Source organism: Rathayibacter sp. PhB179 (genome assembly GCF_004345345.1).
In the GTDB taxonomy this organism is placed as follows: domain Bacteria; phylum Actinomycetota; class Actinomycetes; order Actinomycetales; family Microbacteriaceae; genus Rathayibacter; species Rathayibacter festucae.
Genome location: NZ_SLVD01000015.1, coordinates 1 through 42,295, shown reverse-complemented (window position 1 = coordinate 42,295; position 42,295 = coordinate 1). Strand labels below are relative to the sequence as shown.

Below are 42,295 nucleotides of genomic sequence, written 5' to 3'. Positions count from 1 at the left end.
TGCCAGGCGTCAGATACGCAGACGAGTCAGAACCCCGCGACACACCAAGGCAATCACCGATACGCCCGCTGCGCGGGCTACTCGATCAGCATGGATGCGGCGGCTCCGCGCTCTGCTATCGGACTCGACCGGTGAGATCGAGGACTCGACGTGATGCAGCTGCTCTCCGTGCCGGTCCCCGCGCCCCCTGGTCAGAACCGCTCGGCGATGGTTACCATGTCGTGTCTCCTTCCGGATCTCGCGATCCGGTCGGATGACTTCACCGGGCCGGGTGGACACGACTGAACGGTCGTCGGACAGTGTCCTTCCAGGTCACTTCCCCCACCCGGTCCGGCCCTCCGATCCCTCTGGGCGCAGAGCGGATCAGCCGCAGGCGGCGGCGTATCGAGACCTGCGGGAGCGTGCCGTGCCGGAAGCGTGGCGTTGATGCTGCCGTTCGACACCGCACGACTCCGGTTCCGCGAAATGACCGCGGCGGACGTCGATCTCCTGGCCGGATTGCTCGGCGACGCGGAAGTGATGCGCTACTACCCGGCCTCGAAGACCCGCGCTGAGGCCGCCGACTGGATCGCCTGGAACCGGCGCAACTACGAGCGCGACGGCTTCGGGCTGTGGGTCATCGAGACCACGGACCGCGAGTTCGTGGGGGACTGCGGCCTGACCTGGCAGAGCGTCAACGGCGTCCCCGAGCTGGAGGTCGGCTACCACGTCCGCTCCTCCCTGCAGGGGCGGGGCTACGCCACGGAGGCCGCGACCGCGTGTCTCGAGCTGGCTCGACGGTGCGGCCTCGCGGAACGCCTCGTGGCGATCATCCATCCCGAGAACAGCGCCTCCCAGCGCGTCGCCGAGAAGATCGGGCTCCGCATCGCCGGTGAGGACCGCGACGGCGGCCCGCTGGTGCGGATCGTCCTCGCGACTCCGCTCGACGGGTCCCGGTCCCGTCCCGAGGAGGGTTGAGAGGCCGGAGAACGGTTCGGCCTCAACTGCGCGGCCGAGGTCGTCCGGTGGGTGGATCTCGATACGCGCCCTGCGGGCGCTACTCGATCAGCATGCTGTGGCGGCTGCCACGCCTCCGGCTGCTGCGAACGCGACGGCGACTTCGGCTGCCGCGGCTGCTGCGCTTCCTGCGCCTGCTGCTACGCCGGCTGCGGATGCTGCACCTGCTCGACGACCTGCTGAACGGTCGGCGGCCCTCTCATGCTGGTCGAGTAGCCGCGCAGCGGCGTATCGAGACCCGGGGAACCGGATCGCCCTGGCGTTTCGATTCCGCAGTGGCCGGGGCTAGAGGCGGTCGGCGAGGGCCGCGATGAGGGCCGCGCGGTCCTCGCGGAGGATCGAGGCGCCCGCGCCGGGGATCGTGCGGACCTCCGCGCCGTGGTCGGCGAGCACATCACCGAGCGAGGAGTGGCCCAGCGGGTCCTCCGGCAGCACGGCGAGCGTCGGGACGGGGAACGACTCGGGCGCGTCGGCCGCTCCGCGCGCCGTCAGTCCGGCCGCGGACTCCGGGTCCCAGAGCGCGTGCGCCGAGACGTCGAGCTCGATCTGCTCGTCGGTCCAGATCGGGTGGCGGTGGCGCAGGTCGTCGGCGTCGCCCTTCTCGACGTGCGCGATCGAGCCGCCGCGGCGCAAGGCGCTGCCGAGCCCCTTCGCGTCGGAGAAGGCGGGGTCGAGCAGGATCAGCCGCTCGGCGCAGTACTCCGGGGCGAGCCGCGCGGCGACGACGGCGCCGAGGCCGTGGCCGATCACCAGGTCGGGCGACTGCAGGACCGAGGCGCGCACGTCCTCCGCCCAGTGGCCGACGGAGTAGGCGGGCGACTTCGGCGAGCCGCCGTGCCCGGCGAAGTCGGGCGCGACGACGCGGTAGCCGTGCTCGTGCAGCGTCGGCACCAGGGCGTACCAGACGCGCGAGTCCGTGCCGAGGCCGTGCAGCAGCAGGGCGATCTTCTCGCCGGAGCCGCCGTAGTCGCGGACGTGCAGCTCGAGCGGCTCGGCACCGGCCGCGAGCGCCTTCCGCTCCGCCTTCGTCGGCGGGAGCACGAAGACGTTCCCGAACTCGCGCGGGGCCGGACCGAACGCGTCCCGCGCGCTCTGCACGACCTTGCGGCCGAGCATCGCGTTGCCGACGCCGCCCAGCGCGGCACCGATCCCGAACGGCATCGCCCGCCCGACCAGCCCGGCGCCCTGCTGCGCGAGGAAGTGCTTGGCGAACGACTTCTTCGCCCGGTCGGCCAGCTCGCCCACGAGGAACGACGGCAGCCCCTTGGTCACCACCGAGCCCCAGTACTGGTTCATCCCGGTGCTGGTGCCGGTCGCGTGCCCGGCGACCTGGCGCACCAGCTCGCTGCCGGAGGAGCCCATCATCAGCGTGAGCACGAGGGCGCGGGCGCGGTCCGGGTCCTCGAGGCGGATGCCGTGCACCTCGGTGACCGACTGCGCGAAGAGGGCGCTCGCCTCGAGGAAGCCGATCGCCCCGGCGCCGGAGAGCGCGACGGATGCGGCGGTGCCGATCCCGGGGACGACCGCGGTCGCTCCGATGGCCGCGCCGCCGGCAGCGACGCTGGAGAGGTACTGGCGCTCGAGCGAGGTGATCAGCTGCTCGGGAGTCGCGTTCGGCCGGCGGCGCCGCAGCGCCCGGATGTTCGCGAGGACCGCGGGCCGCTGGACGGCGAGGACGCGGTCCAGGATCCGGGCCAGCTGCGCGTTCTCGACGTCGGCGGTGCCGGCCTGCTCGAGCTCGTCGCGGTCCTTGCGGTCCTTCTTCGAGGACATGTCTGCACTCCTGCGTCGTGAGGTCCCGCGCGTCGCGCTGTCACGACGAGCACCGGGCCGTGCGGCTCGGACTGCCGGTCACTCCGCGGCGGGCTGCGCTTTCGGCGCGTAGTCCTCAGAATACCGGGCGAGAACCTGATCGATCGGTGCGTCGAGGACCAGCGCGCCCTTGTCCAGGTAGAGCCCGCGGGTGCAGAAGCGGCGGAGGTCGCGCTCGTTGTGCGAGACGAAGAAGAGCGTCCGGCCGGCCGCGAGCAGCTCCTCGATCCGGGCGTAGCACTTCTCGCGGAACGCCTTGTCGCCCACCGCGAGCACCTCGTCGACCAGGATGATCGGCTCCTCGAGCCGCGACACCACCGAGAACGCGATCCGCACCTTCATCCCGCTGGAGAGGTGCTTGTACGGGGTGTCCAGGAAGTCGCCGATCTCGGCGAACTCGATGATCGAGTCGAACCGGTCGTCGACCTCGCGCTTGGACATGCCGTGCAGCCCGGCGGTCAGGTAGACGTTCTCGCGGACGCTGAGGTCGGCGACGAAGCCGCCGGTGATCTCGATCAGCGGGGCGACGCCGCCGCGCACCTCGACCACGCCCTCGTCCGGCAGCACGACCCCGGCGACGAGCTTCAGCAGCGTCGACTTGCCCTGGCCGTTCCGGCCGACGACGCCGATCGCCTCGCCCGCGTGCACCCGGACGTCGAGGCCGCGCAGGGCCCAGAACTCGCCGGGTCGCGAGCGTCGCGTCCCGCGGGAGAAGAGGTCCTTGAAGGAGCGACGGCCGCGGCGGTTCCGCCGGAACCGGATCCCGAGTCCCCGGCACTCGATCACGACGGGGGCCTCGCCGCCGGGGCGCTCGTCAGCGGAGGACACGCTCACAGCTCCTTCAGCACCGCGCGCTCGGAGCGGCGGAAGACGATCAGGCCGAGACCGAGCACGAGGAACGAGATCAGCACGGAGGTGAGGATGAGCGGCAGGTCGAGCTCGCTCGCGAAGAAGGTGGAGCGGTAGAGCGCGAAGATCCCGCTGAGGGGGTTCAGCGCGGCCCACGGCCGGATCGCATCGGGCAGGTTCGCCGTCGAGTAGATGATCGGCGAGGCGTAGAAGAGGAAGCGCAGCACCAGCTTGATCGCGCGCTCGAGGTCGCGGAAGAACACCACGAGCGGAGCGACCAGCAGGCCGACGCCGAGCGTGAGCACGCCCTGCAGCAGGATCGCGAGCGGGAAGAGCAGGATCGCCGGCGTCACTCCCGCTCCCGCGACGACCGCGAAGAGCACGAGCACCGGCAGACTCGCCACGAACTCGATGCCCTTGGACAGCACGATCCGGCCGACCCAGATGGTGCGCGGGATCGACGTCGAGCGCACGAGCTTCGCCTCGCGGAGGAAAGCCCGCGTCGCGTCGGAGGTCGCCTGGTTGAACCACATCCACGGCAGCAGACCCGCGAGCAGGAAGACGATGTACGGGTCCTCGCCGACGGTGCGCTGGAAGACGACGGTGAAGACGAAGTAGTAGATGCCCGACATGACCAGCGGGTCGAGCACCGACCACACGTAGCCGAGCGCGCTGGTGGCGTACCGGACCGTGAGGTCGCGCTTGGTCAGCAGCCAGAGCGAGTGCCGGTAGCGCCAGGCCCGCGAGCGGTGCGGACGCAGGGCGGTCGCACCGGCGTCGACGCGTGCGGGGCTGCTCACGGCAGGCGACTCCTCTCGACCGGCTCGGATCGAGCCGGACGAGACGCGAGCCTCAGACGAAGAGGTTCGCCCGCTCGAGATCCTCGGCGAAGTCCACCTCGACGGCGTAGAGGTCGGAGATGTCCATCGGCTCGACGAGCAGTCTGTCCTGCTCGATCGCCAACTCTATTCCACGCTCGAAGTAGTCCTGGGCGTCGACCCGGGCCAGCTGGCGGATGAGCGCCGGCTTGTCCGCGGCCGAGACGTAGTTGATCCCGACGGCCTCGCCGAGACCGCGCTTGACGGTCTTGGACAGCTCGTCGATGTAGCCCTCGGCGCTGGTCGTGTACTTGACCTCCTCGTCGGACACCTTCGCGGTGTTGACGGTGACGAAGGAGACGTCCTTCGCGATGAGGTCCGCGGTGCGGTCGAGGATGCGCGGGTCGAAGACGACGTCGCCGTTCATCCAGAGCACGCCGCCCTGGCCGGAGGCCTGCAGCGCGCGGAGGAGGCTCTTCGAAGTGTTGGTCTGGTCGTACTGCTCGTTGTAGACGAACGTCGCCGAGGGGAACGCCTCGATGATGTGCTCGAGCTTGTAGCCGACGACGATGCTCACCGGCACCTTCGTGCCGAAGGCGTGGTGGATGTTGTCGAACTGCTGCTGCATGATCGTGCGGCCGTCGCTCAGCGGCGTCAGCGGCTTCGGCAGGGAGCGGCCGAGCCGGCTGCCCATGCCTGCGGCGAGGATGACGACGGAGGCGGGCGCACCGGTGGAGCCGCCGGCGGGGGCGGTCGGGAAGGGCTTGCTCGTCATGTGTTCTCCTCGCGTCGATCGCGGCGGAACGGTGTGTTCACCGCCGCGTAGCGATCCTTAACCGGCGTGCAGCGACCTGATCGCTTCCTGGGTCGCCACTTAGTGTACTGTGCACGCCTTCGAAGGCCAGGGGTTGCCAGGAGCCGTGTCGGCGAGACGGATCCCAGGCTCCTCTCCACAGGGCCCGGCGCGCCCCGTCCCCGTCCGGAGCGACTTGGTACCGTAGCCGGATGACGTCCGCGACGAACGCCGAGGAATCCGAGCGCGACGGCGCTCCGCCCGCCGAGTCGCCGACTCCCGCAGAATCGTTCGCGACCGAGACCGCGGATCCGGCCGCTCCCGCGCGGACGGCCGAACCCGCGCGGACGACCGACCCCTCGCCGCAGCCCGAGAACGCCCAGCCCGCCGACCCCGAGCACCCCGTCGTCTTCGAGCTGCACGCCCTCACCCGCACCTTCGGGCGCACGGTGGCGGTCGACCGCATCGACCTCGCCGTCCGCGCCGGCACCTTCTACGGGATCATCGGCCCGAACGGCGCGGGCAAGACCACGACCCTGTCGATGATGACCGGCCTCCTCCGCCCCGACACCGGCCGCGTGCTCGTGCACGGCGTCGACGTCTGGAAGGACCCGCGCGCCGCGAAGCCGCTGATCGGCGTCCTGCCCGACCGCCTGCGCCTGTTCGACCGCCTCACCGGCGCGCAGTTCCTCTACTACTCCGCCGCGCTGCGCGGGATCGACCGGAAGACCGCCAAGCAGCGCACGGTCGAGCTCGCGGAGGCGCTCGGCCTGACCGACGCGCTCGAGCGCCTGATCTCCGACTACTCGGCCGGCATGGCCAAGAAGGTCGCGCTGGCCGGCGCCATGATCCACGCGCCGCGCGTCCTGGTGCTCGACGAGCCGTTCGAGTCGGTCGACCCGGTCTCCTCCGCGGCCGTGATCACCGTCCTGCGCCGCTTCGTCGCGGGCGGCGGCACCGTCGTCCTCTCCAGCCACGGCCTCGACTTCATCGAGCGCGTCTGCGACGACGTCGCCGTGATCGTGGGCGGCAAGGTCCTCGCCGCCGGATCCGTCGAGGAGGTCGCCGGCACCGCGACGCTCGAGGAGCGCTTCCTCGAGCTCGCGGGCGGCAAGCAGATCGCCGAGGGGCTGCAGTGGCTGCACGACTTCTCCGGCTGAGGCTCGACGTCCTGCTCGGCGCCTTCCGCTCGGGCGCACGGCACACGGGCGGTGCCCTGCTCGGAGTGCTCGTCGTCGTCGTGGCGACCGCGGCGCTCCTGGCCGGTCTCGGCACGCTCGACCCCGGTTCCTGGCTCGCGGACGACGCCGTCGTCGCCGGGGGAGCGGTCCTGACGCTCGGCTTCCTGGTGCTCCCGTTCCTGCTCGGGCCGAAGGATCCGATGGACCCGCGGGCCTTCCGGCTCTTCGGCATCCCGAGCGGCCGGCTCGCGGCCGCTCTCGCGCTGGCCGGGCTCGTCTCCCTCCCCGTGCTCGCGCTCGTCGTGCTGGGTGCGGCGTCGATCCGGCTCTTCCCGGGCGCCGGACTCCTCGCTGTGCTCGGCCCGCTGCTCGGCGTGCTGACCGCGGCGCTGCTGGCCAGGATCGGCCTCGCCGCCTCGTCGGCGCTGGTGCCCTCCCGCACCGCGCGGGAGCTGCTCGCGGTGCTCGGCCTCGTCCTCCTGCTCACCGCGCCGGTCGCGCTCGTGCTCACCACCGGACTCGACTGGGGCGGCGAGGGCTCTGAGGCGCTGGAGCGGCTCGCCGCCGTCCTCGCGCCGACCCCCTTCGGCGCCGCCTGGGCGATCGCGCCGAGCGCGGCCTCCGGGGCGGTCGCCGGCCCGCTGCTGACCGCTCTGCTCACCCTCGTCGTCGCCGGGGCGCTCTGGTGGCTGGTCGTCCGCGCGCTGACCGTCCGCCCCGAGCGCACCTCCCGGCCGCCGCGCGGGCTCCGCCTGGGCTGGTTCGACGTCCTCGGCGGCAGCCGCACCGGTGCCATCGCCGCGCGCAGCACGACCTACTGGCTCCGGGACCCCCGCTACCAGGCGTCGCTCGTCGCGGTCCCGCTGCTCCCGGTGCTCGCCGTGGTGCTCCTGGCCCTGGTGGGCGTGCCGTTCCCGCTGCTCTCGCTGCTGCCCGTCCCGCTCGTCGCGCTCTTCCTCGGCTGGTTCCTGCACAACGACGTCGCCTACGACGGCTCGGCCTTCTGGCTGCACGCCGCCGCCGGGGTGCGCGGCTGGTCGGACCGCCTCGGCCGCGCCTTCCCGACGCTGCTGCTCGGCCTGCCGGTCGTCGTGCTCGGCTCGCTCGTCAGCAGCGCCACCTCCGGCCTCGACGGTGCGCTGCCGGTCCTGCTCGCGGTGAACGCCGCGCTGCTCCTGGTGCCCGCGGGGGTCGCGAGCGCTCTCTCCGCGCGGCTCGCCTACCCGGCGCCGCGTCCCGGCGACAGCGCCTTCGTCCAGCCGCAGGCGCCGGGAGCGAGCGGGGCCGGCTCGCAGGCGCTCGCGTTCGGCCTCGGGCTGCTGCTCTCGGCGCCGGCCGTCGTGCTGGCGGTGCAGACCCTGTTCTTCGAGGGCGACCGGGACCAGGCGATCCTCGCGGGCCTCGGCAGCGCGGTCGGCGTCTTCGCCCTGGGCGTGCTGCTCGGCGGCTTCCTGTTCGACCGCCGCGCGGCCGAGCTGGTCTCGTTCACCAGCCGCTACTGAGCCTCAGCGGGCCCCGCCCCCTCCCGCGCTCCGAGCGTAGGATCGGAGCCATGACGTCCCGTTTCGAGAACAGCAGCACCGACCCCCTCGAGGGAGGCGGAGGAACCGCCACCCTCGACCGCGAACTCGAGGAGCTCCTCAACCAGGAGACGATCGAGCCGGGCGACCACGAGCGCTTCTCCCACTACGTGCCGAAGGACAAGATCCTCGAGAGCGCGATGACCGGCAAGCCCGTCCGCGCCCTCTGCGGCAAGAAGTGGCTGCCGGGCCGCGACCCGGAGAAGTTCCCGGTCTGCCCCTCCTGCAAGGAGATCTACGCCCGGATGAAGTAGGGCGCGCGGCCCGGCCCCCTCGGGAGCCGGGCCCGCCCCACTCCGGGTCCGCCCCGCTCCGGGTCCGTTCCGCTCCGGGACCGTTCCGCTCAGGCGTAGCGGGTCGGGATCACCGGGTCGCCGCGGCCGAGGCGCAGCGCGTCCTGCGGCAGCTCGATCACGGCGTTCGCCCGGTGCTCGCGCGCGGCGACGACACCCGTCGCACCGAGGTGCTCCTCGCGGATCCGGCCGTCCTCGATCAGCGGCACCAGCAGTGCGCGCTCGTCCTCGCCGACCGCGCCCTCGGGCCCGGCACCGACGTGCACGACCTCCTCGACGGCGATGCCGTCCTCGGTCAGGCGCCGCCCCGCGGACTTGCGTCCGCCGATGGAGGCCTTCGCCGCCGACTTCTTGGCGACCGAGACCCACTCGCCCGCGTCGTCCTCGTGCGCGACCAGCTTGTAGACCATGCCCGCGGTGGGGTGGCCGGAGCCGGTCGCGACCGAGGTGCCCACGCCGTAGGAATCGACGGGGGAGGCGGCCAGCGCCGCGATGCCGTACTCGTCCAGGTCGTTCGTGACGGTGATCCTGGCGCCGGTGGCGCCGAGCCCGTCCAGCTGCGCGCGGACGGCGGCGACCTGCTGGGGGAGGTCGCCCGAGTCGATCCGCACGGCGCCGAGCGAGGTGCCCGCGACGCGGACCGCGAGGTCCACCGCGGCGGTGACGTCGTAGGTGTCGACGAGGAGGGTCGTGCCCGGCCCGAGCGCGGCGACCTGCGCGCGGAAGGCGTACTCCTCGGAGTCGTGCAGCAGCGTGAACGCGTGCGCGGAGGTGCCCATCGTCGGCACGCCCCAGCTGCGGCCCGCCTCGAGGTTCGAGGTGGCGCCGAAGCCGGCGATGTGCGCGGCGCGCGCGGCGGCGACCGCCGAGCGCTCGCCGGCCCGGCGGGAGCCCATCTCCGCCAGCGGGCGGCCGTCGGCGGCGGAGACCATCCGGGCCGCGGCGCTCGCCACGGCGCTGTCGTGGTTGAGCACGCTCAGCACCAGCGTCTCGAGCAGCACGCCCTCGGCGAAGGGCGCCTCGACGATCAGCACGGGGGAGCCGGGGAGGTAGACCTCGCCCTCGCGGTAGCCCCACATGTCGCCCTGGAAGCGGTAGTCGGCCAGCCAGTCCAGGGTGCGCGCGTCGACGACGCGGTTCTCCCGCAGCCAGTCGAGCTCGGCGTCGCCGAAGCGGAAGCGCGAGATCAGCTCGAGCAGGCGGCCGGTGCCGGCGAGGATCCCGTAGCGGCGCCCCGGCGGGAGGCTGCGGGCGAACACCTCGAACATGCAGCGCCGGTCGGCGGTGCCGCTGCCGAGAGCGCCCTCGACCATCGTCAGCTCGTAGCGGTCGGTGAGGAAGGACGTGGCATCCATCCGACCAGTGTTCCATGCACCGTTCCCTGCACGGGGCACCCTCCCCGGGCGCGGGTAGGCTCTTCCTCCGTGACGGACGCACCCCTCGGCATCTTCGACTCCGGCGTCGGCGGACTCACCGTCGCCCGCGCCGTGATCGACCAGCTGCAGAACGAGTCGATCGTCTACCTCGGCGACACCGCGCACTCGCCCTACGGGCCCAAGCCCCTCGCCGACGTCCGCGCCTACGCCCTCGACACCCTGGACACGCTGGTCGACCAGGGCGCGAAGCTGCTGGTGATCGCCTGCAACACCGCCTCGGCCGCGATGATGCGGGACGCGCGCGAGCGCTACACGATCGGCCGCGGCATCCCGGTGATCGAGGTCATCCAGCCCGCCGTCCGCAGCGCCGTCCGCGACACCCGCAACCGCCGCGTCGGCGTGATCGGCACCGTCGGCACGATCCGCTCGCGCGCCTACGACGACGCCTTCGTCGCCGCACCGGACCTCGAGCTGGTCACCGCCGCCTGCCCGCGCTTCGTCGAGTTCGTCGAGGCCGGCGTCACCTGGAGCGACGAGCTGCTGGCGCTCGCCGAGGAGTACCTCGCGCCGCTGAAGCAGGCGGGCGTCGACACCCTCGTGCTCGGCTGCACGCATTACCCGCTGCTGCGCGGCGCCATCGCCTACGTGATGGGGCCCGACGTCCGGCTGGTCTCGAGCGCCGAGGAGACCGCCCTCGACGTCTACCGCACGCTGGTGGCGCACGGCCTGCAGCGCACCGCCGCCGCCCCGCCGACCTACCGCTGGGAGGAGACCGGCTCGAGCGACTTCGTCCGCCTCGCCCGGCGCTTCCTCGGCCCCGAGGTCTCGAGCGTCGACCTCGTCGAGACCGGCACGATCAACCTGCGCGAGCTCGACCGGGCCGCGCGCCGCACGACTCCAGGGAGACCCGAGTGACCGACAGCACCGCCGCCCAGCCGACCGTCAAGCGCAAGGACGGCCGCGCGCCCGACGAGCTGCGCGCGATCACCATCGAGCGCGGCTGGAGCACCCAGGCCGAGGGCTCGGCGCTGATCTCCTACGGGAACACCAGGGTGCTCTGCACTGCGTCCTTCACCAACGGCGTCCCGCGCTGGCTGCAGGGCAAGGGCAAGGGCTGGGTCACCGCGGAGTACGCGATGCTGCCCCGCGCCACCAACTCCCGGATGGACCGCGAGGCCGTCAAGGGCAAGGTCGGCGGGCGCACCCACGAGATCTCCCGGCTGATCGGCCGGAGCCTCCGCGCGGTCGTCGACACGAAGGCGCTCGGCGAGAACACGATCGTGATCGACTGCGACGTCCTCCAGGCGGACGGCGGCACCCGCACCGCGGCGATCACCGGCGCGTACGTGGCGATGGTCGACGCGATCGAATGGGCCCGCGGCAAGAAGTACGTCGGCCAGAAGGCGCAGCCGCTGATCGACAGCCTGTCGGCGGTCTCCGTCGGCATCATCGACGGCGTCCCGATGCTCGACCTCGCGTACGTCGAGGACGTGCGCGCGGAGACCGACATGAACGTCGTCGTCACCGGCCGCGGCCTCTTCGTCGAGGTGCAGGGCACCGCCGAGGGCGCCCCCTTCGACCGCCGCGAGCTCGACGCGCTGCTCGATCTCGCGGTCGGCGGCGCGGCCGACCTGGCCCGCTTCCAGACCGAGGCGCTCGCCGCGGGGCGGGACGCGTGAGCCTCGACCTCGTCCTCGCCACCCACAACGCGGGCAAGGTCGAGGAGTTCCGGGCGATGCTGGCCGGCGCGCTGCCGGGCGTCGGCGTCCGCGCCTACGACGGGCCGGAGCCGGTCGAGGACGGCGTCACCTTCACCGAGAACGCGCTGATCAAGGCGCGGGCCGCGGCGGCGCACACCGGCCTCGTCGCGCTCGCCGACGACTCCGGCCTCTGCGTCGACGTGCTCGGCGGCTCGCCGGGCATCTTCTCGGCCCGCTGGTCGGGCCGCCCGCACGACGCGGTCGCGAACCACGAGCTGCTGCTCGCGCAGCTGGCCGATGTGAAGCCGGAGCACCGCGGCGCGCACTTCGTCTGCACGATCGCGCTGGTCGTCCCCGAGTCGGTCCTGCCCGGCGGCCGGGAGATCGTGGTCGAGGGCCGCTGGGACGGCGCCATCGCCGCCGGTCCGCGCGGCACGAACGGCCACGGCTACGACCCGGTCTTCGTCCCCGCCGACTCGGCCCTCTCGGCCGCCGAGATCGCCCCCGCCGAGAAGAACGCCCGCAGCCACCGCGCCCGGGCCTTCACCGCCCTCCGAGCCGAACTGGCGGCCCTGGCGACCACCCTGCCCTGATCGGGGGCGCAGCCTCCCGACCGCGAGATGCCACTTGTGCACGCGACACGCCGTGTCGAGTGTGCACAAGTGGCATCTCGCGGGATCGGTCAGTGCTTGCGGTGCTTGTCGTCGACGGCGGTGGGGTCGAGGACGAGGGCGCTCGCCTCCGACGCGTCGGTCTCCTTGTCGGCCGCGAGGCGGGCCTTGCGGCGCTGCTGGAGGAAGTGGAACACCGTCGGGATGATCGCGAGGGCCACGGCGCCGATCAGGATCACGTCGATGTAGTGCGAGACGAAGGCGGCGACGGGCGGGATGAAGGCCAGCAGCCAGCCGATCAGCGTCACGCCGCTGCCCCAGATGAGCGCGCCGATGAGGTTGTAGAGGCTGTACTTGCGGTAGTTCATGTGGGCGACGCCGGCGGCGATCGGCGCGAAGGTGCGGACGATCGGCACGAATCGCGCGAGGATCACGGCGAGGCCGCCGAAGCGCTCGAAGAAGGCGTTGGTGCGCTTGACGTTCTCGATGCTGAAAAAGCCGGATTCCTTGCGCTCGAAGATGCGCGGCCCGGCCTTGTGCCCGATCAGGTAGCCGACCTCGCCGCCGACGAACGCCGAGAAGCCGATCGCGAGGCAGATCAGCCAGATAGGCATGCCCAGACCATTTCCGGCCGCGTTCTCATGCGCAAGGAGTCCCGTGATGATGAGGAGAGTGTCACCCGGGAAGAGGAAGCCGATCAGCAGGCCGGTCTCGGCGAAGACGATCAGGCAGACTACGAGAACGCCCCACGGTCCCGCCTGCTCGAGGATTGTTCCGGGGTCCAGCCAGGGGACCAGGGCGGCGTGGTTCAACGGTTCTCCAGTCGATCAGTGCCGTGCGGCCGGCCGACGCCGCAGCCGATCCTCGGTCTGCGGCGGCTCGACCGCGCTCACTGTACCGGCGAAACCGGGAAGACGGCCGGGGCGGCCCCCGAAGGTGGCGTGCCACGCCGGTCGCTCCGGTCGCCCCTGGTGCGGAAGGTGGGACTCGAACCCACATGCCTCTCGGCACAGGAACCTAAATCCTGCGTGTCTGCCATTCCACCACTCCCGCGTGCGCGCTCCAGTGTAGGAGGGGAGCGCGAGCAGGGGCCCGCGCGGAGACCGCCTGGCCGCCAGGCGCGCTGCGGGTCAGGTGCGCGGGCGCCGGTGCGGCAGGTACCGCGGGATCCAGCGCGAGAGCGCGGCGGCACCGGCCAGCCCGAGCACGCCCATCGCTCCCGCAGCGAACGGCAGCGAGACCGCCGCGGTGAGCGCGGACACCGCGATCGGCGCCGCCGCATTGCCCGCGTCGCCGGTGAAGCGGAACGCGCCGAGGAAGGGCGCGGGATCCTTCGGCGGCGCGAGATCCGCGGCGATCGTCATCAGGATGCCCGAGCCGATCCCGTTCGCCACCGCGAGGACGCAGGCCACCGCGATGAACCAGGGCACCGGGTCGGCGGCGAGGAGCGTCGCCACCAGCAGCAGGTGCCCGACCCCCAGGCCGATCATCGACGGGATCGCCGTGGCCCCGCGGCCGAAGCGGTCCATCACCTGCCCGCCCGCGTAGAAGAGGGCGAAGTCGAGGGCCCCGGCGATGCCGATGATGATCGCGGTGTCGGTCTCGGCGAGGCCGAGGCTGACCGCCCAGAGCGGGAGGATCAGCGTCCGGCTCGCGCGCAGGGCGCCGATCACGGCGGCGCCGGAGCCCATCCGCGCGAGCACGCCGCGGTGCGCGCGGAGGGTGCGGACCAGGCCGGGGGAGGACTCCGGCACAGCCGCGGCCTCGGCGGCGGCGTCGAGCACGGGGTCGGCGGCGGCGGAGGCGGCCGCCGCGCGGCGCAGCACCGTCGCCGGGTCCGGCACGAGCAGCAGCACGACCACCGCGGCCACGCAGCAGGCGATGTGCACCCAGAAGATCGACTCGACCGAGCCGCTGAGGTGCACGACCCCCGCGGCGAGGAACGGGCCGATCAGCCAGCCCGCGCGGAACACCCCCGCGAGCGAGGACAGCGCCCGGGCCCGGTGGCTGATCGGCACGAACGAGGTCATGAAGGCGTGCCGGGCGAGCGCGAAGACCGCTGTCGCGAGGCCGATCAGGAAGACACCCACGGTCAGCGTCACCCACGAGGTGGAGACGAGGCAGATCACCAGGCCGAGGATCGAGGCGGCCGAGGCGCCGAGCATCGCGCCGCGCTCGCCGATCCGCGAGACGATCCAGCCGCTCGGGATGTCGCCCGCGAGCTCGCCGATCATGATCATTCCCGCGACGAGGCCGGCGATCGCCAGCGTCGCCCCGAGGTCGCCGGCGACGGCGGGGAGGAGGGGGATGATCGCGCCCTCGCCGACCGAGAAGAGCAGCGTCGGCAGGAAGGTCGAGAGCAGGAGGGGCCCGACGGGGAAGGGGCGCTCGGCGGTGCTGCTCATCAGCCCCATCCTAAGCGCCGCCCGGGCGGCCGCCCGCGGTGACCCCCGGTGCCCCCGGTAGTCTGGAGCCACCATGCTGGACAACGACTTCACCGAGCAGATCACTGCTCTCCGCTCCACCTTCTCCGACATCCTCGCCGTCATCGACGTCGACGAGCTCCGCGCGAAGATCGAGGAGCTGAACGAGCAGGCGGGCGTCCCCGACCTCTGGGACGACACCGACAACGCGCAGAAGGTGACCAGCGCGCTGAGCCACCGCCAGTCCGAGCTCGCCCGGATCACCGCGATCGAGCGGCGCCTCGACGACCTCGAGGTCCTGGTCGAGATGGCCAACGAGGCCGACGATGCCGAGTCCGAGCAGGAGGCGATCGCCGAGCTCGACGCCCTGCAGAAGACCATGGGCGAGCTCGAGGTGCAGACCCTCCTCGACGGCGAGTACGACGACCGCCCCGCCGTCATCACCATCCGCGCGGGAGCCGGCGGCGTCGACGCCTCCGACTTCGCCGAGATGCTGATGCGGATGTACCTCCGCTGGGCCGAGAAGCACAAGTACCCCGCGACCGTGATGGACGCGAGCTACGCGGAGGAGGCCGGCATCAAGTCCGCCACCTTCCAGATCGACGCGCCCTACGCCTTCGGCACCCTCTCCGTCGAGGCCGGCACCCACCGCCTCGTGCGGATGAGCCCCTTCGGCGCCGCGGGCAAGCGCCAGACGTCCTTCGCCGCGGTCGAGGTCATCCCGCTGATGGAGGAGGCCGGTGCGATCGAGATCCCGGACAACGACATCCGCGTCGACGTCTTCCGCTCCTCCGGCCCCGGCGGCCAGTCGGTCAACACGACCGACTCCGCGGTGCGCCTGACCCACCTCCCCACCGGCCTCGTCGTCTCGATGCAGAACGAGAAGAGCCAGATCCAGAACCGCGCGGCCGCCATGCGCGTGCTGCAGTCGCGCCTGCTGCTGCTGCAGAAGGAGCAGGAGGCCGCGACCAAGAAGGAGCTGGCCGGCAACATCACGGCGAGCTGGGGCGACCAGATGCGCAGCTACGTCCTCGCGCCGTACCAGATGGTCAAGGACCTCCGCACCGACCACGAGGTCGGCAACCCCTCGCACGTCTTCGACGGCGACCTCGACGGCTTCATCGCCGCGGGCATCCGCTGGCGCAAGTCCGCCTGACCGGCGGCGGCACGGCGCGAGCCGGGCCGGCCCCCTGCGCCCGGGAACCCCACTGGAGCACGGGCGCGAGGCGGAGCCGACGTTCCGCGAACCCGGAAGAGCCTGAGCGTCGACCGGTTCTACCCTGAGAACGTCTCGATCCGAGACTCTCTCAAGAAAGGTGGAACCATGTCGAAGACTTCTCTCCTGATCGCTGCCGGGGCCGGCGCCGTGCTCGCCCTCGCGGCAGCCGCTCCGGCACAGGCGGACCAGCCGATCGCCGGCCTCCCGCTGTCCTCCGAGACGTCGCTCTCCGACGCCCTCGGGGACGACATCGCGCTGCGACTCGGAGAGACCCCCGCGAACCCGCTCGCTCCCGCCCGAGCAGCGGACGTCGTCGGGGGTGCCTCTGCGGGAGCGGTCACCGGCGCCGGGCTCCGAGTCGACGGAGCCGCGCTGTTCGACGGCACCGAGCTGTTCGCGCTGGTCCTCGAGGACGAGTGGGCGTCCCTCACCGTGGCGGGCGACGTCGCGCTGCCCTCCGAGGAGACGGGCGCCGTCGTCGCGGGCGGTTCCGTCGCGGACGCCGCTGCCGTCGTCGACGCCGCCGCTCGCGTCGTTCCGACCGGGGCGGTCGACGGCGATCCGGGAGACGCCACCTCCGCCGATCGCCGGTGAGCACGCCTCCCCGTCGGCCCGCCGCTGAGCGGACCGGCGGGGAGACCCCCGGGGGCACTCCGGCCGAGCGCCCGGTGGGGCTCGTTCTCCTCGGGCTCGCTGCGCTCGGTGCGGCGGCGGCCGCGTTCGTCGTCGCGTCCGTCATCGGCAACCGGACCGGTGCGTTCGACGCCGTGCCGGACGAGGGATGGCGGGTCGGCTTCGCGGTGGCGTCGGCGCTCGCCAGTCTGCTGCTGCTCGGAGCCGCCGCGCTGCTCGGACGGGCCTGGGGTGCCGAGCGCGGGGGGAGCGCAGCCCCCGTGATCGCGACGACGGCGGCCGCGGCGGCGGTCTGCCTCCTCGTCGGGCTGTCGCTCGTCGGCGTCGGGACGGAGCCGGCGACGTCGATGCCGACTCCCGAGGCGCAGAGGGCGTCGTCGGCTCTCGCGATCGCTCTTCTCGCCTGCGCGACCGTCTCCGCGGGCTCCCTCGTCGTCGCTCTGGTGCGGCGGCCGGGGGAGTCGCGAGGCGTCTGACTCCCAGGTCGGGTCCGCCGAAGGGCCGGCCGCTCGGCGCGCCGGGCGGCCGGACGGGTCACTCTCCGGGATCGTCGCTTACCCTCGTACCGACATGATTCGCTTCGACAACGTCTCCAAGCAGTATCGGGGTGGCACGAGACCCGCCCTCAACGCCATCGATCTCGAGATCCTCCGGGGCGAGTTCGTCTTCCTCGTCGGCGCCTCCGGGTCCGGCAAGTCCAGCTGCCTCCGCCTGATCCTCAAGGAGGAGCGGCCCTCCTCCGGCTCGATCCACGTGCTCGGGCAGAACCTGGGCAAGATCTCGAGCCGCAAGGTCCCCTACTTCCGCCGCAACATGGGCGTGGTGTTCCAGGACTTCCGGCTCCTCCCGAACAAGTCGGTCTTCGACAACGTCGCCTTCAGCCTCCAGGTGATCGGCAAGTCGAAGGGCTACATCCAGGAGGCGGTCCCCGACACGCTCAAGATGGTGGGCCTCGCCGGCAAGGCCGCGCGCCTGCCGCACGAGCTCTCCGGCGGCGAGCAGCAGCGCGTGGCCATCGCCCGCGCCGTCGTCAACAAGCCCGCGGTCCTCCTCGCCGACGAGCCGACCGGAAACCTCGACCCGACGACCAGCGCCGGCATCATGGCGCTGCTCGAGCGGATCAACGCCGGCGGCACGACCGTGATCATGGCCACCCACGAGGCCGGCATCGTCGACCAGATGAAGCGCCGCGTCATCGAGCTCTCGGCGGGCAGCATCGTCCGCGACGAGAGACGGGGCGGGTACGGCCAGACCGAGAGCATCACCGTCGTGCACGACGGCGTCGTGGTGGTCGCGGCCGACGACCACCCGACCACCACGTCCTCGATCGCCAACCCCGTGATCACCGAGAGCGCGCTCGCGCCCGCCGAGGTCCCGGAGGTCGACCTGCGCCGTGCCCCGGCGCCCGCCGCCGCCGCGCCGGAGCTCCCCGAGCACGGCGCCGCGTTCGCGCGCCCGCGCCTGCAGCAGACCGCGCCGCAGCCCCGCGTCCCGGAGGGCCGCCGCTCGGCCGCCGCACCCGAGACCCACGTCGCTCCGGCGCGTCCCACCACCCAGTCGAACCCGGTCGTCCCGCCGCCGCCGCCCGCCCCGACCGAGGCGCCCGCCTCGCCGCGCGTGGTCGAGCTGCAGAGCCAGACCGGCCCGATCTACCTCCCCGCCGACACCGGGGCCCTCCCCGAGGAGTCGCTCGCGGCCCGCCTGGGGCTGCGCGCCCACGCGGGCGAGGGCGACGAGTCCGGGGACGACCAGCAGGATGTAGGACCCGTCAAGTGAGATACGCACTGATCTGGTCGGAGGTCTCGAGCGGCCTCCGGCGCAACGTCTCCATGGTCGTCTCGGTGATCCTGGTGACCTTCATCTCGCTCACCTTCGTCGGCACCGCGATCCTGCTGCAGATGCAGATCGGCCAGATGAAGAACTTCTGGTACGACAAGGCCCAGGTCGCGGTGTACATGTGCACCGCCACCTCCGGCGGCTCGAACTGCAGCGGCTCCGACGCGACGCAGGAGCAGATCGACACCGTCGAGTCGCAGCTCGCGGGCGCGACGCTCGCCCCCTACATCGACCGCTCCTACTTCGAGGACCACGACCAGGCCTACGCGAACTTCCAGGAGCAGTTCGCCGGGAACCCGGTCGCCGAGTACGTCACTCCCGACCTGCTCAACCAGACCTTCTGGATCAACCTGAAGGACCCGACGCAGTCGGACGTGCTCGTGGAGAGCCTGTCCAGCGTCTCGGGGGTCGAGAGCGTCACGGATCAGAAGCAGTACCTCGACCAGATCTTCTCGATCCTCAACGCGGCCAGCTACACGGCCATCGGCATCGCGGTGCTGATGCTCGTGGCGGCGGTGCTGCTGATCGCGACGACGATCCGATTGTCGGCGTTCTCGAGGAGACGGGAGCTGGGCATCATGCGGCTCGTGGGCGCCTCGAACCGGTTCATCCAGACCCCCTTCATCCTCGAGGGCGTCTTCGCGGCGCTGCTCGGCTCGATCCTCGCGGGGGTCGCGGTCGTGGCGATCGTGGTCTTCTTCGTGCAGGGGTTCCTCGCGTACCGGATCCCGCTGACGTCGTTCGTGGGCGTCGACGACGCGCTGATCGTGGTGCCGATCCTGATCGTGGTGGGGATCGTCCTCGCGGCGATCTCGGCCAACGTGGCGATCGCGCGGTACCTGCGGGTCTAGACCGCCCGGCGTTCTCGGCCGCGTGCGGCCGTATACTGGTGGGCTGCCCCGATCGGGGTGGCCCACCATCGCTCTCGGACCGAAGGAGCAGCCGTGCCCAGGGAACAGGGACAGAAGGTCGTCGCGACCAACCGCAAGGCGCGCCACGACTACCTCATCGAGGACACCTACGAGGCGGGACTCGTGCTCTCGGGCACCGAGGTCAAGTCGCTCCGCAACGGCCGCGCGTCACTGGTCGACGGCTACGCCTTCGTCGACGGCGGTGAGGCGTGGCTCGACGCCGTGCACATCAACGAGTGGGCCCAGGGCACCTGGACCAACCACCCGCCGCGGCGCAAGCGCAAGCTGCTGCTGCACAAGGCGCAGATCCTCAAGATCCACAACAAGGTGAAGGAGGGCGGGTACACGCTGATCCCGCTCTCGCTCTACTTCAGCGACGGCAAGGCCAAGGTCGAGCTCGCGGTAGCGAAGGGCAAGAAGGACTACGACAAGCGCCAGGTGCTCCGCGAGCGCCAGGACCGCCGCGAGGCCGACCGCGCGATGTCCACCCGCCGCCGCATGGGGGAGTAGGCGGCCCGCGCCGATGTCCCGCAAGCGGGGGAGGCGCGCGCTCCGGTCCTGAGAGACTGGAGGACGTGACCTCTCCCGACAACGCTCCCGACGCGCCGCCCACTGCCGCGGAGGAGAGGACGCGCTGGCGGGCCTTCGCGGTCGCGGTGTCGGTCGCCGCCTTCACGATCCTCGACCTGTCGAAGGTCAACGTCGGGCTGCCCTCGATCGAGAAGTCGCTCTCGGCCGATCCGAGCCAGCTGCAGCTGATCGTCGCCGGCTACGCGCTCGCCTTCGGTCTCTCGCTCGTGCCGTCCGGACGGCTCGGCGACATCAAGTCGCGGCGCCTGCTCTTCCTCGTCGGTCTCACCGCATTCACCCTCGCCAGCCTGCTCTGCGCCGTCGCGCCGACGATCGAGCTGCTCGTCATCGCCCGCTTCATCCAGGGCATCGCCGCCGGCATCCAGATGCCGCAGGTGCTCGGCCTGGTGCAGCAGCTGTTCACCGGGGCCGCACGGGCCCGCGCCTTCGGCGTCTTCGGCGCCGTGATCGGCCTCTCCACGGCGTTCGGGCCGACCCTGGGCGGACTGCTGATCGCGATCGGCGGCGAGCAGGACGGCTGGAGGCTGCTGTTCTGGATGAACATCCCGCTCGGCATCGCCGCGCTGGTCTTCGCCTGGAAGCTGCTGCCGAAGGTGCAGCGCACACCGCAGGGCGACACCTCGCTCGACCCGGTCGGCCTGCTGCTGCTGGGCGTGACGATCTTCGCCTTCATGCTGCCGTTCCTGCTGACCACCGGCGCCTCGACGGACTCGCCGTTCCGCTGGCTCTGGCTGCTGCTGGCGGCTGTCGCCGCGTACGCCTTCGTGAAGTGGGAGGCGCACTACGCCGCGAAGGACCGCACCCCGGTCATCGACTTCCGGATCTTCCGCACCAGCTCGTACCGCAACGGGATCCTGGTCGCGACGTCCTACTTCGCGGCGATCCCGGCGACCTTCCTGCTGACGACGCTCTTCCTCCAGCAGGGCCTCGGCCTCGCGCCGGTGTTCGCGGGCATGGTCAGCATCCCGTTCGCGCTGACCTCGGCGGTGACCGCGTGGTACGGCGGCAAGCTCGTCCAGCGCTACGGTCGCGCCCTCGTCGTGCTGGGCATCGTGCTCGTCGTCATCGGCTTCACACTGGTGCTGCTGGCGGCCGAGCTGCTGCCGGCCGAGACGGCCGCCTACGGGATGGGCGCGGCGATGCTCGTCGCCGGCGCGGGCGGCGGCTTCGTCGTCTCGCCCAACCAGACGCTGACGCTCGCCGAGATCTCGCCCGAGCAGGGCGGCGTGGCGGGCTCGGTCGGCCAGCTCGGTCAGCGCGTCGGCACCGCGGTCGGCACGGCCTGCGCCTCGGCGATCTTCTTCGCCACGCTCGCCAGTGAGGCGGGGATGGCGGAGGGGCTCGACCGGTACCACGACGCCTTCCGCAACGGCTACTTCGTCACCCTCGGGCTGATCGCGCTCGCCCTCGTGCTCGGACTGCTCGATCTGCGCCGTCGTCGGGTCACCGCCCGCGCGACGAGGTAGACTCTTCTCTCGTAACTCCACAGTGTGCGACGACGACCCACTCCACCTGGCCCAGTGCCGGCGAGTGCTCGCGGGGATGATCGGTTTCGACATTGCCTGCGAAACTGCGAGAAGCGGGTCGAGGATTCAGGGTTATCTCGTTAACGATCTCTGAAAAACACAGGTGCCGAACAGAAGCGCACCGACTTCGCTCTCGCTGCCTAAGCCAGAGTAGATAGTCCGTCAGCCCGTGGGTGCGTCCTCGCCCCGGATCCTGGCGTCATCTAGAGGACTTGCTGCGTCGTTACGCCTGAGGGCGACGCGGGACTTGCACTCGGGCTGGGCCCGTCGACCGATGCGCCAGTGGTAACGGTCGGGGCCGAGCAGAACGCTCTCACTGGCTACACCCGTAGAAGGCGCAGAATCACAGCGATGGACGGGGGTTCGATTCCCCCCATCTCCACCACCGGTCGTCGTCGCACACAGGAGCTGCCGCTCCGAGCCGCCGCTGCTCCGAGCCGTCACTCCGGACGGACGTCGAGCTGGCGGACGCGGCCGTAGAGGGTCAGCAGCGCGAGGCGCTCGTCGTCGTCGCGCTCCGCACCGTTCTCCGGCCCCTGGAGCGTCGCGGGAGGCGTCCACGCGCGGTAGAGGTTCTCGGGCGTGACGACCGTCGCCATCGCCCCCTCCGGGTAGTGCGCGTGGGCATCGAGGGGCAGCTCGGCGAATCCGCTCGGGAGCATCCGCGCGAGTGCCTGCGTGAGCGGGGCGAGGCGCTCGGCGCGCTCGTCGTCGACGGTCAGCGTCACCGCGTTCATCGCCGCGAGAGCGGCGGCCAGGTGCTCGACCGCGTGGTCGTCCGCGCACTCCTCCGTGACCAGGAGGGCGATGACGCCGCGGGGCTTCAGCCAGCCCAGCACGGCGTCCTCCGCGCCGCCGTGCACCGACACGACTCGGTCCGAGGTCAGCGCGTAGTCGTGGATCAGCCGCGACCAGCGCCGGACGGAGTCCTCGGTCGAGTCGGCCAGCGCCTCCGCCGCCGAGAGCAGCGCGCACTGCCGCTGCAGCCGGGTGAAGAGGCTGTCCGCCGGCCGGAGCTCGTGCTCCGCCGTCGCCGAGCGCTCCGGCTCCGCGCTCTCCGGAACGTCTCCTGGGTGCTCGTGCATCTTCGACTCCTGCAGCGCTTCGCGGCACCCCCGAGCCGTTCGCCGATCGTGTGTGATCGTCCTCCCACAGTGCGCGTGCGCCGCGAACCTGTCAATCGAGGCGCGGAGGGGATTGACCCGGACGGCGGGCGTCCGGGCTGAGCGTCAGCGCGCGGCGTCGAAGAGGCTGCCCGTGGTCTCGCCGGTCGCCGGGTCGAAGACGGCGCAGAGCACGGCGCGGTCGCCGTGGCGCCAGCTGACCTCGGACGGGACGAAGCTGCGGTACTCGAGGGCGGAGTCGCCGTAGGCGATGCTCATCACCGCGCCGAACTCGGGCTCGCAGCCGGCGTCCGCCTGGGCCAGCAGGGTGTTGCGGCTGGTGTAGTCGTCGCCGGGCTGCGCGAAGACGTGGAAGACCTCGAGGTCGTGGCTGTCCGCGCAGGGGACGGCCTCGAAGTCGGCGACGCGGTCGTCGTCCGGCTCCCGGAGGCAGTCGCCCTTCGCCACCGAGAAGGCGTCGATGACGCCCGCGGTGGTGACCGTGCCGCTCTCGTCACGGAGTGCCGCCGGATCGTCGGAGCCGACGACGGACGAGCACGCCGCGAGCGGGAGCACGGCGGTCAGGAGTGCCGCCGCGAGGAGCGCCGAGCGCCGGCTCATCGGCGGGCGGCGATCGCGAGGACCTCGTCGTGCAGGAGGCCGTTGGTCGCGACGGCGCTGCCGTTCCAGGGGCCGTCCTCGCCGTCGGCGGAGGTGAAGCGGCCGCCCGCCTCCTGGACGATCGGGATCAGGGCGGCGAGGTCGTAGGGCTTCACGTCGAACTCGCCCGCGCCGTCGATGAGGCCCTCGGCGACCAGCATGTAGGGCCAGGCGTCGCCGTAGGCCCGGTCGCGCCAGACCGTGCGGGCGAGCTCCAGCAGCTGCTCGAGCCGGCCGGCGCCGTCCCACTGCTGGATGCTGTTGTAGCTGAAGGTGGCGTCGGCGAGGGACGCGACGCCGGAGACCTGGAGCCGGCGCGGCTCCTCGGCGGCCGGGGCGACCAGGACGCCGCGCAGGCCGTCCGGCAGGTCGAGGCTGCCCAGGGGAGCGCGGCTCTCGTCCACCCAGGCGCCGGCGGCCCTGGAGGCCCACCAGCGCTTGCCGAGGGCGGGGGCCGAGACGACGCCGACCACCGGGACGCCGTCGATCGCCAGCGCGATCAGGGTCGCCCAGATCGGGACGCCGCGGACGAAGTGCGCCGTGCCGTCGATCGGGTCGAGGATCCACTGGCGCGAGGCCTCGCCGGAGGTGCCGAACTCCTCGCCGAGGATCGCGTCGTCGGGGCGCTCGGCGGCGAGGACCGCGCGGATCGCCTCCTCGACGGCGCGGTCCGCGTCCGAGACGGGCGTGCTGTCGGGCTTGGTGTCCACGACGAGGTCGAGGGCGAGGAAGCGCTCGCGCGAGATCGCGTCGGCGGCGTCGGCGAGGCGGAGGGCGAGGCGGAGGTCGTCGTCGAGGGTCACGCGTCCACGATACTGAGCGCCCCCGCCGATGGCCTGGTGCCAGCGCGGCGTGGACGCGCGTCTCCCTGCTGCTCGAGTAGCCCCGGAGGGGCGCACTGCATGCTGGTCAGTGGCCCCGGAGGGGCGCACTGCATGCTGGTCGAGTAGCGCGCAGCGCGTATCGAGACCCACGTGTGCAGAAGGGTGGATCTCGATACGCCCGCTGCGCGGGCTACTCGATCAGCAGGGCGCGAGTGTCGATTTGACGAAACGGGGGTGGGCGCTGGTAATGTGATCCCTCGGTTCGGCACGCACGATTCGCCGGTCGCCACGCACCTCTAGCTCAATCGGCAGAGCAACTGACTCTTAATCAGTGGGTTCTCGGTTCAAGTCCGAGGGGGTGCACCACATCGAGACGCCCGCCACTCCGGCGGGCGTTTCGTCGTTTCCGGAGCGTCCGACGTCGTCGCGCTCCGCCTGGGCATCCCCGCAACGTGCGGCGTCGCCCCGTGCGCTCCCCGCCGTGTCCGTGGGAGGCTGCCCTCTTCGTCCGATCCGCTCGATGGTGCGCGCCCCTTCCCCCACCCGAAAGGACCGCCGTGCCCGAAGACGCCCTGCAAGAAGTCGGCTCCATCGCCCTCGCCGTGCTGATCGCCGTCGTGATCGCCGTCGTCGTGACCGCGGTCGTGGCGCTGATCATCCGCTCGATCGGCAAGCGCAAGACGTGGGCCCGGCTGCTGATCCGCCGGGTGCGCATCCCGTTCCGCGTGCTGCTGCTCACGATCGCCGTCTGGGCCGCGCTCGCCGCGACCGTCTCCGGTGACACCTGGCCGGGGCTCGTCGACCGGATCTTCCAGATCGCCACGATCGGCGCCGCCGCCTGGCTGGTCGGTGCGACCTTCGTCTTCCTCGAGGACCTGGGCGCAGAGCGCTACCGCACCGACACCGCCGACAACCGGCGGGCTCGCCGCCTGCGCACGCAGATGACGATCATCCGGCGGGTGGCCGTCGCGGCCGTCGTCGTGATCGCGATCGGCGCCTCGCTCCTGACCTTCCCCGAGGCGCGGACCGCCGGGGCGTCCCTGCTGGCCTCCGCCGGTGTGCTCTCGATCGTCGCCGGTCTCGCCGCGCAGTCGAGCCTGACCAACATCTTCGCGGGGATGCAGCTCGCCTTCAGCGACGCGATCCGCCTGGACGACGTGGTCATCGTCGAGAACGAGTGGGGTCGGATCGAGGAGATCACCCTGACCTACGTGGTGGTCCACCTCTGGGACGACCGCCGCCTGGTGCTCCCGACCAACTACTTCACCACCCAGCCCTTCCAGAACTGGACCCGGACCGGCTCCGAGCTGCTCGGCGCCGTCGAGCTCGATCTGGACTGGCGCGTCCGACCCGACGAGATGCGGGCCGAGCTGCACCGGATCCTCGAGGAGACCGATCTCTGGGACCAGCGGGTCAGCGTCCTGCAGGTCACCGACGCGGTCGGCGGCTACGTCCGCATCCGCGTGCTCGTTACCGCGAAGGACGCTCCGACGCTCTTCGACCTGCGCTGCTACGTCCGCGAGGGGCTGGTGAGCTGGCTGCACGAGAGCGACCCGATCGCCCTGCCGCGCCAGCGCGTGGAGATGCAGCACGAGGAGGCGGGCACCGCCCCCGCACCGCGCACCCGCACGAAGTCGGCGCCGGACAACCTGTTCTCGGGCGACCAGCAGTCCAACGAGCGCGGCGCGCTCTTCACCGGGCTGATCGACCTGCGCGAGACGCCCGACCGCGACGGCCGCCGGCACGACTGACCGCCACGGCGGGCGGGACCGGGCCTAACCGCGCTCGCCCGCGAAGGCGAGCAGCGCCTCGGCGATCTGCGCGTCGGCCTCCTCGTGGCTGATCGTGGCCGTGCCGTCGCCGGGCTGCGGGCCGTACCAGCCGAAGTCGGCGTGGTTCGACCCGTCGATCTCGACGAAGCGCGCGTCGGCGGGCAGCTGGTCGCTCGCCGCGGCGACCTTCGCCGGGGTGCTCAGGCCGTCCTCCGAGCCGCTCACGCTCAGCACCGGCAGTCCCGACGCGGAGAGGTCGTTCGCGCAGTAGCTGCCGAAGAGCACGAGGCCCGCGACCTCGGGGTCCTCGCCCCACTGGCAGGCCTTCACGCCGCCCAGGGAGTGGCCGCCGACCAGCCACTCGTCGACGCCGTCGGCCTGCGCCGTGAAGCTCTCGAGCGAGCGCAGATCGAAGAACGCCAGGTTGAGGATCGGCCGGGTGATCACCACGCTCGCACCCTCCTCGACGAGCGGCGCGAGGGTCGCCTCGTAGGAGGCCGCGTCGACCTTGGCGCCGGGGACGAAGACGAGGCCGACGCCGTCGAGGTCGGTGCCCGCGTCGTCCGTCGGGGTGAGCACGATCGCGGTGTCGGTGCGCTCGACGGCGACCGCCGGGTCCGCGTCGACGCGGGCGAGCGCCTCCGGATCGGGGCCCATCACGATCGAGGACCAGGTGAGGAAGCCGAGGACGGCGACGGCGACGAGGGCACCGATGCTCACGAGGACGATCCGCAGCGGGCGGCGCCGGCGCGGCGCCGCTCTGCGCGCGCTCATCGGTGCCGCGCGATCGCGTCGGCGGCCTGGACGAGCGCGAGGTGCGAGAGCGCCTGCGGAGTGTTGCCCGCGTGGCGCCGGTTCTCGACGTCGTACTCCTCCGAGAGCAGGCCGACGTCGTTGCAGAGCCCGACGAGGCGGTCCATCAGGGCGCGGGCGTCGTCGAGACGGCCGGAGTCGGCGTACTGCCGCACCAGCCAGAACGAGCAGGCCAGGAACGGGTGCTCCCCGCCGGCCAGGCCGTCGACCGAGGACTCGGTGCGGTAGCGGTGCAGCAGGCCGTCGTGCATCAGCGCCCGCTCGAGCTCGGCGACCGTGCCGAGCATCCGCGGGTCGTCGGCGGCGACGAAGCCGACCATCGGCAGCACGAGCAGCGAGGCGTCCACCTCGGTGGAGCCGTAGGACTGCACGTAGTGGCCGCGCTCGGAGTCGAAGCCCTGCTCCTCGATCTCGGCGCGGACGGTGTCGCGCAGCCGCTCCCAGGTCTCGACCGGGCCGTCGAGCCCGTGCTCGCGGACGGCGCGGACGCCGCGGTCCAGCGCCGCCCAGACCATCACCCGGGAGTGGGTGAAGTGCCTCGGCTCGCCGCGGATCTCCCAGATGCCGTTGTCGGGCCGCTGCCAGTTGCTCTCGACGAAGCCGAGCAGCGCGCGCTGCAGCGGCCAGGAGAACTCGTTCTCGTCCACTCCGGCCACTCGCGCCTCGTGCAGCGCCACCATCACCTCGCCGATCACGTCGGCCTGGTACTGGTCGACCGCCGCATTGCCGATCCGGACGGGGGAGGCGCCGTCGTAGCCGGGCAGGCTCGGCATCTCCCGCTCGGCCAGGTCGCGCTCGCCGGCCAGGCCGTACATGATCTGCACGTCCTCCGGGGCGCCGGCGACCGCCCGGAGCAGCCAGGCGCGCCACTTCTGCGCCTCCTTCTCGAAGCCGTGCGCGAGCAGGGCCTCGAGGGTGAGGGACGCGTCGCGGAGCCAGACGTAGCGGTAGTCCCAGTTGCGGCTGCCGCCGAACTCCTCGGGGAGGGAGGTGGTCGCGGCGGCGACGATGCCGCCGGTCTGGTCGTCGGTGAGAGCGCGCAGCGTGAGCAGCGAGCGGACCACGGCCTCGCGGTGCGGGCCGTCGTAGCGGATCGCGCCGGCCCAGTCCGTCCACCAGCGGACCGTGCGCTCGATCGCCCTGTCGACGTCGAGCACCTTCGGGGCGCGCTGGTGCGAGGGGAACCAGGCCATCGAGAGGTCGACCGTCTCGCCGGGCGCGACGTCGAACTCGGCGGAGTGCACGTGATCGGTCGCCGAGAGGCGCACGCCGCGGACGACGACCGCATCCGGGCCGGCGACGGCGACCAGCAGCGGATCCTCCTCCGTCCCCTCCTGGCGCACCCACGGCATCGTGCGGGCGTAGTCGAACCGGATCCGCAGCTCCTGGCGCATCCGCACCGAGCCGGAGACGCCCTTCACGCGGCGGACCAGCTCGGCGCGGTCGTCACGGAGCGGCATCACGTCGGTGACCTCGACGACGCCGGTCGCGGTGGTCCAGGTGGTGACGAGGGCGAGGGTGTCGCCGAGGTAGTGCCGCTCGACGGTCGCCTCCGGGTCCACCGGCCGGAGCGACCAGCGGCCCTGGTCGTCACCGCCGAGGAGCGCGCCGAAGATCGACGCGGAGTCGAAGCGGGGGAGGCAGAGCCAGTCGATTCCTCCGTCGCGGGAGACGAGAGCGGCGGTGCGGCAGTCGGAGAGGACGGCGTAGTCCTCGATCGGGGAGACCATGCGCTGATCCTGGCAGCAGAACACTGGGCGCTCCTGCGAGCGGGCGGGGCCGGCCGGCCGGGACGCACCGCCGTCAAGGCCGGGAAAGGTCGGCGGGGGCGCCGTAGGGTGTGGCGCATGCCTCAGTCGGTCCACACGCTGCTCATCCTCGGTGCGACGGGCGACCTGTCCGCCCGCCTGCTCCTCCCCGCTGTCGGTCAGCTCCTGACCCGCGAGCCCGATCGCCGCCTGCACCTCGTCGGCGCCGGTCAGGAGGACTGGACGCAGGAGCACTGGCACGAGGTCGTGTCCACGTCGTTCGCCACGGAGACCGCCTCGGGTGCCGGCATCGACGCCCTCGTCTCGGGCACGCGCTACCAGCAGGTGGACGTGACGGATCCGGAGGCGCTCGCCGCGCTGCTCGCGAGCTGCGAGGGACCCGTCGCGATCTACTTCGCCCTGCCGCCGGCGATCGCCGCGAAGGCCTGCGACGCGCTCGCCGCGCACGAGCTGCCGGAGGGGACGGTGCTCGCGCTCGAGAAGCCGTTCGGCACCGACGAGAAGAGCGCCCGGGACCTGAACGCGCGCGTCGCCGCGCTCGTCCCCGAGGACCGGGTGCACCGCGTCGACCACTTCCTCGGCCGCGCGACCGTCATGAACCTGCTCGGGCTGCGCTTCGCGAACCGGATCCTCGAGCCGCTGTGGTCCGCGGAGCACATCGAGAGCGTCGCCATCGTCTACGACGAGCAGCTGGGCCTCGAGGGGCGCGCGGGCTACTACGACGGCGCCGGCGCGCTGATCGACATGATCCAGAGCCACCTGCTGCAGGTGCTGGCGGTCGTCGCGATGGAGCCGCCGTCGACCCTCGGCGCGGCGGACCTGCGCGACGCCAAGGGCATCGTGCTGCGGGCGACGCGGCTGCACGGCGAGGACCTGAGCGCGAACTCGCGCCGGGCGCGCTACACCGCCGGCTCGGTCGACGGGCGCGAGCTCCCCGCCTACACGGACGAGAAGGGCGTCGACCCGTCGCGCAAGACCGAGACGCTGGCCGAGCTGACCGTCGAGATCGACACCTGGCGCTGGGCGGGCGTGCCGTTCACGCTGCGCTCGGGCAAGGCGCTGGGCGAGCGGCGGCGCGAGATCGTCATCCGCTTCAAGCCGGTGCCGCACCTGCCGGCCGGCTTCCACGGGACGGCCGAGGCATCGGTGCTGCGGCTGTTCCTCGCTCCGGACCAGATGGCGCTGGAGCTGAACATCAACGGCCCGGGCGACCCGTACACGCTCGAGCGCGCGTCGCTCGAGGCGACCTTCGGTGCGGGGGAGCTGCTGGCGTACGGCGAGGTCATCTCGGGGATCCTCGACGACGACCCGTCGCTCTCGGTCCGCGGCGACGCGGCCGAGGAGTGCTGGCGCATCGTCCAGCCCGCGATCGACGCCTGGCGCGCCGACGACGTGCCGCTGGACGAGTACCCGGCCGGCAGCGAGGGCCCGGAGCGCTGGCCGGCGGTCTGAGCGCGCGGGATCTCGATATGCCCTCTGCGAGGGCTACTCGATCAGCATGAAGCGGAGACGCCCTCTGCAGTGCTGATCGATCAGCAGGGGGGCATGGTGGTCGAGTAGCCGCGGAGCGGCGTATCGAGACCCGGCGGCAGGCGCGCAGGGCGTTTCGCGCCACAGCACGGCCGGGCTCCGCTCCGACCTACTGTGATCGGCGACCGGTGCCGAGTACGCGCCGGTCTCCGGTTCGAGGGAGTCCCCGTGGTCGTCGTCCTGTCCCCACTCGCCGGGCGCGCCGTGCCCCTCACGGCCGTCCCCGATCAGCTCTTCGCGGCCGGCGTGATGGGAGCCGGAATGGCGATCGAGCCTCCCGCGGAGCGCGTCGAGGTCCTCTCGCCGGTCCGCGGGGTCCTGCTCCAGGTGCTGCCGCACGCGTTCGTGGTCGTCGCGGACAGCGGACGAGCGGTGCTCGTCCACCTCGGGATCGACACGGTGGGGCTGAAGGGCGGCGGCTTCACGGTCCTCGCCGCCAAGGGCGACCGCGTCGAGGCCGAGACGCCGGTCCTGGAGTACGACGTCCCGGCGATCCTCGCCGCGGGACTCCCGACGGTGGTGCCCGTGGTCGTGCTGGAGCGGACCGCGGACCACGTCGACGCCCTCGTGGAGGACGGCGCGTCCGTCCTCGCCGGTGATCCTCTGCTGTCCGCATGACCGCCCGCACTCGGAGCGCGCCCGCCTCGCGTCGACGACTCGTCGTCCCCGGCTTCGCGGGTCTGCAGCGCCTCGGCAAGAGCCTCATGCTGCCGATCGCGGTGCTCCCGGCGGCCGGGCTCCTCCTCCGGATCGGACAGCCCGACCTGCTCGGGCGGATCGATCTGCCCGTGATCGGCCCGTTCTTCCAGGCGATGAGCGCGGCGGGCGGGGCCCTCTTCGAGAACCTGGCCCTGCTGTTCGCCGTCGGCGTCGCCATCGGGTTCACCAGGAGGCCGGACGGGTCGACCGCGCTCGCGGCCGTCGTCGGCCACCTCGTGCTCGCGAAGGTCTTCACCGTCCTGTCGCCGATCGTCCTGGCGGGGCGGACGACGGCCGCCGGCGACCAGGTGCAGATCGACTACAGCGTCTTCGGCGGCATCGTGGTCGGACTGCTCACGGCCGTGCTGTTCGACCGGTTCCACACCATCGCGCTCCCCGCCTACCTCGGTTTCTTCAGCGGCCGGCGGTTCGTCCCGATCGTCGTCTCGCTCGCGTGCCTCGTCGTCGGCTTCGGTCTGAGCTGGTTCTACCCGGTCTTCGAGTCCGGCCTCACCGGTCTCGGCGCCTTCATCGGCGGCACCGGGGCGCTCGGCGCCTTCGTCTACGGCTTCGCCAACCGCATGCTGATCCCGCTGGGGCTGCACCACATCCTCAATTCGTACGTCTGGTTCCTCCAGGGCTCGTACACGAACGCCGACGGCGGCGTCGTCACGGGCGAGCTGACGCGCTTCGCCGCGGGCGACCCGACGGCTGGCGCGCTCACCTCGGGCTTCTACCCGGTGCTCATGTTCGGACTCCCGGCGGCGGCGCTGGCGATGATCCACGTGTCGAACCGCTCGCAGCGCGCGGTCGCGATCGGCATCCTCGGTGCGGCCGGGCTGACCGCCTTCCTCACCGGCATCACCGAGCCGCTGGAGTTCGCGTTCATGTTCGCGGCGTTCCCGCTCTACGTCGTGCACGCTGTGCTGACCGGGCTGTCCCTCGCGATCGCCGACCTCCTCGACATCCACCTCGGCTTCTCGTTCTCGGCCGGGCTCGTCGACCTGCTTCTCTACGGCACGGCGCCGGCCGCGAAGAACGTGGGGCTGCTCGTGGTGATGGGAGTCGTGTACTCCGGCGTGTACTACCTGCTGTTCCGGGTCGTCATCCGGAGGTGGAACCTCCGCACGCCGGGCCGGGAGGAGGTCGTCTCCGGAGTGGACGTGGGCGAACCTGCCGCGGTCGTGGCGGAGCCGACCTCCGCGTCGAACGAACCGCCGGAGTCCGAGGCCGAGTCGCTCATCGCGGCCTTCGGTGGGCGCGGGAATCTCGTCCACGTCGACGCGTGCATCACGCGGCTGCGCGTCCAGGTCGGCGACCGGGCGCTGGTCGATCCCGCACGGCTGAAGGCTCTCGGCGCGGCCGGCGTGCTGGAGGTCGGCGAGAGCGTCCAGGCGGTCTTCGGCCCCCGCGCGGAGGCGCTGAAGAACGACATCCTCGACGTGCTCTGAGGCAGCCCATGCTGGTCGAGTAGCCGCGGAGCGGCGTATCGAGACCCAACGTGCTCAGGGGGGTGGATCTCGATACGCCCTCTGCGAGGGCTACTCGATCAGCATGAGTGGCGCCCTCTGCGAGGGCTACTCGATCAGCATGCAGGGGGCCGACGGGTCAGCGGGTGGCGTCGGCCGGGGTCGCGACGGAGGCGGAGTCGGGCTCGGCCCAGACGGCGATCGGCTTCGGGTCCCAGGTGAGGGCGGCGGGCTCGGTGACGGGGGCGGCCGGCTCCGCGGTGACGGGGGGAGTGGAGGCGCGCATCACGGGGATGGCGGAGGTGACCGGGTTGGCGGTGGCCTCGACGCCGGCGCGCAGCTGCTCGGCCTGGATGGCGGCGGACAGCTCGTGGGCGAGCGAGCGGGCGAGCATCCCGTGGAAGATCGGGTCGCGGTCGTCATGGCTGCGCCGGGTGACGACCCAGGCGCCCTCGGCGCCGACGAAGGCGGAGAGGCGCTCGTGCACGACGGCGAAGAGCTCGTCCTGCGTGAGCGCGGGGGCCGCGACGACCTCGGGGGCCGGCTGACGGCGCCTCAGACGAAACCTCATGACGAACCCCGTTTCCCGTGCCGCGTGCTGAGACTCCAGTGTCCAGGGGCGACGGCGCCGGAGCGCGCTGACACGCCGCGGCCGGTGGCTCGCGGCGTGTCAGAAGGCGGTCAGCGGTCGCGCTTCTTGCCGTTCTGCTCCTTGACGAGCTCCTTCGAGTCGTAGGAGACCGAGCCGATGGCGACCGCGAGAGCGATCGCCCAGCTGACCCACTGCAGGGCCAGCCGCCAGTCGCGCGGACCCTTGCGCGTCGTCTGCAGGATGGACCAGCCTCCGACGATCGCGCTGATGACGCTGGAATTGAGGATGAACTTGCGCATCGATTGCCTCCTGTGTTCACCACGACGCTAGTGGCCCGGCCCCGTTCCCTCCCAACGGTTGACACCGCCGACGGCCAGCGGACGGCTCCGTCGTCGGTGTCGCCCGCTACGGTGAACCGCTGCTCGGCGCCGGGCCGCGGCACGGACCGAGGAGAACGGATACGAGATGCGCACGGCTGTGATCGGGGCGGTGCTCCTCGTGCTCGGCGTGATCGCCGCTCTCACCGGGGTCCTGCCGATGGACGCGCTCGGCGAGCTGGTCGAGCGCACGGCGCCGATCCTGGCCTTCGTGGTCGCCGTCACCGTGGTGGCGGAGCTGGCCTCCGAGGCCGGAGTCTTCACGGTCGTGGCGGAGCGGGCGGCGATCTGGGGCCGCGGGCGGACCGCGCTGCTCTGGCTCCTGGTCGTCGCGATGGCGATCGTCAGCACCGTCTTCCTCTCCCTCGACACGACCGCCGTGCTGCTCACGCCGGTGGTCGTGCTGCTCGCCGCGCACGTCCGGGTGTCGCCGCTGCCGTTCGCGATGGCGACCGTCTGGCTCGCCAATTGCGCCTCCCTGCTGCTCCCTGTGTCGAACCTCACCAACCTCCTGGCAGAGAGGCGGCTCGGCGTCGACGGGCCGCTCGCCTTCGCCGCGCTGACCGCCGCGCCCGCGCTCGTCGCCGCCGTGGTCCCGGTGCTCGTGCTCGCGATCCGCTACCGCCGCGAGCTGGCCGGCCGCTACCGGACGGGGGAGCGGACCCCGGTCGAGGACCGCGTCCTGCTGATCGGCGCCGGCGTCGTCGTCGCGCTGCTGCTGCCCGCCCTCGTCTCCGGGCTCGAGGTGTGGATCCCGGCGGCCGTCGCGGCGCTCGCCCTCGTCGTGCTCTTCGCGGTGCGGAGGCCGTCCGCGCTGAAGGTCTCGCTGCTGCCCTGGCAGCTGGTCGTCTTCGCCTCCGGGCTCTTCGTCGTGATGGAGGCGGCGCACCAGCTCGGGCTCGGAGCGGCGCTCGCCGTGGTCGCGGGCGACGGGAGCGGCGTGGGCGACCTGCTCCGGCTCGCGGGCTCCGGCGTCGTGGCCGCGAACCTCGTCGACAACCTGCCCGCCTATCTCGCGCTCGAGCCGGTCGCCGCCGACCCGGTGCGCCTGGTCGCCCTGCTGATCGGCGTGAACGCCGGCCCGCTGATCACCCCGTGGGCCTCGCTCGCCACCCTGCTCTGGCACCAGCGGCTGACCGCGCTCGGCGTGACGATCTCCTGGCGGCAGTACGCGCTGCTCGGCGCCGTCGCGGTGGTGCCGACGGTCGGCGGCGCGGTGCTCGCGCTGGCCCTCGCCCAGGGCTGAGCCCGGCCCCCGTTCGAGTGCGGCTGGTAGCCTCGGCGGGTACGAAGACGGGCACGACCGACGATCGGGACCACCATTCCTCCGCACTCCGCCTCCGCCCCCGCACCCCTCGAGGACAGCGCCGACGGGACGACTCCAGCCGCCGCCGACCACACCGCCGGAGCGCGCAACGCGTTCGTCGTGGTCTCCAACCGCCTCCCGGTCGACCGCGTCGTCGACGCCGACGGCACCGCCTCGTGGAAGACGTCGCCCGGCGGGCTGGTCACCGCGCTCGAGCCCGTGATGCGGGCCAACGAGGGCGCCTGGGTCGGCTGGCCCGGGGTCGCGGACGAGGAGGTCGCGCCGTTCGAGAACGACGGCGTGCTGATCGTCCCGGTCGCCCTCAGCGCCCAGGAGCTCGAGGACTACTACGAGGGCTTCTCCAACGACACCCTCTGGCCGCTGTACCACGACGTGATCGCGCCGCCCACGTACCACCGCGAGTGGTGGGACGCCTACGTGCGGGTGAACCGCCGCTTCGCCGAGGCCGCCGCCGCGGTCACCGAGCAGGACGGCGTGGTCTGGGTGCAGGACTACCAGCTGCAGCTCGTGCCGAAGATGCTCCGCGAGCTGCGCCCGGACGTCACGATCGGCTTCTTCAACCACATCCCGTTCCCGCCCTACGGCATCTTCGCCCAGCTCCCGTGGCGCAAGCAGATCGTCGAGGGCCTGCTCGGCGCCGACGTCATCGGCTTCCAGCGCCAGGGCGACGCGGGCAGCTTCCTCCGCGCGGTCCGCCGCCTGCTCGGCTACGACACCCGCAGCACCGTCGTCGAGGTGCCGGTCGAGGACGACGCGGTCGACGGCACCCGCCGGGTCAACCGCTCGCGCCGCGGCGCCAGCGTCCGCCCGGTCGTCGCCCGGCACTTCCCGATCTCGATCGACGCCGCCGCCTTCGAGGCGATGGCGCGCACCCCCGAGATCCAGGAGCGGGCGCGCCAGATCCGCTCCGATCTGGGCGACCCCGAGACCGTCATGCTCGGCGTCGACCGCCTCGACTACACCAAGGGCATCGGCCACCGGCTGAAGGCGTTCGGCGAGCTGCTCGCCGACGGCCGGCTCAGCACCAAGGACGCGGTGCTCGTGCAGGTCGCGAGCCCGAGCCGCGAGCGTGTCGAGACCTACAAGCAGCTGCGCGACGACATCGAGCTGCAGGTCGGCCGGATCAACGGCGACTACGGCACGATCGGCAACCCGGCGATCAGCTACCTGCATCACGGCTACCCGCGCGAGGAGATGGTCGCCCTCTACCTCGCCGCCGACGTGATGCTGGTGACGGCGCTGCGCGACGGGATGAACCTGGTCGCCAAGGAGTACGTCGCCTCCCGCTTCGACAACGACGGCGTGCTCGTGCTGAGCGAGTTCACCGGCGCGGCGGACGAGCTCAAGCAGGCCGTGCAGATCAACCCGCACGACATCTCCGGCCTCAAGGACGCCATCGAGAGCGCGGCCCGGATGCCGCGGGCCGAGCGCACTCGCCGGATGCGGGCGCTGCGCCGCCGCGTGCTCGAGAACGACGTCTCGCGCTGGTCGGCGAGCTTCCTCGATGCGCTGAGCGAGCACGCCGCGGGCCAGCAGCTCGACGTGCACCCGGCCGCGCGCGGCCAGGAGGCGCCGCTCGGCCAGGAGGCGGAGCACCACGAGGACGGGGTCCGCGGTCGCGCGGCCGAGGACGCGCACCACGAGGACGCCCGCCGCGACGAGGCGGAGGCGTCGCGATGACCGCCGTCATGCCGACCCCCGGCGAGCACCTGCCCGGCGTGCCCGACCGCCTCGTCGCCGCGCTGCACGAGCTCGCCGCGACCGGCCGTCTGCTGGTGGCACTCGACTTCGACGGGACGCTCGCACCCGAGGTCGACGACCCGGCGCACGCCCGCGCCCTGCCCGAGGCGCGCGAGGCGGTCCTCCGACTGCTCGCGCTGCCCGGCACCCGCGTCGCACTGGTCTCCGGCCGTGCCCTCGGCAGCCTCGAGGAGGTCGCGCAGCTGCCCGACGAGGCGCTGCTGGTCGGCTCGCACGGCATCGAGATCCGCCTGGACCCGGGCGACGACGCCGTCCGCCTCGACGAGACCGAGCTGGCGAAGGTCGGCGTGCTCGAGGACGTGCTGAAGGGCATCGCCCGCGGGATCGACAACGTCTGGATCGAGGACAAGCCGGCCGGCTTCGCCCTGCACACCCGCCTCGCCACCGACCGGCACAGCCGCGTCGCGCACGTCGTCGCCCTGTCGGAGGCGCGCGCCGAGGTCGAGGGCGTCACCGTCCGCGAGGGCAAGAACGTCCTCGAGTTCTCGGTCCGCTCGACCACCAAGGGCGAGGCCGTGCAGCACCTGCGCCGCTACACCGGCGCGACCGCCGTGCTCTACGCCGGCGACGACGTCACGGATGAGGACGCCTTCGCGGTCCTCGGCACCGGCGACGTCGGTGTCAAGAGCGGTCCCGGCACGACCTCGGCCGCCTACCGCGTCCGCGGCCCCGAGCAGATCGCCCACGTGCTGTCGCTCCTCGCCGACTTCCGCGCCACCGCGGACTGACCAGCGCCGGTCGATCCGTCACGAACGGTCGGCGCGCGGCCACTGACACGACCATCGCTGCCGGATCGAGGCGACGGACGCGACCGTTCGCGACGGATCGGGACGCGCTCGGCAGCGCCGGAGCACCGCGCGCGAGGCGGTAGCCTCGTCACATGCCGGAAATCGATTGGAAGCCTCGTTCGCGCACCGTCACGGACGGCATCGAGGCCACGACGTCGCGCGGGATGCTGCGCGCCGTGGGAATGGGCGATGACGACTGGGAGAAGCCCCAGATCGGCATCGCGTCGTCCTGGAACGAGATCACCCCCTGCAACCTCTCGCTGGAGCGCCTCGCGCGCAGCGCGAAGGAGGGCGTGCACTCGGGCGGCGGCTATCCGCTGCAGTTCGGCACCATCTCCGTCTCGGACGGCATCTCGATGGGTCACGAGGGCATGCACTTCTCGCTCGTCTCACGCGAGGTCATCGCCGACTCCGTCGAGACCGTGATGATGGCCGAGCGCCTCGACGGCACCGTCATGCTGGCCGGCTGCGACAAGTCGCTGCCCGGCATGCTGATGGCCGCCGCGCGCCTCGACCTCGCCGCCGTCTTCGTCTACGCCGGGTCGATCGCGCCGGGCTGGGTCAAGCTGTCCGACGGCACCGAGAAGGACATCACGATCATCGACTCCTTCGAGGCGGTCGGCGGCGTCAAGGCCGGGATCATGTCCGAGGAGGACGCCAAGCGCATCGAGTGCGCCTTCGCCCCGGGCGAGGGCTCCTGCGGTGGCATGTACACCGCGAACACCATGGCCAGCGTCGCCGAGGCGCTCGGGATGAGCCTGCCCGGCTCCGCGTCGCCCGCCGCGGCCGACCGCCGCCGCGACTACTTCGCCCGCAAGTCGGGGGAGGCGGTCGTCGAGCTGCTGCGCAACGGCACCACCGCGCGCGACATCCTGACCAAGGAGGCGTTCGAGAACGCGATCGCCGTGGCCATGGCCTTCGGCGGCTCGACCAACGTCATCCTGCACCTGCTCGCGATCGCGAACGAGGCCGAGGTCGACCTCACGATCGACGACTTCAACCGCATCGGCGACACGATCCCGCACATCGGCGACCTCAAGCCGTTCGGCAAGTACGTGATGAACGACGTCGACCGCCACGGCGGCGTCCCCGCCGTGATGAAGGCCCTGCTCGACGCGGGCCTGCTGCACGGCGACTGCCTCACCGTCACCGGGAAGACCGTCGCCGAGAACCTCGCGGCGATGGACATCGCGCCGCTGGACGGCGAGGTCATCCGCACCCTCGACAACCCGATCCACGCCACCGGCGGACTGACCGTGCTCAAGGGCTCGCTCGCTCCCGAGGGCGCGGTCGTCAAGACGGCCGGCTTTGACGCCTCCGTGTTCGAGGGCCCCGCGCGGGTCTTCGAGCGCGAGCGCGCCGCGATGGACGCGCTGACCGACGGCCAGATCAAGAAGGGCGACGTGGTGGTCATCCGGTACGAGGGCCCCAAGGGCGGCCCGGGCATGCGCGAGATGCTGGCCATCACTGCCGCCATCAAGGGGGCCGGCCTCGGAAAAGATGTACTACTGTTGACCGACGGACGATTCTCAGGCGGCACAACCGGCCTGTGCATCGGCCACATAGCTCCCGAATCGGTGGACGCAGGTCCCATCGCATTCGTTCGCGACGGAGACCCGATTCGGGTCGACATCGCCGCTCGATCGATCGACCTACTCGTCGACGAATCCGAGCTCGCCGCCCGCCGAGAAGGCTGGGCGCCCCTCCCTCCGCGCTACACCCGCGGTGTCCTCGCCAAGTACGCCAAGCTCGTCCGCTCGGCCGCCGAGGGCGCCACCACGGGTTGATCCCGGCCCGCTCGGGCCGGCCGCGCACTCGCGCCTCCCGGGCACCGCTCGCTCGCACTCCGAGCCCCCGGTGCCCGCCGCCGCACACCGCTTCGAAGGAATCGACACCCGCATGACCCCGGACCCGTCCGCCGCGCCTCCCGCCCCGACCCCCCAGCCACCCCGCTCCGCTGCGTCCGCGACGGCGGTCGCTCCCGTCGCCGAGTCGCTCACCGGAGCGCAGGCGGTCGTCCGCTCGCTCGAGATGCTCGGGATCGAGGACGTCTTCGGCCTGCCCGGCGGCGCGATCCTGCCCGTCTACGACCCGCTGATGGACTCGTCGAAGATCCGCCACATCCTGGTCCGCCACGAGCAGGGCGCCGGCCACGCGGCCGAGGGCTACGCCGCGGCGACCGGGAAGCTCGGCGTCTGCATCGCGACCTCCGGGCCCGGCGCGACCAACCTCGTCACGGCGATCGCGGACGCGTACATGGACTCCGTGCCGATGCTCGCGATCACCGGTCAGGTCTTCTCGACGCTGATGGGCACCGACGCCTTCCAGGAGGCGGACATCGTCGGCATCACGATGCCGATCACCAAGCACTCCATCCTGGTCACGCGCCCCGAGGACATCCCCTCGGCGCTCGCCTCCGCCGTGCTGATCGCGACGACGGGCCGCCCCGGCCCGGTGCTCGTCGACATCACCAAGGACGCGCAGCAGGACGCGGCGCCGTTCGTCTGGCCGCCCAAGGTCGACCTGCCCGGCTACCGCCCGGTGACGAAGGCGCACGGCAAGCAGATCCAGGCCGCGGCGCAGCTGCTGGCCGAGGCGAAGAAGCCCGTGCTGTACGTCGGCGGCGGCATCATCCGCGCCCGTGCGGCGGCCGAGCTCCTGGCGTTCGCCGAGGCCTGCGGCGCTCCCGTCGTCACGACGCTGATGGCGCGCGGCGCGTTCCCGGACTCGCACGAGCAGCAGCTCGGCATGCCCGGCATGCACGGCACCGTCCCCGCGGTGCTCGCGCTGCAGGAGTCGGACCTGATCCTCGCGCTCGGCTCGCGCTTCGACGACCGCGTGACCGGCAAGGCGGCGCTCTTCGCGCCCAACGCCAAGGTCGTGCACGTCGACATCGACCCGGCGGAGATCTCGAAGATCCGCACGGCCGACGTGCCGATCGTGGGCGACCTGAAGGACGTCCTGCCGGACCTCACCGACGCGTTCGCGAAGGCGATCGACGGCGCCGCGCCCGACACGGCCGACTGGTGGACCTACCTCAAGGGCCTGCAGGAGGAGTTCCCGCTCGGCTACACCGAGCCGGTCGACGGCCTGCTGTCCCCGCAGTACGTGATCAAGCGGATCGGCGAGATCACCGGACCCGAGGGCGTCTTCGCCTCGGGTGTCGGCCAGCACCAGATGTGGGCGGCGCAGTTCATCAAGTACGAGCGCCCCAACTCGTGGCTCAACTCCGGCGGCGCCGGCACGATGGGCTACTCCGTGCCCGCGGCGATGGGCGCCAAGGTCGGCGAGCCGGACCGCACGGTCTGGGCGATCGACGGCGACGGCTGCTTCCAGATGACCAATCAGGAGCTCGCCACCTGCACGATCAACGACATCCCGATCAAGGTCGCGGTGATCAACAACTCCTCGCTCGGCATGGTGCGCCAGTGGCAGACCCTGTTCTACGAGGGCCGCTACTCGAACACCGACCTCAACACGGGGCACGACACCGTCCGGGTGCCGGACTTCGTGAAGCTCGCGGAGGCCTACGGCGCCCTGGGCATCCGGGTCACCAAGCCGGAGGAGATCGACGCGGCCATCGAGCTGGCGATCGCCACCAACGACCGGCCGGTCGTCATCGACTTCGTGGTCAGCCGCGACTCCATGGTGTGGCCGATGGTCCCGCAGGGCGTCTCGAACAGCTACGTCCAGTACGCCAGAGACCACAGCCCGACCTGGGACGACGAGGAGTAGACCGCATGACCCACCACGTTCTCTCCCTGCTCGTCGAGGACAAGCCGGGACTGCTCACCCGCGTCGCGGGGCTGTTCGCGCGCCGCGGCTTCAACATCGAGTCGCTGGCCGTCGGGCCGACCGAGCTCGAGGGGCTCTCGCGCATCACGGTCGCCGTGGACGTCGAGGACCTCCCGCTCGAGCAGGTGACCAAGCAGCTGAACAAGCTGATCAACGTCATCAAGATCGTCGAGCTCGACCCCGACCAGTCGGTGCACCGCGAGCACCTGCTCGTGAAGGTGCGCGTCGACAACGTCACCCGCTCGCAGGTGCTCGAGGCCGTGAACCTCTTCCGCGCCCGCGTGGTCGACGTCGCGACCGACGCCCTGGTGATCGAGGTCACCGGCGACTCCGGCAAGACCACCGCGTTCCTCCGGGTCATCGAGCCCTACGGGATCAAGGAGATCGCCCAGTCGGGCCTGCTGGCCATCGGCCGCGGCTCGAAGTCGATCACCGAGCGCGTCTTCAAGAACTGACGGCTCCGCGCCGTCCCCTCTGCTCCGCCCACTCCACAACCAGAAAAGGAAGCATCACGTGACCGAGCTCATCTACGACGCCGACGCCGATCTCTCCATCATCCAGTCCAAGAAGGTCGCGATCGTCGGCTACGGCTCGCAGGGCCACGCGCACGCGCAGAACCTCCGCGACTCCGGTGTCCAGGTCGTCATCGCTCTCAAGGAGGGGTCGAAGTCGACCGCCAAGGCCGAGGACGACGGGTTCGAGGTCAAGAGCGTCGCCGACGCCGCCGAGTGGGCCGACCTGATCATGATCCTCGCGCCGGACCAGCACCAGCGCGCCATCTACAGCGAGCAGATCGCGGACAAGCTGACCGAGGGCAAGACCCTCGCCTTCGCGCACGGCTTCAACATCCGCTTCGGCTACATCGAGGCCCCCGCGGGGGTCGACGTGATCCTGATCGCGCCGAAGGCCCCGGGCCACACCGTGCGCCGCGAGTTCGTCGCCGGCCGCGGCATCCCGGACATCATCGCCGTCGAGAACGACGCGACCGGCACCGCCTGGGAGACCGCGAAGTCGTACGCGAAGGCCATCGGCGGCACCCGCGCCGGCGTCATCAAGACGACCTTCACCGAGGAGACCGAGACCGACCTGTTCGGCGAGCAGGCCGTGCTCTGCGGCGGCACCTCGCAGCTCGTCCAGTACGGCTTCGAGACCCTCGTCGAGGCCGGCTACCAGCCCGAGATCGCCTACTTCGAGGTGCTCCACGAGCTCAAGCTGATCGTCGACCTGATGTGGGAGGGCGGCATCGCCAAGCAGCGCTGGTCGGTCTCCGACACGGCCGAGTACGGCGACTACGTGTCCGGCCCCCGCGTCATCGACCCGAGCGTCAAGGAGAACATGAAGGCCGTTCTGGGCGACATCCAGAACGGTGCCTTCGCGAAGCGCTTCATCGCGGACCAGGACGCGGGAGCGCCCGAGTTCCAGGAGCTGCGCGCCAAGGGCGAGAAGCACCCGATCGAGGAGACCGGCCGCGAGCTGCGCAAGCTCTTCGCCTGGAAGCAGACCGACGAGGACTACACCGACGGCAGCGTCGCGCGCTAGTCGCCCGCTTCTGACGACCTGGAGCCCCGGGCCGTCGACGGACACCGCTTCTGCGGCGGACGTCGGCGGTGCCGGGGCTCCGTCGCGTCCGGGGGGCCGTTGTTCGGGCGGTGGTGGATCTCGATACGCCCGCTGCGCGGGCTACTCGATCAGCATGAAACGGATGCGGTCCGCCGTGGAGTCGAGCCGACTTCCTCGGAGGGGCTCCATTCATGGTGGTCGAGTAGCCGCGGAGCGGCGTATCGAGCGGCGAAGCCGCTTCGCGTCTCGGTGGTGAGGGAAAACTGCTTGTGGCTGGGCGGGTGTGGTTCGAAGATGGTGGTGTCGTG

40 protein-coding genes, 2 tRNA genes and 1 other RNA gene are annotated in these 42,295 nt (G+C 71.9%); 27 read left to right on the top strand and 16 right to left on the bottom strand.

Annotated elements, in window-relative coordinates; translation table 11 throughout:
* Positions 1-426: 426 nt before the first annotated feature.
* Positions 427-957: a GNAT family N-acetyltransferase gene (locus EDF43_RS21535; RefSeq protein ID WP_123737295.1), complete on the top strand. Its 531-nt coding sequence runs from the start codon at positions 427-429 to the stop codon at positions 955-957.
* Positions 958-1,281: 324 nt separating this feature from the next.
* Here EDF43_RS21535 and EDF43_RS21530 read toward each other — a convergent pair whose 3' ends face one another.
* The 4 genes from EDF43_RS21530 to EDF43_RS21515 form a co-directional block, all read right to left on the bottom strand.
* On the bottom strand, positions 1,282-2,769 hold the full coding sequence (locus EDF43_RS21530; RefSeq protein WP_123737294.1) for an alpha/beta hydrolase: 1,488 nt from the start codon (positions 2,767-2,769) through the stop codon (positions 1,282-1,284).
* Between the two features lie 78 nt (positions 2,770-2,847).
* Positions 2,848-3,594 carry an ABC transporter ATP-binding protein gene (locus EDF43_RS21525; protein ID WP_123737310.1) on the bottom strand — a complete coding sequence of 249 codons (747 nt, stop codon included), beginning with the start codon at positions 3,592-3,594 and terminating at the stop codon, positions 2,848-2,850.
* A gap of 44 nt (positions 3,595-3,638) precedes the next feature.
* Complete coding sequence (locus EDF43_RS21520) at positions 3,639-4,418, bottom strand: ABC transporter permease (protein ID WP_123705584.1); 780 nt, start codon at positions 4,416-4,418, stop codon at positions 3,639-3,641.
* A gap of 91 nt (positions 4,419-4,509) precedes the next feature.
* Entirely contained in the window at positions 4,510-5,250 is a 741-nt protein-coding gene (locus EDF43_RS21515) for a phosphocholine cytidylyltransferase family protein (protein ID WP_123448011.1), read from the bottom strand.
* Positions 5,251-5,480: 230 nt separating this feature from the next.
* Between EDF43_RS21515 and EDF43_RS21510 the strand changes: the two genes are divergently transcribed.
* From EDF43_RS21510 to EDF43_RS21500, 3 genes are read left to right on the top strand one after another with little or no spacing between them, the layout of a single operon-like run.
* On the top strand, positions 5,481-6,428 hold the full coding sequence (locus tag EDF43_RS21510) for an ABC transporter ATP-binding protein (protein ID WP_123737293.1): 948 nt from the start codon (positions 5,481-5,483) through the stop codon (positions 6,426-6,428).
* Positions 6,404-7,951, top strand: coding sequence for an ABC transporter permease (locus EDF43_RS21505; RefSeq protein WP_123737292.1), 1,548 nt, complete (start codon positions 6,404-6,406; stop codon positions 7,949-7,951). Before EDF43_RS21510 ends, EDF43_RS21505 begins: the two co-directional genes overlap by 25 nt.
* Before the next feature lie 50 nt (positions 7,952-8,001).
* Entirely contained in the window at positions 8,002-8,283 is a 282-nt protein-coding gene (locus EDF43_RS21500; RefSeq protein WP_123448008.1) for a DUF3039 domain-containing protein, read from the top strand.
* A gap of 89 nt (positions 8,284-8,372) precedes the next feature.
* Here the strand turns inward: EDF43_RS21500 and EDF43_RS21495 are convergent, their stop codons facing one another.
* Positions 8,373-9,677: a nicotinate phosphoribosyltransferase gene (locus EDF43_RS21495; protein ID WP_132438492.1), complete on the bottom strand. Its 1,305-nt coding sequence runs from the start codon at positions 9,675-9,677 to the stop codon at positions 8,373-8,375.
* 69 nt (positions 9,678-9,746) lie between these two features.
* On the opposite strand from EDF43_RS21495, the gene murI reads away from it, so the two are divergent.
* Genes murI through rdgB form a run of 3 tightly spaced genes read left to right on the top strand, consistent with a single transcriptional unit; the run spans position 9,747 to position 11,991 of the window.
* Complete coding sequence (gene murI / locus EDF43_RS21490) at positions 9,747-10,613, top strand: glutamate racemase (RefSeq protein ID WP_132438493.1); 867 nt, start codon at positions 9,747-9,749, stop codon at positions 10,611-10,613.
* Positions 10,610-11,377 (top strand): ribonuclease PH, encoded by a 768-nt coding sequence (rph, locus tag EDF43_RS21485; RefSeq protein WP_132438494.1) that lies wholly within the window; start codon positions 10,610-10,612, stop codon positions 11,375-11,377. The genes murI and rph overlap by 4 nt, the downstream gene beginning before the upstream one ends.
* Positions 11,374-11,991 carry an RdgB/HAM1 family non-canonical purine NTP pyrophosphatase gene (gene rdgB / locus EDF43_RS21480; protein ID WP_132438495.1) on the top strand — a complete coding sequence of 206 codons (618 nt, stop codon included), beginning with the start codon at positions 11,374-11,376 and terminating at the stop codon, positions 11,989-11,991. The genes rph and rdgB overlap by 4 nt, the downstream gene beginning before the upstream one ends.
* 89 nt (positions 11,992-12,080) lie before the next feature.
* Here the strand turns inward: rdgB and EDF43_RS21475 are convergent, their stop codons facing one another.
* From EDF43_RS21475 to EDF43_RS21465, 3 genes are all read right to left on the bottom strand, one after another.
* Positions 12,081-12,821 carry a VTT domain-containing protein gene (locus tag EDF43_RS21475; RefSeq protein WP_132438496.1) on the bottom strand — a complete coding sequence of 247 codons (741 nt, stop codon included), beginning with the start codon at positions 12,819-12,821 and terminating at the stop codon, positions 12,081-12,083.
* 157 nt (positions 12,822-12,978) lie between these two features.
* A tRNA-Leu gene (locus EDF43_RS21470) sits at positions 12,979-13,062 on the bottom strand.
* A gap of 77 nt (positions 13,063-13,139) precedes the next feature.
* Complete coding sequence (locus EDF43_RS21465; protein WP_132438497.1) at positions 13,140-14,414, bottom strand: MFS transporter; 1,275 nt, start codon at positions 14,412-14,414, stop codon at positions 13,140-13,142.
* Between the two features lie 73 nt (positions 14,415-14,487).
* Here EDF43_RS21465 and prfB point away from each other — a divergent pair, with 73 nt between their 5' ends.
* The 8 genes from prfB (at position 14,488) to ssrA (ending at position 21,533) form a co-directional block, all read left to right on the top strand.
* Positions 14,488-15,588, top strand: a complete 1,101-nt coding sequence (gene prfB, locus EDF43_RS21460; RefSeq protein WP_123705075.1) for a peptide chain release factor 2 — start codon at positions 14,488-14,490, stop codon at positions 15,586-15,588.
* Positions 15,589-15,756: 168 nt separating this feature from the next.
* The gene (locus EDF43_RS21455) at positions 15,757-16,245 is read left to right on the top strand and encodes a hypothetical protein (RefSeq protein WP_123737284.1); all 489 of its coding nucleotides are present in this window, start codon (positions 15,757-15,759) and stop codon (positions 16,243-16,245) included.
* Between the two features lie 74 nt (positions 16,246-16,319).
* Entirely contained in the window at positions 16,320-16,760 is a 441-nt protein-coding gene (locus EDF43_RS21450; protein WP_132438498.1) for a hypothetical protein, read from the top strand.
* A 94-nt stretch (positions 16,761-16,854) separates the two neighbouring features.
* Positions 16,855-18,060 (top strand): cell division ATP-binding protein FtsE, encoded by a 1,206-nt coding sequence (gene ftsE / locus EDF43_RS21445; RefSeq protein WP_132438499.1) that lies wholly within the window; start codon positions 16,855-16,857, stop codon positions 18,058-18,060.
* Entirely contained in the window at positions 18,057-18,971 is a 915-nt protein-coding gene (gene ftsX, locus EDF43_RS21440) for a permease-like cell division protein FtsX (RefSeq protein WP_123737281.1), read from the top strand. Before ftsE ends, ftsX begins: the two co-directional genes overlap by 4 nt.
* Positions 18,972-19,064: 93 nt before the next feature.
* Positions 19,065-19,541 (top strand): SsrA-binding protein SmpB, encoded by a 477-nt coding sequence (gene smpB / locus EDF43_RS21435; RefSeq protein ID WP_123447996.1) that lies wholly within the window; start codon positions 19,065-19,067, stop codon positions 19,539-19,541.
* Positions 19,542-19,606: 65 nt separating this feature from the next.
* A complete protein-coding gene (locus EDF43_RS21430; RefSeq protein ID WP_243582324.1) occupies positions 19,607-21,088 on the top strand; it encodes an MFS transporter in 1,482 nt (493 codons plus the stop codon).
* Between the two features lie 72 nt (positions 21,089-21,160).
* Positions 21,161-21,533, top strand: a transfer-messenger RNA (tmRNA) gene (gene ssrA / locus EDF43_RS21425).
* 55 nt (positions 21,534-21,588) lie between these two features.
* Here the strand turns inward: ssrA and EDF43_RS21420 are convergent.
* The 3 genes from EDF43_RS21420 to EDF43_RS21410 form a co-directional block, all read right to left on the bottom strand.
* Complete coding sequence (locus tag EDF43_RS21420; RefSeq protein WP_132438500.1) at positions 21,589-22,233, bottom strand: hypothetical protein; 645 nt, start codon at positions 22,231-22,233, stop codon at positions 21,589-21,591.
* Positions 22,234-22,377: 144 nt separating this feature from the next.
* The gene (locus EDF43_RS21415) at positions 22,378-22,872 is read right to left on the bottom strand and encodes a septum formation family protein (protein WP_132438501.1); all 495 of its coding nucleotides are present in this window, start codon (positions 22,870-22,872) and stop codon (positions 22,378-22,380) included.
* On the bottom strand, positions 22,869-23,714 hold the full coding sequence (locus EDF43_RS21410) for an inositol monophosphatase family protein (RefSeq protein WP_132438502.1): 846 nt from the start codon (positions 23,712-23,714) through the stop codon (positions 22,869-22,871). Before EDF43_RS21410 ends, EDF43_RS21415 begins: the two co-directional genes overlap by 4 nt.
* A gap of 311 nt (positions 23,715-24,025) precedes the next feature.
* On the opposite strand from EDF43_RS21410, the gene EDF43_RS21405 reads away from it, so the two are divergent.
* Together EDF43_RS21405 and EDF43_RS21400 are read left to right on the top strand one after the other, a co-directional pair.
* Positions 24,026-24,101, top strand: a tRNA-Lys gene (locus tag EDF43_RS21405).
* Positions 24,102-24,292: 191 nt separating this feature from the next.
* Positions 24,293-25,486 carry a mechanosensitive ion channel domain-containing protein gene (locus EDF43_RS21400; protein ID WP_132438503.1) on the top strand — a complete coding sequence of 398 codons (1,194 nt, stop codon included), beginning with the start codon at positions 24,293-24,295 and terminating at the stop codon, positions 25,484-25,486.
* Positions 25,487-25,510: 24 nt separating this feature from the next.
* Here the strand turns inward: EDF43_RS21400 and EDF43_RS21395 are convergent, their stop codons facing one another.
* Together EDF43_RS21395 and EDF43_RS21390 are read right to left on the bottom strand one after the other, a co-directional pair.
* Positions 25,511-26,281, bottom strand: coding sequence for an alpha/beta hydrolase (locus tag EDF43_RS21395; RefSeq protein WP_132438504.1), 771 nt, complete (start codon positions 26,279-26,281; stop codon positions 25,511-25,513).
* Positions 26,278-28,050 carry a glycoside hydrolase family 15 protein gene (locus EDF43_RS21390; RefSeq protein WP_132438505.1) on the bottom strand — a complete coding sequence of 591 codons (1,773 nt, stop codon included), beginning with the start codon at positions 28,048-28,050 and terminating at the stop codon, positions 26,278-26,280. The genes EDF43_RS21395 and EDF43_RS21390 overlap by 4 nt, the downstream gene beginning before the upstream one ends.
* Positions 28,051-28,167: 117 nt before the next feature.
* Between EDF43_RS21390 and EDF43_RS21385 the strand changes: the two genes are divergently transcribed.
* The 3 genes from EDF43_RS21385 (at position 28,168) to EDF43_RS21375 (ending at position 31,769) form a co-directional block, all read left to right on the top strand.
* Complete coding sequence (locus EDF43_RS21385; protein ID WP_185020244.1) at positions 28,168-29,541, top strand: glucose-6-phosphate dehydrogenase; 1,374 nt, start codon at positions 28,168-28,170, stop codon at positions 29,539-29,541.
* A gap of 246 nt (positions 29,542-29,787) precedes the next feature.
* Positions 29,788-30,237, top strand: a complete 450-nt coding sequence (locus tag EDF43_RS21380; RefSeq protein WP_132438506.1) for a PTS glucose transporter subunit IIA — start codon at positions 29,788-29,790, stop codon at positions 30,235-30,237.
* Positions 30,234-31,769: a PTS transporter subunit EIIC gene (locus EDF43_RS21375; RefSeq protein WP_132438507.1), complete on the top strand. Its 1,536-nt coding sequence runs from the start codon at positions 30,234-30,236 to the stop codon at positions 31,767-31,769. Before EDF43_RS21380 ends, EDF43_RS21375 begins: the two co-directional genes overlap by 4 nt.
* Before the next feature lie 157 nt (positions 31,770-31,926).
* On the opposite strand, the gene EDF43_RS21370 is transcribed toward EDF43_RS21375, so the two are convergent.
* Positions 31,927-32,358 carry a hypothetical protein gene (locus tag EDF43_RS21370; RefSeq protein WP_132438508.1) on the bottom strand — a complete coding sequence of 144 codons (432 nt, stop codon included), beginning with the start codon at positions 32,356-32,358 and terminating at the stop codon, positions 31,927-31,929.
* A 110-nt stretch (positions 32,359-32,468) separates the two neighbouring features.
* Positions 32,469-32,678: a hypothetical protein gene (locus EDF43_RS21365; RefSeq protein ID WP_123447985.1), complete on the bottom strand. Its 210-nt coding sequence runs from the start codon at positions 32,676-32,678 to the stop codon at positions 32,469-32,471.
* A 166-nt stretch (positions 32,679-32,844) separates the two neighbouring features.
* Between EDF43_RS21365 and EDF43_RS21360 the strand changes: the two genes are divergently transcribed.
* The 7 genes from EDF43_RS21360 (at position 32,845) to ilvC (ending at position 41,966) form a co-directional block, all read left to right on the top strand.
* Complete coding sequence (locus EDF43_RS21360; RefSeq protein WP_132438509.1) at positions 32,845-34,002, top strand: SLC13 family permease; 1,158 nt, start codon at positions 32,845-32,847, stop codon at positions 34,000-34,002.
* Between the two features lie 180 nt (positions 34,003-34,182).
* Positions 34,183-35,763 carry a trehalose-6-phosphate synthase gene (locus EDF43_RS21355; RefSeq protein ID WP_132438510.1) on the top strand — a complete coding sequence of 527 codons (1,581 nt, stop codon included), beginning with the start codon at positions 34,183-34,185 and terminating at the stop codon, positions 35,761-35,763.
* Positions 35,760-36,572 carry a trehalose-phosphatase gene (gene otsB / locus EDF43_RS21350; RefSeq protein WP_132438511.1) on the top strand — a complete coding sequence of 271 codons (813 nt, stop codon included), beginning with the start codon at positions 35,760-35,762 and terminating at the stop codon, positions 36,570-36,572. Before EDF43_RS21355 ends, otsB begins: the two co-directional genes overlap by 4 nt.
* 152 nt (positions 36,573-36,724) lie before the next feature.
* The gene (ilvD, locus tag EDF43_RS21345; RefSeq protein WP_132438512.1) at positions 36,725-38,419 is read left to right on the top strand and encodes a dihydroxy-acid dehydratase; all 1,695 of its coding nucleotides are present in this window, start codon (positions 36,725-36,727) and stop codon (positions 38,417-38,419) included.
* 112 nt (positions 38,420-38,531) lie between these two features.
* Complete coding sequence (locus EDF43_RS21340; RefSeq protein ID WP_132438513.1) at positions 38,532-40,367, top strand: acetolactate synthase large subunit; 1,836 nt, start codon at positions 38,532-38,534, stop codon at positions 40,365-40,367.
* Between the two features lie 5 nt (positions 40,368-40,372).
* Complete coding sequence (ilvN, locus tag EDF43_RS21335) at positions 40,373-40,882, top strand: acetolactate synthase small subunit (protein ID WP_123447978.1); 510 nt, start codon at positions 40,373-40,375, stop codon at positions 40,880-40,882.
* A gap of 58 nt (positions 40,883-40,940) precedes the next feature.
* Complete coding sequence (gene ilvC, locus EDF43_RS21330) at positions 40,941-41,966, top strand: ketol-acid reductoisomerase (protein ID WP_123447977.1); 1,026 nt, start codon at positions 40,941-40,943, stop codon at positions 41,964-41,966.
* Positions 41,967-42,115: 149 nt separating this feature from the next.
* On the opposite strand, the gene EDF43_RS22220 is transcribed toward ilvC, so the two are convergent.
* On the bottom strand, positions 42,116-42,295 hold a 180-nt coding region (locus tag EDF43_RS22220; protein ID WP_207901907.1), incomplete at its 5' end, for a hypothetical protein.

Excerpts from the sequence above, each read along its gene's own strand:
- ilvD (WP_132438512.1), top strand. The coding sequence starts at position 36,725 with ATGCCGGAAATCGATTGGAAGCCTCGTTCGCGCACCGTCACGGACGGC.
- EDF43_RS21365 (WP_123447985.1), bottom strand. The coding sequence starts at position 32,678 with ATGCGCAAGTTCATCCTCAATTCCAGCGTCATCAGCGCGATCGTCGGA.
- EDF43_RS21535 (WP_123737295.1), top strand. The coding sequence starts at position 427 with ATGCTGCCGTTCGACACCGCACGACTCCGGTTCCGCGAAATGACCGCG.
- EDF43_RS21420 (WP_132438500.1), bottom strand. The coding sequence starts at position 22,233 with ATGCACGAGCACCCAGGAGACGTTCCGGAGAGCGCGGAGCCGGAGCGC.
- EDF43_RS21385 (WP_185020244.1), top strand. The coding sequence starts at position 28,168 with ATGCCTCAGTCGGTCCACACGCTGCTCATCCTCGGTGCGACGGGCGAC.
- EDF43_RS21515 (WP_123448011.1), bottom strand. The coding sequence starts at position 5,250 with ATGACGAGCAAGCCCTTCCCGACCGCCCCCGCCGGCGGCTCCACCGGT.
- EDF43_RS21455 (WP_123737284.1), top strand. The coding sequence starts at position 15,757 with ATGTCGAAGACTTCTCTCCTGATCGCTGCCGGGGCCGGCGCCGTGCTC.
- EDF43_RS21510 (WP_123737293.1), top strand. The coding sequence starts at position 5,481 with ATGACGTCCGCGACGAACGCCGAGGAATCCGAGCGCGACGGCGCTCCG.
- EDF43_RS21370 (WP_132438508.1), bottom strand. The coding sequence starts at position 32,358 with ATGAGGTTTCGTCTGAGGCGCCGTCAGCCGGCCCCCGAGGTCGTCGCG.
- otsB (WP_132438511.1), top strand. The coding sequence starts at position 35,760 with ATGACCGCCGTCATGCCGACCCCCGGCGAGCACCTGCCCGGCGTGCCC.
- EDF43_RS21415 (WP_132438501.1), bottom strand. The coding sequence starts at position 22,872 with ATGAGCCGGCGCTCGGCGCTCCTCGCGGCGGCACTCCTGACCGCCGTG.
- EDF43_RS21530 (WP_123737294.1), bottom strand. The coding sequence starts at position 2,769 with ATGTCCTCGAAGAAGGACCGCAAGGACCGCGACGAGCTCGAGCAGGCC.
- prfB (WP_123705075.1), top strand. The coding sequence starts at position 14,488 with ATGCTGGACAACGACTTCACCGAGCAGATCACTGCTCTCCGCTCCACC.
- ilvN (WP_123447978.1), top strand. The coding sequence starts at position 40,373 with ATGACCCACCACGTTCTCTCCCTGCTCGTCGAGGACAAGCCGGGACTG.
- EDF43_RS21465 (WP_132438497.1), bottom strand. The coding sequence starts at position 14,414 with ATGAGCAGCACCGCCGAGCGCCCCTTCCCCGTCGGGCCCCTCCTGCTC.
- EDF43_RS21500 (WP_123448008.1), top strand. The coding sequence starts at position 8,002 with ATGACGTCCCGTTTCGAGAACAGCAGCACCGACCCCCTCGAGGGAGGC.
- EDF43_RS21360 (WP_132438509.1), top strand. The coding sequence starts at position 32,845 with ATGCGCACGGCTGTGATCGGGGCGGTGCTCCTCGTGCTCGGCGTGATC.
- EDF43_RS21340 (WP_132438513.1), top strand. The coding sequence starts at position 38,532 with ATGACCCCGGACCCGTCCGCCGCGCCTCCCGCCCCGACCCCCCAGCCA.
- EDF43_RS21395 (WP_132438504.1), bottom strand. The coding sequence starts at position 26,281 with ATGAGCGCGCGCAGAGCGGCGCCGCGCCGGCGCCGCCCGCTGCGGATC.
- ftsE (WP_132438499.1), top strand. The coding sequence starts at position 16,855 with ATGATTCGCTTCGACAACGTCTCCAAGCAGTATCGGGGTGGCACGAGA.
- EDF43_RS21375 (WP_132438507.1), top strand. The coding sequence starts at position 30,234 with ATGACCGCCCGCACTCGGAGCGCGCCCGCCTCGCGTCGACGACTCGTC.
- EDF43_RS21495 (WP_132438492.1), bottom strand. The coding sequence starts at position 9,677 with ATGGATGCCACGTCCTTCCTCACCGACCGCTACGAGCTGACGATGGTC.
- EDF43_RS21390 (WP_132438505.1), bottom strand. The coding sequence starts at position 28,050 with ATGGTCTCCCCGATCGAGGACTACGCCGTCCTCTCCGACTGCCGCACC.